At 69.8% G+C, this 55,829-nt stretch carries 51 protein-coding genes and 1 pseudogene (2 of these 52 running past the window's edge); 30 read left to right on the forward strand and 22 right to left on the reverse strand.

The features are described from left to right. The 4 genes from AC3A6R_RS16095 to AC3A6R_RS16110 form a co-directional block, all read left to right on the forward strand. Positions 1–316 carry the 3' portion of a sigma-70 family RNA polymerase sigma factor gene (locus AC3A6R_RS16095; protein ID WP_487864881.1) on the forward strand. It extends 200 nt beyond the left edge of the window, so 316 of the gene's 516 nt are visible here — the last part of the coding sequence; its start codon lies off the left edge, out of view; its stop codon occupies positions 314–316. A gap of 14 nt (positions 317–330) precedes the next feature. Continuing rightward, positions 331–1,329: a FecR domain-containing protein gene (locus AC3A6R_RS16100; protein WP_487864965.1), complete on the forward strand. Its 999-nt coding sequence runs from the start codon at positions 331–333 to the stop codon at positions 1,327–1,329. Between the two features lie 119 nt (positions 1,330–1,448). After that, positions 1,449–3,842, forward strand: coding sequence for a ferric-rhodotorulic acid/ferric-coprogen receptor FhuE (fhuE, locus tag AC3A6R_RS16105; protein WP_487864882.1), 2,394 nt, complete (start codon positions 1,449–1,451; stop codon positions 3,840–3,842). 221 nt (positions 3,843–4,063) lie between these two features. Then, on the forward strand, positions 4,064–5,128 hold the full coding sequence (locus AC3A6R_RS16110; protein ID WP_487860278.1) for a phosphotransferase enzyme family protein: 1,065 nt from the start codon (positions 4,064–4,066) through the stop codon (positions 5,126–5,128). A 16-nt stretch (positions 5,129–5,144) separates the two neighbouring features. Here the strand turns inward: AC3A6R_RS16110 and AC3A6R_RS16115 are convergent, their stop codons facing one another. Continuing rightward, the gene (locus AC3A6R_RS16115; protein WP_487864883.1) at positions 5,145–6,080 is read right to left on the reverse strand and encodes an AraC family transcriptional regulator; all 936 of its coding nucleotides are present in this window, start codon (positions 6,078–6,080) and stop codon (positions 5,145–5,147) included. A gap of 99 nt (positions 6,081–6,179) precedes the next feature. Here AC3A6R_RS16115 and AC3A6R_RS16120 point away from each other — a divergent pair, with 99 nt between their 5' ends. Next, positions 6,180–6,929 (forward strand): SDR family oxidoreductase, encoded by a 750-nt coding sequence (locus AC3A6R_RS16120; protein ID WP_487864884.1) that lies wholly within the window; start codon positions 6,180–6,182, stop codon positions 6,927–6,929. Positions 6,930–6,931: 2 nt separating this feature from the next. On the opposite strand, the gene AC3A6R_RS16125 is transcribed toward AC3A6R_RS16120, so the two are convergent. The 7 genes from AC3A6R_RS16125 to AC3A6R_RS16155 all read right to left on the reverse strand — a co-directional run bounded on the left by AC3A6R_RS16125 (position 6,932) and on the right by AC3A6R_RS16155 (position 14,636). After that, positions 6,932–10,111 (reverse strand): efflux RND transporter permease subunit, encoded by a 3,180-nt coding sequence (locus AC3A6R_RS16125; protein ID WP_487864885.1) that lies wholly within the window; start codon positions 10,109–10,111, stop codon positions 6,932–6,934. A gap of 20 nt (positions 10,112–10,131) precedes the next feature. Beyond that, positions 10,132–11,466, reverse strand: coding sequence for an efflux RND transporter periplasmic adaptor subunit (locus AC3A6R_RS16130; protein ID WP_487864886.1), 1,335 nt, complete (start codon positions 11,464–11,466; stop codon positions 10,132–10,134). After that, the gene (locus AC3A6R_RS16135; protein WP_487864887.1) at positions 11,463–12,743 is read right to left on the reverse strand and encodes a TolC family protein; all 1,281 of its coding nucleotides are present in this window, start codon (positions 12,741–12,743) and stop codon (positions 11,463–11,465) included. The genes AC3A6R_RS16130 and AC3A6R_RS16135 overlap by 4 nt, the downstream gene beginning before the upstream one ends. Positions 12,744–12,851: 108 nt before the next feature. After that, positions 12,852–13,235, reverse strand: coding sequence for a cation efflux protein, CzcI family (czcI, locus tag AC3A6R_RS16140; RefSeq protein WP_487864888.1), 384 nt, complete (start codon positions 13,233–13,235; stop codon positions 12,852–12,854). A gap of 78 nt (positions 13,236–13,313) precedes the next feature. Beyond that, entirely contained in the window at positions 13,314–13,757 is a 444-nt protein-coding gene (locus AC3A6R_RS16145; protein WP_487864889.1) for a lysozyme inhibitor LprI family protein, read from the reverse strand. A gap of 8 nt (positions 13,758–13,765) precedes the next feature. Next, complete coding sequence (locus AC3A6R_RS16150; protein ID WP_487864890.1) at positions 13,766–14,359, reverse strand: hypothetical protein; 594 nt, start codon at positions 14,357–14,359, stop codon at positions 13,766–13,768. Positions 14,360–14,372: 13 nt separating this feature from the next. Beyond that, complete coding sequence (locus AC3A6R_RS16155) at positions 14,373–14,636, reverse strand: DUF1272 domain-containing protein (protein ID WP_487860269.1); 264 nt, start codon at positions 14,634–14,636, stop codon at positions 14,373–14,375. Positions 14,637–14,767: 131 nt separating this feature from the next. Between AC3A6R_RS16155 and AC3A6R_RS16160 the strand changes: the two genes are divergently transcribed. Next, entirely contained in the window at positions 14,768–15,547 is a 780-nt protein-coding gene (locus AC3A6R_RS16160) for an SDR family NAD(P)-dependent oxidoreductase (RefSeq protein ID WP_487864891.1), read from the forward strand. A 25-nt stretch (positions 15,548–15,572) separates the two neighbouring features. On the opposite strand, the gene AC3A6R_RS16165 is transcribed toward AC3A6R_RS16160, so the two are convergent. Further along, on the reverse strand, positions 15,573–16,532 hold the full coding sequence (locus AC3A6R_RS16165) for a Bug family tripartite tricarboxylate transporter substrate binding protein (RefSeq protein ID WP_487864892.1): 960 nt from the start codon (positions 16,530–16,532) through the stop codon (positions 15,573–15,575). A gap of 175 nt (positions 16,533–16,707) precedes the next feature. On the opposite strand from AC3A6R_RS16165, the gene AC3A6R_RS16170 reads away from it, so the two are divergent. Then, positions 16,708–17,589 (forward strand): SMP-30/gluconolactonase/LRE family protein, encoded by an 882-nt coding sequence (locus AC3A6R_RS16170; protein WP_487864893.1) that lies wholly within the window; start codon positions 16,708–16,710, stop codon positions 17,587–17,589. 12 nt (positions 17,590–17,601) lie between these two features. Here the strand turns inward: AC3A6R_RS16170 and AC3A6R_RS16175 are convergent, their stop codons facing one another. After that, positions 17,602–18,504, reverse strand: a complete 903-nt coding sequence (locus AC3A6R_RS16175; RefSeq protein WP_487864894.1) for a LysR family transcriptional regulator — start codon at positions 18,502–18,504, stop codon at positions 17,602–17,604. Between the two features lie 99 nt (positions 18,505–18,603). On the opposite strand from AC3A6R_RS16175, the gene AC3A6R_RS16180 reads away from it, so the two are divergent. The 14 genes from AC3A6R_RS16180 to AC3A6R_RS16245 all read left to right on the forward strand — a co-directional run bounded on the left by AC3A6R_RS16180 (position 18,604) and on the right by AC3A6R_RS16245 (position 33,920). Continuing rightward, positions 18,604–19,704: an LLM class flavin-dependent oxidoreductase gene (locus AC3A6R_RS16180; protein WP_487864895.1), complete on the forward strand. Its 1,101-nt coding sequence runs from the start codon at positions 18,604–18,606 to the stop codon at positions 19,702–19,704. Between the two features lie 9 nt (positions 19,705–19,713). Next, a complete protein-coding gene (locus tag AC3A6R_RS16185) occupies positions 19,714–20,664 on the forward strand; it encodes a flavin reductase (protein ID WP_487864896.1) in 951 nt (316 codons plus the stop codon). Between the two features lie 39 nt (positions 20,665–20,703). Continuing rightward, positions 20,704–21,882: an acyl-CoA dehydrogenase family protein gene (locus AC3A6R_RS16190; protein WP_487864897.1), complete on the forward strand. Its 1,179-nt coding sequence runs from the start codon at positions 20,704–20,706 to the stop codon at positions 21,880–21,882. Positions 21,883–21,888: 6 nt separating this feature from the next. Continuing rightward, positions 21,889–23,004, forward strand: coding sequence for an acyl-CoA dehydrogenase family protein (locus tag AC3A6R_RS16195; RefSeq protein WP_487864898.1), 1,116 nt, complete (start codon positions 21,889–21,891; stop codon positions 23,002–23,004). Further along, complete coding sequence (locus AC3A6R_RS16200; RefSeq protein WP_487864899.1) at positions 23,001–23,762, forward strand: enoyl-CoA hydratase/isomerase family protein; 762 nt, start codon at positions 23,001–23,003, stop codon at positions 23,760–23,762. Before AC3A6R_RS16195 ends, AC3A6R_RS16200 begins: the two co-directional genes overlap by 4 nt. Before the next feature lie 2 nt (positions 23,763–23,764). Continuing rightward, positions 23,765–25,894, forward strand: a complete 2,130-nt coding sequence (locus AC3A6R_RS16205; RefSeq protein WP_487864900.1) for an acetate--CoA ligase family protein — start codon at positions 23,765–23,767, stop codon at positions 25,892–25,894. Continuing rightward, positions 25,891–26,652 (forward strand): SDR family NAD(P)-dependent oxidoreductase, encoded by a 762-nt coding sequence (locus AC3A6R_RS16210; RefSeq protein ID WP_487864901.1) that lies wholly within the window; start codon positions 25,891–25,893, stop codon positions 26,650–26,652. Before AC3A6R_RS16205 ends, AC3A6R_RS16210 begins: the two co-directional genes overlap by 4 nt. Further along, on the forward strand, positions 26,649–27,032 hold the full coding sequence (locus AC3A6R_RS16215; protein WP_487864902.1) for a VOC family protein: 384 nt from the start codon (positions 26,649–26,651) through the stop codon (positions 27,030–27,032). The genes AC3A6R_RS16210 and AC3A6R_RS16215 overlap by 4 nt, the downstream gene beginning before the upstream one ends. Next, positions 27,029–27,583, forward strand: a complete 555-nt coding sequence (locus AC3A6R_RS16220) for a nuclear transport factor 2 family protein (RefSeq protein ID WP_487864903.1) — start codon at positions 27,029–27,031, stop codon at positions 27,581–27,583. The genes AC3A6R_RS16215 and AC3A6R_RS16220 overlap by 4 nt, the downstream gene beginning before the upstream one ends. Next, complete coding sequence (locus AC3A6R_RS16225; protein WP_487864904.1) at positions 27,580–28,869, forward strand: SDR family oxidoreductase; 1,290 nt, start codon at positions 27,580–27,582, stop codon at positions 28,867–28,869. The genes AC3A6R_RS16220 and AC3A6R_RS16225 overlap by 4 nt, the downstream gene beginning before the upstream one ends. Continuing rightward, the gene (locus AC3A6R_RS16230) at positions 28,866–29,876 is read left to right on the forward strand and encodes a Bug family tripartite tricarboxylate transporter substrate binding protein (protein ID WP_487864905.1); all 1,011 of its coding nucleotides are present in this window, start codon (positions 28,866–28,868) and stop codon (positions 29,874–29,876) included. The genes AC3A6R_RS16225 and AC3A6R_RS16230 overlap by 4 nt, the downstream gene beginning before the upstream one ends. A gap of 84 nt (positions 29,877–29,960) precedes the next feature. Continuing rightward, on the forward strand, positions 29,961–30,356 hold the full coding sequence (gene arr, locus AC3A6R_RS16235; RefSeq protein WP_487864906.1) for an NAD(+)--rifampin ADP-ribosyltransferase: 396 nt from the start codon (positions 29,961–29,963) through the stop codon (positions 30,354–30,356). An 82-nt stretch (positions 30,357–30,438) separates the two neighbouring features. Then, a complete protein-coding gene (locus AC3A6R_RS16240) occupies positions 30,439–31,536 on the forward strand; it encodes an acetate/propionate family kinase (protein WP_487864907.1) in 1,098 nt (365 codons plus the stop codon). Further along, entirely contained in the window at positions 31,533–33,920 is a 2,388-nt protein-coding gene (locus AC3A6R_RS16245) for a phosphoketolase family protein (RefSeq protein WP_487864908.1), read from the forward strand. Before AC3A6R_RS16240 ends, AC3A6R_RS16245 begins: the two co-directional genes overlap by 4 nt. Positions 33,921–33,947: 27 nt before the next feature. Here AC3A6R_RS16245 and AC3A6R_RS16250 read toward each other — a convergent pair whose 3' ends face one another. From AC3A6R_RS16250 to AC3A6R_RS16260, 3 genes are read right to left on the reverse strand one after another with little or no spacing between them, the layout of a single operon-like run. Further along, positions 33,948–34,493, reverse strand: coding sequence for a GAF domain-containing protein (locus tag AC3A6R_RS16250; protein ID WP_487864909.1), 546 nt, complete (start codon positions 34,491–34,493; stop codon positions 33,948–33,950). Beyond that, a complete protein-coding gene (locus AC3A6R_RS16255; RefSeq protein WP_487860246.1) occupies positions 34,486–35,451 on the reverse strand; it encodes a Bug family tripartite tricarboxylate transporter substrate binding protein in 966 nt (321 codons plus the stop codon). The genes AC3A6R_RS16250 and AC3A6R_RS16255 overlap by 8 nt, the downstream gene beginning before the upstream one ends. A gap of 43 nt (positions 35,452–35,494) precedes the next feature. Further along, positions 35,495–37,342, reverse strand: a complete 1,848-nt coding sequence (locus AC3A6R_RS16260) for a gamma-glutamyltransferase family protein (RefSeq protein WP_487864910.1) — start codon at positions 37,340–37,342, stop codon at positions 35,495–35,497. 50 nt (positions 37,343–37,392) lie between these two features. Between AC3A6R_RS16260 and AC3A6R_RS16265 the strand changes: the two genes are divergently transcribed. The 7 genes from AC3A6R_RS16265 (at position 37,393) to AC3A6R_RS16295 (ending at position 44,937) form a co-directional block, all read left to right on the forward strand. Further along, complete coding sequence (locus AC3A6R_RS16265) at positions 37,393–38,385, forward strand: LysR family transcriptional regulator (RefSeq protein WP_487864911.1); 993 nt, start codon at positions 37,393–37,395, stop codon at positions 38,383–38,385. A gap of 35 nt (positions 38,386–38,420) precedes the next feature. Further along, entirely contained in the window at positions 38,421–39,317 is an 897-nt protein-coding gene (locus tag AC3A6R_RS16270; RefSeq protein ID WP_487864912.1) for a LysR substrate-binding domain-containing protein, read from the forward strand. Positions 39,318–39,476: 159 nt separating this feature from the next. Further along, positions 39,477–40,628, forward strand: coding sequence for an NAD(P)/FAD-dependent oxidoreductase (locus tag AC3A6R_RS16275; protein ID WP_487864913.1), 1,152 nt, complete (start codon positions 39,477–39,479; stop codon positions 40,626–40,628). Continuing rightward, positions 40,612–40,917 (forward strand): (2Fe-2S)-binding protein, encoded by a 306-nt coding sequence (locus tag AC3A6R_RS16280; RefSeq protein WP_487864914.1) that lies wholly within the window; start codon positions 40,612–40,614, stop codon positions 40,915–40,917. Before AC3A6R_RS16275 ends, AC3A6R_RS16280 begins: the two co-directional genes overlap by 17 nt. Beyond that, on the forward strand, positions 40,914–42,389 hold the full coding sequence (locus AC3A6R_RS16285) for an FAD/NAD(P)-dependent oxidoreductase (protein WP_487864915.1): 1,476 nt from the start codon (positions 40,914–40,916) through the stop codon (positions 42,387–42,389). The genes AC3A6R_RS16280 and AC3A6R_RS16285 overlap by 4 nt, the downstream gene beginning before the upstream one ends. A 22-nt stretch (positions 42,390–42,411) precedes the next feature. Beyond that, positions 42,412–43,965: an argininosuccinate lyase gene (argH, locus tag AC3A6R_RS16290; protein ID WP_487864916.1), complete on the forward strand. Its 1,554-nt coding sequence runs from the start codon at positions 42,412–42,414 to the stop codon at positions 43,963–43,965. Positions 43,966–43,968: 3 nt separating this feature from the next. Beyond that, positions 43,969–44,937, forward strand: a complete 969-nt coding sequence (locus AC3A6R_RS16295; protein ID WP_487864917.1) for a Bug family tripartite tricarboxylate transporter substrate binding protein — start codon at positions 43,969–43,971, stop codon at positions 44,935–44,937. A gap of 475 nt (positions 44,938–45,412) precedes the next feature. Here AC3A6R_RS16295 and AC3A6R_RS16300 read toward each other — a convergent pair. The 3 genes and pseudogenes from AC3A6R_RS16300 to AC3A6R_RS16310 form a co-directional block, all read right to left on the reverse strand. Next, positions 45,413–46,366, reverse strand: a pseudogene (locus tag AC3A6R_RS16300) (M14 family metallopeptidase); the annotation flags it as partial. Continuing rightward, positions 46,363–47,346, reverse strand: a complete 984-nt coding sequence (locus AC3A6R_RS16305) for a Bug family tripartite tricarboxylate transporter substrate binding protein (protein WP_487864918.1) — start codon at positions 47,344–47,346, stop codon at positions 46,363–46,365. The gene AC3A6R_RS16305 and the pseudogene AC3A6R_RS16300, both read right to left, overlap by 4 nt. 91 nt (positions 47,347–47,437) lie before the next feature. Then, positions 47,438–48,334, reverse strand: a complete 897-nt coding sequence (locus tag AC3A6R_RS16310; protein WP_487864919.1) for a LysR family transcriptional regulator — start codon at positions 48,332–48,334, stop codon at positions 47,438–47,440. Between the two features lie 86 nt (positions 48,335–48,420). On the opposite strand from AC3A6R_RS16310, the gene AC3A6R_RS16315 reads away from it, so the two are divergent. Further along, positions 48,421–49,539 (forward strand): glutathione S-transferase family protein, encoded by a 1,119-nt coding sequence (locus tag AC3A6R_RS16315; protein ID WP_487864920.1) that lies wholly within the window; start codon positions 48,421–48,423, stop codon positions 49,537–49,539. Here AC3A6R_RS16315 and AC3A6R_RS16320 read toward each other — a convergent pair. The 6 genes from AC3A6R_RS16320 to hisD are packed head-to-tail and all read right to left on the reverse strand — an operon-like array spanning position 49,533 to position 55,552. Then, positions 49,533–50,327, reverse strand: a complete 795-nt coding sequence (locus AC3A6R_RS16320) for an HpcH/HpaI aldolase family protein (RefSeq protein ID WP_487860230.1) — start codon at positions 50,325–50,327, stop codon at positions 49,533–49,535. The two genes, AC3A6R_RS16315 and AC3A6R_RS16320, sit on opposite strands and share 7 nt — an antisense overlap. A 14-nt stretch (positions 50,328–50,341) precedes the next feature. Further along, positions 50,342–51,367 carry a Bug family tripartite tricarboxylate transporter substrate binding protein gene (locus AC3A6R_RS16325; protein ID WP_487864921.1) on the reverse strand — a complete coding sequence of 342 codons (1,026 nt, stop codon included), beginning with the start codon at positions 51,365–51,367 and terminating at the stop codon, positions 50,342–50,344. 14 nt (positions 51,368–51,381) lie between these two features. Continuing rightward, complete coding sequence (locus AC3A6R_RS16330) at positions 51,382–52,362, reverse strand: Bug family tripartite tricarboxylate transporter substrate binding protein (RefSeq protein ID WP_487864922.1); 981 nt, start codon at positions 52,360–52,362, stop codon at positions 51,382–51,384. Positions 52,363–52,410: 48 nt separating this feature from the next. Beyond that, the gene (locus AC3A6R_RS16335) at positions 52,411–53,469 is read right to left on the reverse strand and encodes a LacI family DNA-binding transcriptional regulator (protein ID WP_487864923.1); all 1,059 of its coding nucleotides are present in this window, start codon (positions 53,467–53,469) and stop codon (positions 52,411–52,413) included. Next, positions 53,466–54,233 carry an SDR family NAD(P)-dependent oxidoreductase gene (locus AC3A6R_RS16340; protein WP_487864924.1) on the reverse strand — a complete coding sequence of 256 codons (768 nt, stop codon included), beginning with the start codon at positions 54,231–54,233 and terminating at the stop codon, positions 53,466–53,468. The genes AC3A6R_RS16335 and AC3A6R_RS16340 overlap by 4 nt, the downstream gene beginning before the upstream one ends. Continuing rightward, a complete protein-coding gene (gene hisD / locus AC3A6R_RS16345) occupies positions 54,230–55,552 on the reverse strand; it encodes a histidinol dehydrogenase (protein ID WP_487864925.1) in 1,323 nt (440 codons plus the stop codon). Before hisD ends, AC3A6R_RS16340 begins: the two co-directional genes overlap by 4 nt. A 116-nt stretch (positions 55,553–55,668) precedes the next feature. Between hisD and AC3A6R_RS16350 the strand changes: the two genes are divergently transcribed. Further along, positions 55,669–55,829, forward strand: partial view of a helix-turn-helix transcriptional regulator gene (locus AC3A6R_RS16350; protein WP_487864926.1) — the 5' end (the start) only. It continues 367 nt past the right edge of the window; only the first 161 of its 528 coding nucleotides appear in the window; its start codon is at positions 55,669–55,671; its stop codon lies beyond the right edge, outside the window.

Here is a 55,829-nt window from a genome sequence, read left to right on the forward strand (position 1 = left end):
GAGCGTGGCCAAGAACATCCTCGTCAACTGGTACCAGCGCCAGGCGCTCGAGCGCGCATACCTCGAGGCGCTGGCCGCGATGCCCGAGCCCGAGGCACCTTCGCCCGAGCAGCGCCTGGCGATCCTGCAGACGCTGCACGAGATCGATGCCATGCTTGATGCGCTCAAGCCGGCCGCGCGCCGCGCATTTTTGCTGTCGCAGATCGATGGCTGGAAGTACGAGGACATCGCACGCGAACTGGGCCTGTCGCTCGCCACGGTGAAGCGCTACATGCAGCAGGGCTTTCGCGGCTGCCTGGCGCTGATGGAAGGCTGAGCGGCGTGAACGGCATGGACGCACTCGCGCCGCGCGTGCTCGACGAGGCCGCCGAATGGCTGATGCGGCTGAACGACAGCGCCGCCTCCGACGACGACCGCCGCGCCTGCGAGCGCTGGCGCCAGAGCCACCCCGATCACGCCCGCGCCTGGGCCCGCGCCGAGCTGCTGATGAACAAGCTCGGCGCCCTGCCCTCGTCGCTCGCGATGCCGTCGCTGGCGCGGACCGAACGCCGGCACGGCGGACGGCGCGCCGCGGTCGGTCGGCTGGCCGCGCTGGCGGCGGCCGTGCCCGCAGGCTGGCTCGGCTGGAAACTCGCCACCGAGCGCGGCTGGACCGCCGAGCACCGGACCGCGACCGGCGAACGCCGCGTGCTGCGCCTGGCCGACGGCAGCAGCGTGACGCTCGGCACCGCGAGCGCGATCGACGTGCGCTTCGACGCGGCCGAGCGCCTGCTGGTGCTGCGCACGGGCGAGATCCTGGTCGCGACCGCGCCCGACACCAGCACAGCCGTGCACCGGCCGTTCCGCGTGGCGACCCAAAGCGGCGTAATGGAAGCGCTGGGCACCCGCTTCAGCGTGCGCACCGGCGACGACGACGGCGGCGCGACACGCATCGCGGTGTTCGAAGGCGCGGTGCGCATTGCGCCGCACCGGGCCGCATCGCGCGTGCTCGCGGCGCCGCAGCAGGCGCGCTTCACGGCCGAGCGCATCGGCGATTTCACGCCGGCCGATGCGGCCGACGCGGCCTGGGCGCAAGGCATGCTGACGGCCGACGGCATGCGCCTGGCCGAGTTCGCGGCCGAGCTGTCGCGCCACCGGCCCGGCCTGCTGCAGTGCGACGCGGCCGTGGCCGACCTGCGCATCTCGGGCGCGTTTCCCCTCGACGACACCGACCGCGTGCTGCGCATGCTGGTGTCGACCTATCCGGTGGACGCGGTGAGCCGCCTGCGCGGGCACTGGGTCATGCTGGTGCCGGGACCGGCTCGAAAAAATATTTCCGCGGCGGGGTGAGACTTTTTTTCGTTTCGGCTGGCAAGGGAGTGAACACGCCTCCTTCTTCCACCGGTCCGAACGACATGCCACTTTCTCTTCCTCCTTCTCCTTGCGCCCTTTCCGCCCTTCGCCAGGCCGTGCTGGCGCTCGCCCTCGGCGGGCTCGCGGGCGCGGGCATGCCCGCCTTCGCGGCCGGCGAAGCGACGCTCGACGCGGCCTCGCCCCGCAGCTGGAACATTCCCGCCGGCCCACTCGGCCGCACCCTGTCCAGCTTCGCGGCGGGCAGCGGCATCACGCTGTCGTTCGACCCGGCGCTCACGCAGGGCCGAAGCAGCCCGGCGGTGTCGGGCCGCTACACCGCGCGCGAGGCCGCCGAGCGGCTGCTCGCCGGCAGCGGCCTGCAGCTCGCCTTGCGCAGCGACGGCAGCTACACGCTGAGCCGCAGCGGTGCGGACGGCAGCGCTGCGGGCATCGCCACGCTGGCGCCGATCACCGTCCTGGCCGAGGCCGACCGCAGCGGCACCACCGAAGGCACCGGCGCCTACACCACGCCCGCCACGGCCGCCGCCACCGGGCTCGCGCTCTCGCTGCGGCAAACGCCGCAATCGGTGACCGTCATCACGCGCCAGCAGATCGACGACCAGAACCTGCTGTCGCTGGGCCAGGCGATGAAGAGCGTTCCCGGCGTCTTCTCGGTGAGCTCCGACAGCGACCGCACCGATCTTTACGCGCGCGGCTTCTACATCGACAACTACCAGTACGACGGCGTGCCGACCAACGTCACGACCGACTTCTTCGGCGCCTCGACCAATGACCCGGTGCTGTACGACCGCATCGAGGTGGTGCGCGGCTCCACCGGTTTGCTGACCGGCGCGGGCAATCCGTCGGCCTCGGTCAACCTGGTGCGCAAGCATGCCGACAGCCGCGTGTTCGCGGGCACCGCGTCGCTCGCGCTGGGCTCGTGGAACCTGCGCCGCGCCACGGTCGATCTCTCGACACCGGTGACGGCCGACGGCCGCGTGCGTGCGCGCTTCATCGGCATGACGGAAGACCGCGATTCGTTCATCGACATGTACCACGGGCGCAAGCACGTGCTCTACGGCGTGGTCGACGCCGATCTTTCGCCCGACACGACGCTGAGCGTGGGCATCGACTCGCAAGCCAACCGGCCCACCTCGTCGACCTGGGGCGGCCTGCCGCTGACCTTTGCCGACGGCGGCCCGACGCGCTGGGATGCGGGCAAGACCATCGGCACGCCGTGGACGCACTGGGACACGACCAGCACCACGGCGTTCGCGAATCTGGCGCACCGGCTCGACAACGGGTGGGCGCTCAAGGCCAACGCGTCGCATCGCGACAGCAAGCAGAACGCCAAGCTGCTGTACCTCTTCGGCGGGCTCGACCGCCTGAGCGGCACCGGCCTGGGCTCGCTGCCCGGCTACTTCGAGCATGCGTTCCGACAGAACAGCCTCGACCTGCAAGCGACCGGCCCGTTCCGGCTGCTCGGCAGGCAGCACGAACTCGTGGTGGGCATCACGCACAGCGTCTCGCGCTACGAAGAGGCCAACCATGCGCGCAACAGCCCGCTGCCCAGCACCGGCAATTTCTATCTCTGGAACGGCGCATACGCCGAGCCGAGCTGGGGCGCGCTCGACGTGACAGCCGTCAACAAGACGCGCCAGACCGGCTACTACGGCGCCGCGCGCCTGTCGCTGGCCGATTCGCTCAAGCTCATCGTGGGCGGCCGGCAGAACAACTGGCGCTCGCACCGCCTCTCGGACGACGACCGCGCCACGCGCCGCCACGAGGTGTTCACGCCCTATGCGGGCCTGGTGTACGACCTGAACGAGAGCGTCTCGCTGTATGCGAGCTACACCGACATCTTCCAGCCGCAGAACTACCGCGACGCGAGCGGCGCCTACCTCGACCCGGTCACCGGCCGCAGCTACGAGGTCGGCATCAAGGGCGAGCACCTGAACGGCAAGCTCAACACATCGATCGCCATCTTCCGCGCCGAGCAGGAGAACGTCGCACAGCGCGACGGCACCCGGCTCGTGCCCAATTCGACCGAAGGCGCCTACTACGGCGCGCGCGGCGTGACGAGCAAGGGCATCGAGCTGCAGGTGTCCGGCGAGCTGGCCGAAGGCTGGCAGCTGAACGGCGGCATCGCACGCACGCTCGGCCGCGACGGCAGCGGCGACCGGATCAACCCCACCATGCCGACCACGCAGGCCACGCTCTTCACCAGCTACCGCCTGCCGGGCGCCTGGCACCGGCTCACCGTCGGCGGCGGCGTCAACTGGCAGAACCGCGTGTACCACCCGTACAGCGTGGGCGGCGTCGACATGCGCTACACCCAAGGCTCGCGCGCGGTCGTGAGCCTGATGGCGCGCTATGCGTTCTCGCCGCAGCTGTCGCTGCAGCTCAACATCGAGAACCTGCTCGACAAGCGCTACTACAGCAACATCGACGGACAGGCGTTCTTCGGCACGCCGCGCAACGCGGTGGCGACGCTGAGCTACAAGTTCTGAGTGCGCGCGGCGTCGGCTGGCGGCCCGCCGATGCCTGCGCAGGTCGGCACTGAGACAATGGGGGTGTAACCAAGGACCCCGAATGTTTTCCCATGTCTTCCTCGGCGTCAGCGATTTCGACCGCAGCCTGTGCTTTTCAGGCCTTCGCCCGCACCACCCCCACGACTACCACGGCGCATCCGTTCGCGAACCCGAAGCGAACAGGCTGTGCGTCGCCTGCCATGCACCGACGGCCGCTGATGCGTGAGGTGGTCGACACGCCAATCAAGACCTGGGACCACGACCCCGATCTCGTCGCCACCCACACCACCGCCGCGCATGCCTCGGTGGTGCGATGGGTGACGCAGCACCACGGCATCGCCGTGCGGCAGTGCCACCTGATCCGCCGCGGCCTGAACGACAACTACGCGCTGCATTCGATCGACGGCACCCGCTACGTGGCGCGCCTGTACTCGATCCGTCCGCGCGGCGACTTCAACATCGACTTCGAACTCGCGCTGCTCGCCCACCTGGCGGCCAAGGGCGCGGGCGTGGCGGCGCCGGTGCCGACGGCGGACGGGCGCACGCACATCCGGCTGCGGTTTCCCGAAGGACCGCGCGCACTGGCCCTGTTCCACCATGCCGAAGGCACCACGCCCGACTCGCTCGCCGACTACGAACTGACGGCCCGCACCCTGGCCCACATCCACGAGGCAGCGCGCGACTACGCGGGCCCGCCCAGCCGCTACACGATCGACGGCCACCATCTGGCGGGCAGGACCCTGGTCCACCTCCGGACGCATCCGGAACTCGATGCCGCGCTGTTCGATGCGTACCGCAGCCTGACGCACCGCCTCGTCGACGAGCTCGCCGCGGTCGAGGGCGGACTGACGCGCGTGATCTGCCATGGCGACACGCACGGCTTCAACAACCATGTGTACACCGACGCGGCCGGCACCGCGCGGTCGGTGTTCTTCGACTTCGACGATGCGGGCCCTGGCTTTCTCGCGTACGAGCTCGGAGTGCTTCCATGGTCGCACCTGATGCGCAAGAACCTTAAGGAACCCGACGATGTGCTGCGCGAGCGCTGGACGCACTACCTGCGCGGCTACCGCGTGGGCGGCGGCGAAGTCAGCGAGCGCGACATCGCGGCGCTGCCGCTCTTCGTGCAGCTTCGGCACCTGTGGAACATCGGCGAAGCCGCCGGACGGCTGCACCACTGGGGCACGAACTCGGCGCCTGCGGACTGGCTGCACAAGCAGGTCGAGATGTTCGAGGCGTGGCGGGGGCTGGACCTGCGCGCCTGAGGGGCTGCCTCGGCCCTCAGGCGCGAAGCGCCTCTTCGCCCACCCGTGCATACAGCCCCGGCGGTTGCCCCACATGGCGACTGAACGCGGTGCTGAAGGTGCTGGCCGAGCCGTACCCCACGCGCTCCGCCACCTGCGCGATTGCCAGGCCGTCGCGATGCAGCAGGTTCTTGGCGAGCGCCATGCGCCACGACAGCAGGTATTCCATCGGCGGCATGCCGACCGCGCGCGTGAAACGGTCGAAGAAGGCCGAGCGTGAGAGTGCGCTCTTGCGGGCGAGCTGCGCCACCGTCCATGCGCGGCCCGGATGGCCGTGCATCTGCCGGAACGCGGCAGCCAGCCGTGCGTCGGCCAGGCCGCGCAGCAGGCCCGGCGGCGCCGCGTCGCCGGGCGCGGTGCGCAGCGCCTCGATCAGCAGCAGCTCGACGAGACGCGTGAGCACCAGTTCGCGGCCGGCCCGCCGCTCGAGCGATTCGTCGCGCACCAGGCGAACCAGCAGCGGCAGCCGCTCCGAGCCCCGCACATGCAGCACGGCCGGCAGCAACGACACCAGCATGGCGGCGTCGGGCGATCCGAACGCGAAGTGGCCGCCGAGCATCCGCACCTCCGCGCGGCCGGTGCGCGTGCCATGCCGGACCTCGCCGGCGCCGCCGCTGTTGTTGCTGCCGGCCGCGGCGGCCAGCGCATCGATGGCGACGGCGGGGCCCGGCGCGAGGCTGGTCATGGTGAAGCCGGGCGTTGCGGGCAGCAGGACGAAGTCGCCGGCCGCGAGCGTGATCGGCGCGTGCCCATCGAGCGCGAGCAGGCAGCTGCCTTCGAGCATGGTGCAGAAACTGGGTTGCTCGAAGGCCGAATAGCGCACGCCCCACCGTCCGGCGCCACTGATCACCTTCGAAAAAACGGCGCGCGGCTGGAGGATGGCGATCACCTCGGCCAACGGATCGACGGTCATGCCTGGACTCCTGCCAATGGAATGTGGACTCCCGATTGTAGAAAGTCCGTCCCGGTCCTTCTATCGTCGAGGCTTCACACACCACCAGCAAGGAACACCATGAACACCGCCACCGTCCTGATCACCGGCTGCTCGTCCGGCTACGGCCTGCAGACCGCCCGCCATTTCCATGCCATGGGCTGGCACGTCGTCGCCACCATGCGCACGCCGCGCGGCGATCTTCTGCCCGACTCGCCGCGCATGCGCGTGCTGCCGCTCGATGTCACGCAGCCCGCGAGCATCGCAGCCGCACTCGAAGCGGCCGGGCCCATCGACGTGCTCGTCAACAACGCGGGCATCGGCCTCTTCGGCGCATTCGAGGCCACGCCGATGGCCACGGTACGCGAGCTCTTCGAGACCAACACCTTCGGCGTGATGGCGATGACGCAGGCGGTGCTGCCCGCCTTTCGCGAGCGCCGGCGCGGCGTGGTGGTGAACGTGACATCGAGCGCCACGCTGGCGCCGATGCCACTCGTGGCCACGTACACCGCCAGCAAGACGGCGATCCAGGGCTTCACCGCCTCGCTCGCGCACGAGCTCGCGGGCTTCGGCATTCGCGTGAAGCTCGTCGAACCCGGCTATGCGCCGACCACGCGTTTCGCCGCCAACGGCGAGGCGCGCATGCAGGGGCTGGTGACCGAAGCCTATGCACCCTTCGCGCAGTCGGTCTTCGAGATGTTAACGACGATGCCGGCCGTGACCACCGAAGCGGACGTCGCCGAGGCCGTCTGGCAGGCGGCCACCGACCCTGGTGACCGCCTGCACTTCCCGGCCGGCGCCGACGCCCTTGCGCTCGCGGCGGGTGCCTGAGTTCAGCCCGCGGCGGCGTCCGGCTCGGCGAGCGCTTCTTCCGCCTCCTCGGCGCGCCGGTGCACCATGCGGTAGAGGATCGGCAGCACGAAGAGCGTCAGCGCGGTCGACGAAAGAATGCCGCCGATCACCACGGTGGCCAGCGGGCGCTGTACCTCGGCACCGGTGCCCGTGGCGATGGCCATCGGCACGAAGCCGAGCGACGCCACGAGCGCGGTCATCAGCACGGGCCGCAGCCGCGTGAGCGCGCCTTCGCGGATCGCCGCGTCGAGCGGCATGCCGCCTTCGCGCAGGTTGCGGATGAACGAGATCATCACCAGCCCGTTCAGCACCGCCACGCCAGACAGCGCAATGAAGCCGACCGCGGCCGAGATCGAGAGCGGAATGCCGCGCATCCAGAGCGCCACGATGCCGCCCGTGAGCGCGAACGGGATTCCCGTGAACACGAGCAATCCGTCGCGCACGTTGCCGAACATCGCGAACAGCAGCATGAAGACCAGCAGGAGCGACACCGGCACCACCACCTGCAGCCGGCGCGTGGCCGACTGCAGGTTCTCGAACTGGCCGCCCCAGGTGGTCCAGTAGCCCGGCGGCACCTTGACCTTCTGTTGGATCGCCTCCCCGGCCTCGCTCACGAACGAGCCCAGGTCGCGCCCGCGCACATTGGCGCTCACCACCACGCGGCGCTTGCCGTCTTCACGGCTGACCTGGTTCGGACCGGGCGCGAGCCGCAGCGTGGCGACTTCGCCGAGCGGGATGAAGTGGGTCTTGGCCCCGCCCCCCGCATCGCCCGAACGCGGCAGTGCCAGCGGCAGGCGCTGGATGGCCGCGATGTCGCCGCGCAGCGCCTCTGGCAGCCGCACCAGGATGTCGAAGCGCCGGTCGCCCTCGAACAGCGTGCCGGCCTCGCGTCCGCCCACGGCGATCGACACGGTGTCCTGGATGTCCGAGATGTTGAGCCCGTAACGCGCCGCCTTGCCGCGGTCGATGTCCACGGTCAGCATCGGAAGCCCCGTGGTCTGCTCGACCTTGACTTCGGCCGCACCGCTCACCGTGCCGAGCACGCCGGCGATCGCGTTGGCCGTGTCGTTCAGCACCTCCATGTCATCGCCGAAGACCTTGACGGCCACGTCGCTGCGCACGCCCGAGATCAGCTCGTTGAAGCGCAGCTGGATCGGCTGCGAGAGTTCGTAGCTGTTGCCGGGCAGCGCGGCCAGCTCCTCCTGCACCGCGGCCAGCAGTTCATCGCGCGTCTTGCGCGGGGTGGGCCACTGGTCCATCGGCTTGAGCATCACGTAGGCGTCGGAGATGTTCGGCGGCATCGGGTCGGAAGCGATCTCGGCCGTGCCCGTGCGCGCAAACACGCGGTCGATTTCGGGAAATCGCTCCTTGAGCCTGCGCTCGAGCTGCATCTGCATCTCGACCGACTGGCTCAGGCTGGTGCCCGGGATGCGAAGCGCCTGCACCGCGAAGTCGCCTTCGTTGAGGCTCGGCACGAACTCGCTGCCCAGCCGCGTGGCGACCAGGCCCGACAGCACCACCGCCACGATCGCGAAGGCGACCACGACCGGCCTGGCATTCATCGCGCGGTCGAGCAGCGGCGCGTACGCGCGGCGTGCCCATTGCATGAGCCGGTTCTCCTTCTCGGCCACCTTGTGGCCAATGAAGAGGGCGACCGCCGCAGGAATGAAGGTGATCGAGAGGATCATCGCGCCGAGCAGGGCGACCACCACGGTGAACGCCATCGGGTGGAACATCTTTCCTTCGACGCCGGTGAGCGCAAAGATCGGCAGGTACACGATCATGATGATCAGCTGCCCGTAGAGCAGCGGCCGGCGCGCTTCCTGCGCCGCGGCAAACACCTCGTGGAAGCGTTCGCGCCGCGTCAGCGCGCGCCCGGCATGGGCCTGCGCATGCGCGAGCCGCCGCACGCAGTTCTCCACGATCACCACCGCCCCGTCCACGATGATGCCGAAGTCGAGCGCGCCCAGGCTCATGAGGTTGGCGCTGACCTTCTGGCTCACCATGCCACTGAAGGTGAACAGCATCGACAGGGGAATCACCATCGCGGTGATGAGCGCGGCGCGGATGTTGCCGAGAAACAAAAACAGCACGGCGATCACCAGCACCGCGCCTTCGAGCAGGTTCTTCTTGACCGTGTCGATCGCCTTGTCGACGAGCACCGTGCGGTCGTACACCGTGACCGCCTTCACCCCCGCGGGCAGCGTGCGGTTGATCTCCTGCATCTTGCGGTCGACCGCCTGCGACACCGAGCGGCTGTTCTGCCCGATCAGCATGAACACCGTGCCGAGCACGACTTCGCGGCCGTTGTCGGTCGCCGCGCCGGTGCGCAGCTCGCGGCCAATGCCGACCTCGGCCACGTCGCGCACGCGGATCGCGACGCCGCCGACATTGCCCAGGATGATGTTGTTCAGGTCCTCGATGCCGCGGGCCTGGCCCGGCGTACGGATCAGGTACTGTTCGCCGCGCCGCTCGATGTAGCCCGCGCCCACGTTGGCATTGTTGCGCTCGAGCGCGCTCACCACGTCGGCCATGGTGAGGCCGTAGGACGACAGGCGTTCCGGGTTCGGCGCCACCTGGTACTCCTTCTCGAAGCCGCCGATCGAGTTGATCTCGGTCACGCCGGCCACGTTGCGCAGCTGCGGCTTGATGATCCAATCCTGCACCTCGCGCAGGTCGGTCGGCGTGTAGGGCGTGCCGTCGGCCTTGCGCGCGCCCTCGTCTGCCTCCACGGTCCAGAGGTAGATCTCGCCGAGACCGGTCGAGATCGGCCCGATAGCCGGGCTGACGCCGTCCGGCATCTGCGTGCGCGCCGACTGGATGCGCTCGTTGACGAGCTGCCGCGCGAAGTAGATGTCGGTGCCGTCGTCGAAGATCACCGTGACTTGCGACAGGCCGTAGCGCGACAGCGAGCGCGTCTGCTGCAGGCCTGGCAGACCGGCCATCACGGTCTCGATCGGATAGGTGATGCGCTGCTCGGCCTCGAGCGGCGAGTAGCCCGGCGCCTCGGTGTTGATCTGCACCTGCACGTTGGTGATATCGGGCACGGCGTCGATCGGCAGCTTCTGGTAGCTGTAGACGCCGAGCCCCGCCATCGCGGCGACCGCGAGCAGAACCAGCCAACGCTGCGCGATGGCGAAGGTGATGATGCGTTCGAACATGTGTTCTTCGTTCCGTGGGCTCAGTGGGTATGCGACGCGGAGCCCTTGCCCTGCTCCGCCTTGACGATGAAGCTGCCTGCGGCGGCATGCGCGGCGCCGGCTTCGAGCCCTCTGACGATCTCCACGCGCTTGCCGTCGGTGCGCCCGGTCTGCACCGGGTGCGCCATGAAGCCGCCGTCCACCTTGACGAAGACCGTCGGCTTGCCGTCGATGGTCTGCAGGGCTTCGGTCGCGACCGTGACCGGCGCACGGGTCTCCTCGGCGACGACCTCGACGTTCACGAACAGGCCCGGACGCCAGGCCAGGCTGGGGTTCGGCAGCACCACGCGGGCGCGCGCGGTGCGCGTCTGCTCCCCGATCAGCGAACCGACGTAGGCCACCTTGCCCTCGGCCGCCGCATCGAAGGCGCTGGCGCGCACCATGACCTGCTCGCCCACGCGCACGCGCGGCAGGTCGCCGGCACCGATATTCATCTCGGCCCACACGGTCGACAGGTCGGAAACCGTGAAGACGTTGGCGTCCTCCTTGACCGCTTCGCCGAGCGCGATGTGCTTCTCGACCACCATGCCGTCGAAGGGTGCGCGCAGTTCGTAGCGCCCGAGGCTGCCCGCCGAGGGCGTGGCGCCGAGCGCCTGGAGCTTCTGGCCGGCGTTGGCCGCGGCGATCTCCGCCTCGCGCAGCGCCTGCCGCGCCTGCAGCACGTCCTGCTCGGGCGAGATCTTTTCCTCCCAGAGCTTCTTCTCGCGCGCGTAGGTGGTTCTCGCGAGCTCGAGGCGCTTCTGCGCGGTGCCGAGTTCGCTGCGCTGCTCGGAAACAGCGGCGCTCGAGATCACCGCCAGCACCTGGCCCTTCTTCACCTGCTGGCCGAGATCGGCCGACACGCGCTCGACCACACCCGCAACGCGCGGCACCACGTGCGCCGTGCGGTCTTCGTTGAAGCGGATCTCGCCGGGAAACTGCAGCACCTGGCGCAGGGTGGCCTCGGTGGCGGTCTCCAGCGCAATGCCCGCGGCCTTGGCCTGGGCTTCGGACATCGCGATCTTGCCGGGCTCCTCCGCGTGGGCGGCTTCGCCCTTGCGGGCGCCTTCTTCCTTGTGGGCACCCTCTTCCTCGTGCGCGCCCTCCTCCTTGTGCGCATCCTCCTCCTCATGGCCCTCGCCATGCGCCTCGGACTTCGCGTGTCCTTCGGCTTCGCCGTGGCCGTCCTTCTCATGCGCATGCTCGCCGGCCGGCGCTTCGCCGGACCCCGAGCGCAGGATCATTGCGGCGGCGGCGAAACCGATGACGACGATGAGCGCCACCATGATCCATTGCTTGGGGCCGGTCCGGCGCGGGGAATTCTGTTCGGGTTTCATGGTCGATCCTGGAATGAGGTTGCGGCAAGCGGCACGGCGGACGTGCCAATCAGACGGTCGATGTCGGCGGCGGCGCGATGCGCGTCGCCGAGCGCCCTGAGGTGCTGGGCACGGGCCTGGAACAGCGTGCGCTGGGCATCGAGCGCTTCGAGGAAGCTGAACTTGCCAAGCTCGAAGCCGCGGGTGGCGGCATCGAAGGCGCTCTGCGCGCCGGGTACAACTTCACTCTCCAGCGTCTCGGCTTCGATGCGTGCGGTCGCTAGCCGCTGCTGCGCGACCAGCAGTTCCGCGCGCAAGCGCACCGCGACCGCGTCCGCCTCGTCGCGTGCCTTGTCCTCGCGGCGCAACGCCTCGCGCAGATTGCCGCGGTTGCTGTCGAAGATCGGCAGCGGCACCGAGATACCGATCAGCATCTGGTCGCGGCTCGAATCGGGTGTGCGCTTCGCGCCGAGCGTGAGCGTGACATCGGGCACGCGCCCGGCCCGCTCGATCGACGCGAGTGCGCGCCGGCGCTCGACCTCCAGCGCCGCCAGCCGCAGGGCCGGTGCCTCGTCCAGGCGCTGTGCTAGGTCCGCGCCGCGCGGCGGCGGCGGCAGGCTTTGCGCACTGCCGTCGAGCTGCGACAGGTCGAGATCGGCAACGCCGATTGCGCTGCGCAGGCTGTGCAGGCTCGCTTCGCGTTCGCTGCGCGCCTGGGCCAGTTCGACGGCCACGCCGGCCGCGGCGACCTTCGCCTTGGTTTCCTCGACCGGCGACACCTTGCCGGCCGCGACGCGTTTGGCGGCGCCCTCGCTGCCGCTTCGGGCCAGCCGCAGCAGCGCCTCGGCAAGCCCGACACGCTCCTGCGCGACCAGCGCCGCGAAGAAGGCCGAAGTCACGCCTGCGCGAACCTCCACTTCGCGGACCTCCCGCTGAGCCTGCGCCACTTCGCGTGCGCGTTCGGCCGCATCGATGCGCGCCGCGCGCTTGCCGCCGAGTTCGATCGGCTGGCTCAGCAGGATCGTGGTGGTGCGCGTTTCACGCCGCGTGTCCTCGATCTCGATGCCGAGCGTCGGATTGGGCAGCAGCACGCCGGCCTGCTCGCGGGCCGCGTCCACGGCCTCGATCTCGCGCGACGCAGCACGCAGGTCGGGATGCCGCTCGACCGCGAGCGAGACGGCGCGCGTGAGTGTCAGCGGACCTGCGGTCGCTGGCGCAGCCGCCACAGAGGGCTGCGCCAGCGAGGGATTGATTGCCAATGCCGCCAAAAAAGCCAGCGGCATAAATAGCCTGTGCATCGAATTCTCCAGGTTGTGAAAGGAACAACGGGGGAATCCGGCGCGCGCGTCAACGCATCATCCGAGGATGAAGACGAAGGAAAAAGGGGTCGGGGGCGGCGCGCCGGACTAGCCGACGCGGACCCAATTGGGGCGGTCGATGCGATCGGCGCCGAGCGCCGCATGCGAGGGCGGCGATGCGCTGGCAAAGTGCTGGCGCAGGTCCAGCGTGCAGTCGGCCATCGCGCTCGCGAACGGCTTGGCGCAGCCGAGATGGCAGACGCTGCAGTCGCCGTGGTCCAGGCCGAGCGGCGCGGCGCTGTCGCCGTCACTGTCCGGTGCCGCTTGCGAGGTTTTTGCCGCGGCACCCTGCCCGTCGGCATGCTCGTGCGAATGATGGCCGAGGTGCCACGCCTTCGCGTCCTGCTCGTGCTGGCAATAGCCGGCCGCACCGGCCCAGGCGAACTGGAGCGGCAGCACGAACAGAAGAAAGACCAGGAGCCAGCGGCGCATCGGCAAAGTATATCGAGGGGGTGTGCGCGGCCGGTGCAGCAAAGCCCTTACGGCCAGGCCGCCCTCACCCATGCAGCCTCAACGCGCGCCAGGTATCGCGCAGCTCGCGCGTTCCTGCTCATCGGCCGAACTGCTGCACTTCAGAAGGTCTTCGAAATCATTGGCACGGCTGGCGGTCAGCCCGGCCACACAGCTGGAAACGTTCATCGGCTGCATGCTGCCATCGGCGCTGCGCACGGTCCGCAAGGTGCATTCGGCGTCGCGGAAGGCCAGCCATTTCTTCTGGGCATCGACCAGCAGCTTGCTGGTGCGCGGGTCGGCTTTCAAGCGCGCCTGCATCTGCTTGTACAGCTGGTTGAGCCGGGTGTCGGCCTGCTTCAGGTCGGCTGCGGCACAGGCATTCAGCTGGGCCTGGGTCTGGGCCTTGTCCATGCAGGCATCGTCGGCTTGCGCCGGCGACACGAGCGCCGCCGACATCGCGAGACCCAGCCACCAGGCCGCGCGTTGGGCAATCATTTTCATAAGGGTCCTCAATCCAGCGTGTCGAAGAGACGGAAGATCCACGACAGCTGGTAGACCAGCATCGCGGCGACGAAGAGTCCGTGGAAGCGCCGGCTGCTGCTCATTGCCGCCGCCACACAAAGCAGCACGAGCACCGGCGTGCGGATCAGGTACTCGAACCCGAAGCGCGCGAAGTGCGCTTCGCCCTTGATCAGGGTGTCGACCACATCGAGCAGGAAGGTCGTGCCCAGCAGGCCGAAGAACCAGGCGCGCCGGGCATAGAAGTAGTCCTCGTAGCTCTCGTAGTCGCGCATGCTGTCGGGAAAGAGCAGCGCGCACAGCAGGAACAGCACGACCGCATAGCTGACGAGGAAGGCATAGGTCCCGAAGGTCCAGACATGGACTTGGAACAGGCCGAACTCCCACCACCAGAAATGCACCAGCGCCAGCAACACCGAACCGACCCAGGCAAGGTGCACCGCATAGAGCCGGTACTGGGCCGGATGCTGCACGATGCGCGCGACACCCGAGAGCAGGCGCGTGAGGCCGAGGCCAATCACCATGCCCATGACGATGCGGATGTGCGGAAAGATGTCGTGCGCGGAAAGAACCTCTTGTTGCATGCCGGAACGCGCGTCAGGAAGCTGCTACTGCTGATGCCGCAGCGCAGCCTTCGGGCTTGAACACCCGCGTGGTCGAGGCCGGGTACTTCGCGAGCTTGGCCGCAGGCCGCGCTGGGCGCGGCAGCAATGCGCCGCCACAGTTGGGGCACGTGCCTGCGAGCTTGTGGCTCGCGCAATCGCTGCAGAAGGTGCACTCGAAGGAACAGATGCGGGCATCGGTCGAATCGGCCGGCAAGTCGCGGTCGCAGCACTCGCATCCGGGGCGCATTTGAAGCATGGCGAAACCTCGAGGGAAGTGGGATCGGTGAAGCTTAAACGAAGGCCGCAAAGGAGGTTTTCGCTTTCATCAACGCCATCCCGCGGGCCGGTGCCTAGACTGCGCCGACCCGATTTCAAGGCCAGCACTCGATGACGCAACACACGCCCCTGCCACCCACTTTCGACAACACGGTCGCGCTCGTGAGCGGCGCGAGCCAGGGCATCGGCCAGGCGATTGCGCACCGCCTGCTCGAAGCCGGCTGCCGCGTGGCGCTCACCGACGTTCAGTTCGACGGCGCCCGGCAGGCAGCGGCTGCGCTCGACCAGTCGTTCGCCGGACGCTGCCGCCCCTACGCGCTCGATGTGCGCGACGCCGCGCAATGCCGGGCGGTGGTCGCCGACCTCGATCGCACCTGGGGCCCGGTCGGCGTGCTCATCAACAACGCGGGCGTGGGTGGGCGCAGCAAGTCCGAGGACGCCGCCGAACTTGCCGAAGACCTCGACCGCGTGATGGCCGTCAACGTGAAGGGCCTGCTCCAGCTCACGATGAGTTGCGCCGAAGGCCTCAAGCGGACCCGCGGCGCGGTGGTCAACGTGGCTTCGATCACCACGCTGGTCGCCACCCGTGCGCACCTGGTCTACGGCGCATCGAAGGGCGCGGTCGGGCAGCTCACGAAATTCCTGGCACGCGACTTCGGACCGCACGGCGTGCGCGTCAACGCGGTGGCGCCGGGCCTGGTCATGACGCCGATGACCACGCAGGTCGCGCAGGACACCGCGCGCTTCTCGCGGATGGTCGAGCGCACCTTCCTGCAGCGCGCGGGCGCGCCCGACGACATCGCGGGGCCGGTGGTCTTCCTCGCGTCGGACCAGGCGCGCTATGTGACCGGCGCCATCCTGCCGGTGGATGGAGGCTACACCGCCAACTGAGGCCCCGCCGCGGCGGCCCGCACGTTCATTGCTGCTTTGGCAGGTTCAGGCCGCGCAGCACAGGTACCCAGCGGTCGAACTCGGCCTGCACGAACTTGGCGAGTTCCTCGGGTGTGCTGCCACGCGGCTCCATGCCCATGGCTTGCGCCTTGGCGACGAATGCGGGGTCGGCGATGACCTCGCTCACCGCCTTGTTGAGACGCTGGACCGCATCGGGCGGCGTGGCCGAGGGCACCGAGAGCGAATACCAGAGCAGCGCCTCGAAGTCGAAGCCCTGCTCCTTGAAGGTGGGCGCATCGGGCACCTGCGGCAGCCTGCGGCTGTCCATCACGCCGAGCACGCGCAGCTTGCCGCTCTGGATCAGCGACAGCGAACCCGTGATCGAGGTGCCGTCGATGTCTATGGTGCCGCTCAGCAGGGCCTGGATCGCGGGCGCATCGCCGTTGAACGGCACATGCGTGGTCGAAATGCCGGCCATCTTCTCGAAGCTCAGCGGCGCGAAGTTGGTCATGATCGCCTCGCCCGGCGAACCGCGGTTGATCTTGCCGGGGTTGGCCTTGGCATAGGCCACCATCTCCTTGATGTTCTTGTAGGGCAGGTCCATGCGGCCGATGACGATCGCGGGCTGGTAGCCGATCTGCGTGACCGGCGCGAAATCCTTTTTCGGGTCGTAGGGCAGCTTCTCGAACAGCACCGTGTTGCTGGCCAGCGTACCGAGCGAGGACACCAGCACCGTGTTGCCGTCGGGCTTTGCGCGCGCCACGTGGTCGGCCGCCACGATGCCGCTGGCGCCGGGCTTGTTCTCGACGATGACCTGCGTGCCCTTCTTCGTGAGCTCGCTGGCGAGCAGCCGCACGTACTGGTCGGTGCCGCCGCCCGCGGCGAACGGCACCACGAGGCGCACCGGCTGCTGCGCATGGGCCGCCGTGCCCGCCACGAGGCAGAGGCCGAGCAGCGCGCGCGCGATGAACTTGAATCGAGCCATTTTTTTGTCTCCTGTTGCGCTTGAATCGAGGCCGGCGAAAAGGGGCCGGACCAGGCCGTTCTTCGGCCGCCGAGGCAGTCTATCGAGCGGCAGCGCCGGTGCGCTGCAAGGACTGAAAAGCTGCTTTGCGCCGGCCGCAGCCGGCCGTGCGCGCGTCGGCGCCACACTGCAGGCCATGAAGGAACCGGCCGTTTGCATCCTCGGGGAAACCCGCGACCTGCTGGGCGAGAGCCCGTTCTGGGACGCGCGAACCGGCACGCTGTGCTGGATCGATTCATTCGGCGGCGCGCTGCACCGTCGCCGCCTCGCCGACGGCAAGGCCGAACGACATGACCTGCCCGCACCCGTTGGCGCCGCCGCGCCTTGCGAGAGCGGCGCGGTGCTCGTGTCGCTGCAGCACGGCTTCGCGCGCTACGACCTCGCCACGCGGCAGCTCGAACCGATCGCAGGCATCGACACCGACCACCCCGACGTGCGCCTCAACGACGGCAAGTGCGACCCCTGGGGCAACTTCATCGCCGGCACGCTGCATGGCCACCGCGCGCCCGGCGACCCGATCCTGGGCGGACTCTACCGGCTGCGGCCCGACCGCCGCGTGGAGCGCCTCGCCGAAGGTTTCGCGCTCGCCAACGGCCCCGCCTTCAGCCCCGACGGGCGCACCTTCTACATCGCCGACAGCCCTGCCCGCACCATCTGGGCCTTCGACTACACCCCCGACGGCCCGCTCGAGAACCGGCGCGTCTTCGCCGAGACCGAGCCCTTCGGCTCCGGGCCCGACGGTGCGACGGTGGATGCCGAGGGCTTCGTCTGGACCGTGCTGCCGCGTGCGGCGCGCATGGCGCGCCTGGCGCCCGACGGCCGGCTCGACCGCACCGTGGCGCTGCCCGCGACCTACCCGAGCAGCCTGTGCTTCGGCGGCGAGCGCCTCGACCGCGCCTTCGTGACCTCGATCTCGAAAAGCACCAACCTCACCGGCACCGCGCCGCAGGACGGCGCGCTGTTCGAAGTGCGCGGCCTGCCCGCGCCCGGGCTGGCGCCGCACCGCTTTGCGGACTGAACGGCGCAGCGCTCAACCCTCGCGCAGCGCCTCGGCGATGAAATCGACGAACGCGCGCACCTTCAGCGGCAGCGTACGGCTGTTGCGGAACACCGCATAGATGCCGTTGGAAAACGCGCGCACCGCAAAGCGGTGGTCGGGCAGCACGCGCACCAGCGTGCCGTCGTGCAGGCAGCTGCGCACCGTGGCTTCCGACAGCAGTGCAATGCCCATGCCGCCGATGGCCGCGAGCCGCAGCACTTCGCCGTTGTTGGCGCTCAACACCCCCTGGATCGCGAGTTCCTGCTGCTGACCCTCCTCGTCGATGTATTTCCAGGTGGTGGCCTCGCGCTCGCGCCGATAGGTCAGGCAGCGCACCTCGGTGAGGTCGCGCGGGTGGCGGATGCGCTTGTGCACCTTCATGAACGCAGGGCTCGCCACCAGCACCTCGTCGCTGCTGAGCAGCCGCTTGATGACGAAGCTCGAATCGTTCGATTCGCCGGTGCGGATGTCGACGTCGAAATCCTGCTCGACCAGATTGACCGGATGCTCGGAAAGCTCCAGCTCGAGTTGGATGTCGGGATGGCGCTTGGCAAAGCCCGGCAGCAGCGGTGCGATCACGCGCAGCCCGAGCTGGGTGCGCGAATGGATGCGCAGCCGCCCCTCGGGCAGCAGCTTAGCGTTGCGAGCGGCCTCCTCGGCACGCGCCATCGCCTCGAGCACCTCTTCCGCATGCTCGAGAAAGGCCTGGCCGGCCTCGGTGACCTTGAGGTTGCGGCTGGTGCGGTCCACCAGCTGCACGCCGAGTTCTTCTTCGAGCGCGCTGATGCGCCGCGAGATGGTGGCGGGCGACAGGCTCAGGCTGCGCCCCGCGGCCGAGAGGCTGCCCTTCCTCTGGACGATCACGAAGATGCGCAGCGAGTCGAGGGCTTTCATTTCAATCCACGCAAAGAAGGTGTGCGAAGCATGGTGCGCCGCGCGCGCACCCCGCTCCTACGATTCCCGGCACGCAACCAGCCTACAAGGAGCCCAGCGATGGATTTCGGAATCTTCATATTGATGCAGCAACGGAACAAGCATAAGACCTCCCACCAGATCCTTCGCGACGCGGTGGAGCAGACGCGCCTCGCGGACGAGCTGGGCTTCGGCGCGGCCTGGTTCGCCGAGCACCACTTCAGCAACTACGGCATGTGCTCGTCGCCGCTGACGATGATCGCGCACTGCGCCGCGGCCACCCGCAGGATCCGGCTGGGTACCGGCATTGTCGTCGCACCGCTGTACACCCCGGCGCGGCTGATCGCCGACGTGGCCATGGTCGACCAGCTCTCCAACGGCCGCCTCAACCTGGGCATCGGCTCGGGCTACCAGCATTTCGAGTTCGAGCGCTTCGGCGTCTCGCTCGAAACGGCCAAGGGCCGCACCTTCGAGATGCTCGACATGCTCGAGATGGGCCTGAAAGAGCCCAAGTTCAGCTACGACGGCGAGTTCTACCAGCAGCCGATGAGCGCCATCAGCCAGCGCGCGGTGCAGCAGCCGATGCCGCCGATGTGGATCACGAGCGTGGACCCGGCGTTTCTCTCGCGCGCCATTCGCGCCGAGCACCACGTGTTCGTCTCGGGCGGCGACGGCGGCCTCGAGAAGCTCGCCGGCACGCGCGCGCTGATCGACAAGGTGGCACGCGCCGAAGGCAAAGACCCGGCGGGCGTGCAGGTGGGCCTGCTGCGCGCCGCTTACGCGAGCGACAACAAGGACGAGGTCGAGCGCTACCTCGACTGCGCGCGCTACCAGCGCCGCATTGCGGTGAGCCTGAAGCGCCGCACCGCGCAGATCGCCGACGACTACCAGGTCGAGGAAGGCATCGTCGAGGGCGAGCCCACGCTCGACGAGATGCGTGCGCTGCTGCCCGTGGGCAGCATCGACACGGTGATCGAGCGCGTGGTGAAAGAGATCCGCACGCTCAAGCCCGTGCACTACTGCTTCCAGACGCAGATGGGCGACTTCGACCATCCGACCATGCTGCGCCAGCTCGAGACCTGGGCCAAGGTGATCATCCCCGCGGTGCAGCAGGAGATCGCCAACGACCCCCCGCACGCGGGCGGCAAGGCGGTGGCGAGCGAACTCGCCGCCGCGGCCTGAGGCGGCGCCATGTCCGGCGAAGTCGTCGAACGCGCCGCGCAAGGCGCCCCGGCAGCGGTCGAGCCCACGCTGTTCCGCCAGCTGCTCGGCTGCTTCCCGACCGGCGTGGCCGTGATCACTACGCGCACCCCTGAAGGCGAGCCCGCGGGCCTGACCTGCAACTCGTTCAGTTCGGTGTCGCTCGAGCCGCCGCTGGTGCTGTTCAGCCTGCGCAGGGCAAGCAAGCTGCTCGCGACCTTCGAGCAGGCCGAGGGCTTCGCGATCAACATCCTCTCGGCGCAGCAGGACGCGCTCTCGGCGCGCTTCGCGTCGAGCCGCATCGCCGACAAATTCGAGGGCGTCGCCTGGCGCCCCGGCCAGCTCGGCATGCCGCTGATCGACGATTGCCTCGCGAGCTTCGAATGCCGCGTGTTCGCGCGCCACGAGGCCGGCGACCATGTGGTGTGCATCGGCGAGGTGCGCCACCTCGGCGCCGGCGCCGCCGACCAGGCGCTGGTGTTCTACAAGGGCGCCTACATGATGCTGGCCGAGTCGCTGCGCCAGCTCGTGCTGCAGGGCCGGCTCGGCGACGCCGATGTCGACGAGGCCTACCGCACGCTCTACGGCACGTTGCTGCGCCTGGCCTGCAAGCGCGCCGACGAGGCCGAGCTCGACGCGGTCGAGGCCGCGGTCGATGCGATCGAGGCCCATGCCGACGATGCGCCACGCAAGGACCGCATCGATTCCGCGAGCCGCTTCTTCTCTGCCATCGCCGCCGCGGGCCACAACGAGGCACTGACGCTGATGGCGCAGACGATGACGAGCGTGCTGCGCGAGCGCATGACGCACGTGCTGCCGGTGCGCCCGCGCCCCGACCTTTTTCCGCTGCGCCGGAACATCGCCGCGCGCCTGCGTGCGCGCGATGCCGCGGGCGCCGCGGCCGCGCTCGACGAGCTGATCGCGCAGCTGCGCAAGGGCTGACAGGCCCGCGACCACGACATCCAAGGAGACAGAAAAATCATGTCCATCGACTACGCCGCGTTCCGGCGCGAACTCGACGCCTTCGCCCGCACCGCCTGCCCGCCCGAGATCCGCGCGGTGGTGGCCGCGGGCCAGAAGATCACCAAGCGCGAGTACCAGGCCTGGCAGAAGATCCTCCATGCGCGCGGCTGGGGCGCGCCGAGCTGGCCGGTCGATGCCGGCGGCACCGGCTGGGACATCCGCCAGCGCCTGATCTTCGAGGAGGTGATGGCCGAGAACGACTGCCCGCCGCTCTACCACCACGGCCTCGGCCACATCGGGCCGGTGATCATCCGCTTCGGCACGCCCGAGCAGAAGGCGCGCTTCCTGCCGCGCATCCTCGACGGCAGCGACTGGTGGTGCCAGGGCTATTCCGAGCCGGGCTCCGGCTCCGACCTCGCTTCGCTCTCGACCAGCGCGCGGCTCGATGGCGGCGAATGGGTCGTCGACGGCCAGAAGATCTGGACCTCGCATGCCCACGAGGCCAGCATGATCTACATGCTGGTGCGGACCTCGAAGGAGGCGAAGAGGCAGGACGGCATCTCGCTGCTGCTGGTGCCGATGGACACGCCCGGCATCACGGTGCGGCCGATCCGCACCATCGACGGCTGGCACCATCTCAACGAGGTGTTCTTCGATGCGGTGCGCGTGCGCGCCGACAACCTGATCGGCGAAGTCGGCAAGGGCTGGACCTGCGCCAAGTTCCTGCTCGAGCGCGAACGCCTGCCGCCGGCCAACGTGGCGCGGCTCGAACTCGTGCGGCGCCAGGTGGCACGGCTGGTCGACGAGGCCGCGCGCGCCGCCGCGGGCAAGCGCGACTTCAGCAGCCTGCACCACAAGCTGCTGCTGTGCGAGGCCGACGTGAAGGGCGCGCGCGTGATGATGGCCGAGGCCACCGACGACCTGATCCACCAGCGCCCGCTCGGCGTGCAGCCCTCGGCCATCAAGATGACCTGCGCCGACGTGGCGCAGCGCCTGACCACGATCGCGCTCGATGCGGTCGGCCCCGAGGCCGCGCACCGCTTCCTGGCCCTGGTCAACGACAACGGCGGCGAGGGCACCGACGTGCCGGCCGCCACCTGGATCCAGAACTACATGTTCACGCGCGCCCGCACCATCGCCGGCGGCACCTCCGAAGTGCAGCGCAATGTGGTCGCCAATGAACTGCTCGGAGCCTGACACCCGATGTCCACATCCTTCCCCTCCCTCTTCCCGGGCATGCTGCTCGATGCGGCCGAGCGCTATGCGCAGGACCACGCCGGCGCGGCCGAACTGCCGGGCGACCCGGTGCGCGAACTCGGCTGGGCCGCGACGCTGGTGCCAGAGGCGTCCGGCGGCGTCGGTGGCACGCTGGCCGACCTGGCATCGATCGCCGAAGGGCTCGCCACGCACGGCCTGCAACTGCCGGTGGTCGAAACCTGCGCGGTCGTACCGCTGCTGCTGCAGGCCCCCGCGCCCGAGGCCGCCCACCGCTGGAGCGAGGCCGTGGCCGAGGGCAGCGCGCAGGTCGCGCCGCTCGTGGCGCTGTCTTCCACGCCCGACGAGATCGCGGTGCAGGCACGCCACCTCGACATCGGCTACGAGCTCGACGGCCGGGTGAACGGCGTCGACGTCTCGCTCGCGGCCACGCACTGGCTCGTGCCCGCCGAGGTCGATGGCGAGGCGGCGATCTTCCTCGTCGATGCCGAACGCATCGGCGCGCCCGCGGCGCGCTACCGCACGATGGAAGGCCGGCACGGTGCCGACTTTGCTTTCACGGGCCTCGCGCTGCCCGAAAGCGCCTGCCTCGCGCGCGGCGATGCGGCGCGCGCCGCGCTCGCGGCCGCCACCGATGCTGCGCTGCTGCTCACGGCCGCCGACACGGTGGCCGCGCTCGCGGCGCTGATCCGCCAGACCGTCGCGCACCTGAAGGAGCGCCGCCAGTTCGGCGTGGCGCTTGCCACCTTCCAGGTGCTGCGCCACCGCACGGCCGACATGTACGTGAAGTACCTCGGCGCCAAGGGCCTCGTCGTGCACTGCTTCCAGGCGCACGAGCAGCAGGCGCCCGACCTGCGCCGCACCCTGCGGCTCGCCAAGGTGTCGCTTGCCGAAACCGCGCGCCACTGCGCCGAGGCCGCGATCCAAATGCACGGCGGCATGGGCGTGAGCGAAGAGGTGCTCGCCACCCGCCTCGCGCAGCGCCTGATCGCGTCCGAGTTCCGCTACGGCGACCGCCTCACGCATGCCGCGCACCTGCACCCGGTGGCGGCCGACGCGGCGCCTTCCCCTGTTTCTTCCAACCTCACCGGGAGTGCACGATGACCGTCCACCTTGAAGTTTCCGAATACATCGCCGTCGTGCGCCTCGACAAGCCCCCCGTCAACGCGGTCGACCGCGAGACGCGGCGCCGCCTCATCGAGGCCTTCGACGAGATCTCCGAGCGCGGCGACGTGCGCGTGGCCATCCTCACCGGCACGGGCAAGCACTTCTGCGCCGGCGCCGACCTCAAGGACCGCCCCGATCCCGACAAGGCCGGCGACTTCCTCGGCCACAACCGCCTCACGCGCGAGACCGGCAACGCGATCCGCGAATGCGCCAAGCCCGTGATCGCCGCGGTCAACGGCCCGGCGCTCGGCGCCGGCTTCGGGCTCATGGCCGCCTGCGACATCTTCCTCGCAAGCGAGGATGCGACCTTCGCCATGCCCGAGATCAACGTGGGCCTGGCCGGCGGTGTCTCGATGCTGCGCACGATGGTGGGCCGCTCGTTCACGCGGCGCATGTTCTTCACCGGCATGAAGGTGCCGGCCGCCGAGCTGTATCGCCGCGGCGTGATCGACGAGGTGGTGCCCACCGAGCGGCTGATGCCGCTCGCGATGGAGATCGCGCAGGAGATCGCATCGAAGGCGCCGCTCGCGATCGCCTATGCCAAGCAGGCAGCCAACATGATGGACCTGATGCCGCAGCGCGACGGCTACCGCTTCGAGCAGAACTTCACGATGGCGCTCTCGAAGACCGAAGACGCGCAGGAGGCGCGCCGCGCCTTCCTCGAGAAGCGCCAGCCCGTTTACAAGGGACGCTGAAGATGCAGCCCCCAGTGGAAGTCGGCCGCGGCCTCGATGCACTCTTCAGCCCGCGCTCGATCGCGATCTTCGGCGCCTCTGACGACGTGACGAAGATCGGCGGCCGGCCGCTGCAGTTTTTGCAGAAGTACGGCTATCGCGGCGCGATCTACCCGATCAACCGCAAGGGCGGCACGGTGCAGTCGCTGCCCGCGTTCGCGAGCCTTGCCGAGCTGCCGCAGGTGCCCGAACTCGCGGTCATGGCGGTGCCGCCGGAGAGCGTGCTCGAGGCGGTGCGCGACTGCGCAGCGCGCGGTGTGCGCGCGGCGGTCATTCTGTCCTCGGGCTTCTCCGAAATGGGCGAGGCCGGCGCGCGGCTGCAGGCCGAGATCGGCGACGTGGCACGGGCTTCGGGCCTGCGCGTGGTGGGGCCGAACTGCCTTGGCGCGATCGGCGTCGCCGAGCGCAGCATTGCCACCTTCTCGGTCGCGCTCGAATCGGCGTTCCCCGACGCAGGCCCCGTGGGCATCGTCTCGCAGAGCGGCAACCTCGGCAGCTACACCATGCGGCTTGCGGTGGAGCGCGGCATCGGCATCAGCCGGCTCCTGACCACGGGCAACGAATGCGATGTGGACATTGCCGACGGCATCGCCTCGCTGGCCGCCGACCCGGGCACCTCGGTGATCCTGTGCTGCATGGAAACCTGCCGCCACGCGGGCAAGCTGGTGCGCGCGCTCGCGATGGCGCGCGAAGCGGGCAAGCCGGTGATCGTGCTCAAGGTCGGCGTCTCCACCGCGGGCAGCGAGGCCGCCGCCTCGCACACCGGTGCGCTGGCGGGTTCCGATGCGGTCTTCGATGCGGTGCTCGCCAACGCCGGCGCGCTGCGCGTGCCGAGCATCGAGCAGCTCATCGAGGTCGGACATGCGGTTGCGGTGGCCGGCAACGCGGGTCTGCCGCGCGGCAACCGGGTGGCGCTGGTCACGGCCTCGGGCGGCTTCGGCGTGCTGATGGCCGATGCGGCGAGCGCGCAGGGCCTCGCGCTGCCGAAGCTCGCGGCGGACACGCAGGCGCGCATCGTCGCGGCGCTGCCCTATGCGTCGCCCGGCAACCCGATCGACATGACGGCGCAGGTCTCGAGCCGGCCCGAGCTGCTGGTGCAGGTGCTGTCGGCCGTGGCCGAGGACCCGGGCTGCGACGCAATCCTGCTGCAGTCGGCCTATGCGTTCCAGATGCCGCGGCTGCGCGACGTGTACCTCGCCGCGCTCGAGCAGGTGCGCCGCGACCATCCTTCCAAGCCGATCCTGTTGTGCTGCAAGGCGCCGCGCGACACCCTCGCGCAGCTGCACCGCATGGGCCTTGCCACGGTCGAGACCATCGACGCGGCTTGCGCCACGCTCGCGGCGCTGGTGCGGCTCGGCACGCGCGGTGAGGTCATGCCCGTCGCTGCGGCGCTGCCGCGTGCCGAGCCGCTGCCGGCCGAAGCGTTCGCGAACGAGGCCAACGCCAAGGCGGTGCTCGCGCAGGCCGGTCTTCCGATGTTGAAGGAAGCCGTGGCGACGAGCCGGGAGGCGGCACTCGCTACCGCGCGCGACATCAGCTTTCCGGTGGTGCTCAAGATCGTCTCGCCCGACATCGCGCACAAGACCGAGGTCGGCGGCGTGGTGGTGGGCATCGCCTCCGAAGCGCAGCTGCAGGACGAATACGACGCCCTGCTCGCGCACGTCGCGCAGAAGGCACCCGGCGCGCGGATCACCGGCGTGCTGGTGGCGCAGATGGCGCCCGCCGGGACCGAGCTGATCCTCGGCACCACGCGCGACCCGGTGTTCGGGCCGGTCGTGATGGTGGGCCTGGGCGGCATCTTCGCCGAGGTGCTGCGCGACGTCGCGCTGCAGCCCGCGCCCGTCACCGAAGACCAGGCACTGCAGATGCTGCGCTCGCTCAAGGCCTTCGCGCTGCTCGACGGCGCGCGCGGCCGGCCGCGTGCCGACGTGGCGGCGGCCGCCCGCGCGGTGGCAGCGCTCTCGCGCTTTGCCGCGCGGCATGCACAAAGCGTTGCCGAGATCGACATCAACCCGCTGGTCGTGCTCGACCAGGGGCAAGGCGCCTTCGCGCTCGACGCCCTGCTGGTGCCAGCAACCAAGGACACCCCATGAACGCATCCTCCCTCGAAGGCCGCGTGGCCTTCATCAGCGGCGCGGGCCACGGCATCGGCCGCGCCACGGCGCTCGCCATGGCACGCCTCGGCGCCACCGTCGGCGTCAACGACCTGAAGCCGGAATTCGTCGAAGAGGCCGCGGCCGAGATCCGTGCGCTCGGCGGCAAGGCCATTCCGCTCGCGCGCGACGTGGCCAGCCGCGAGGGCATGCGCGAGGCCGTGCAGCAGCTCGCGCGCGAGGCCGGGCGGCTCGACATCCTCGTCAACAACGCCGCCTGGGTGCGCTACCAGCCGCTGGCCGAGATCACGCCCGAGGTGATGGACCGCATGGTCGAGATCGGCTTCAAGTCGGTGATCTGGGGCATCCAGGCCGCGGCCGAGGCGATGGACCCCGCGCGCGGCGGCGCGATCGTCAACGTGGCCTCGATCGCCGCGTTCAAGTCGCCCGCGCGATCGGTGGTCTACAGCGGGCTCAAGGCCGGCGTGCTCGGCATCACGCGCGCCGCGGCGGCCGACCTGGGCGCGCGCGGCATCCGCGTCAACGCCGTGGCGCCGGGCGCTGTGCCCACCGAAGGCACCGCCAAGCACCGCAATGCCGAACTCGACGCGAAGCGCATCGCGCGCACGCCGCTGGGCCGGCTCGGCACGGTGGACGACATTGCCGATGCGATCTGCTTTTTGGCCGGCGACGGCGCGCGCTTCGTCAATGCCGAAGTGATCCGGCTCGACGGCGGCGCCTCGGAGACCTCGCTGTGAGCGCGCCCGTGTCCGCGCATGCGCCCGAGCGGCTGCAGAACGTCTATGTGGTGGCCGATCGGCCGGCCGAGTTGCACGCCTTCTATGCGTCGGCGCTCGGTCTCACGCTGAAGTTTCACGACAAGGACCGCTGGTTCCAGTACGGCGTGGGCAACACCAGCGTGGCGCTGGCCTGCCGCGAAGAAGCCGCACCCGCGACCAGCGGGCTGGTGATGGTGTTCGAGGTCGCCGACTTCGACGGGGCGCGCGAGCGCATCGAAGCCGCGGGCGGCGAAGTACTCGGCACGCGCGACATGGGCGCGCACGGCGAGGTCATGTCGCTGCGCGATCCCGAAGGCAACGTCGTGCAGCTGTTCCGCCGCGCGAAGGCAGCCGGATGAACCCCGCGGCTGCACTGCAGTCGTTGCTCGACCGCGAGGCGATCCGCGACTGCCTCGCGCGCTACTGCCGCGGCATCGACCGCGCCGACGAAGCGGCGCTGCGCTCGGCCTACTGGGACGACGCGGCCGATTGCCACGGTGCCTGGAACGGCAGTGCGGCCGGCTTCATCGATCAGGCGCTCGCGCGGCTGCGCCGGGGCGGGCGCCGCGTGCACCAGGTGACGCAGGTCGGCATCGAGCTGCACGGCGACGTAGCCGCCGTGGAGAGCGCGTTCTTCGCGTTGCAGGCGCCCGCCGCCACGCCCGCGCAGGAGACTTTTCTCTGCGGGCGCTATGTCGATCGCTTCGAGCGGCGCGGCGGCGAGTGGCGCATTGCGGCGCGCACTGTCGTGTACGACTGGATCGAGGAACGCACTCGCCCCGAGCTCGCGCAGGACGACGCGGCGTTGTTCGTGCAGCGACAGCCCGTGGGTCGCGCGGCACCGGACGATGCGGTCTATGCGCTGCTGGCGCAGGTGCGCGGCCATGGCGCCGCGGAGGCCGCTGCGTGATCACCGGCGGCGGCGCAGCGCCTTGCGTGCTCGTCACGGGCGCGGCGGCGGGCATCGGCCGCGCCGCCGCGCTGCGCCTCGCACGCGCGGGCTGGCGCTGCCTGCTCGTCGATGCCGACGCGGCGGCACTGCAGCGCCTGCAGGCCGGCTGGCCCGGGGCATGCGCCGCGCCGCAGGCATTCGTCTGCGACCTGACGGACGCGGCGCAGATCGCGCGGCTCGCCGAGGCGCTGCCGCCGCTCGATGCGCTGGTCAACAACGCCGGGCGCTCGGCCGGCGGCGCCGACGCGCTCTCGGGCGGCGACGGCGGGTCGGCCGCGCAGTTGCTCGCGCTCAATCTCGCCGCACCCGCACGGCTCGTGCAGGCTTGCGAGCCGTTGCTGCGCCCCGGCGCGCGCATCGTCAACCTTGCCTCGGGCGCGGGCCTGCGCGCCATTCCGTGGCGCGGGCTCTACAGCGCCAGCAAGGCCGGCCTGATCGCGCAGACTTTGGCGCTCGCGCGTGCGCGGCCCGACTGGTGCGTGACCGCGCTGTCGCCGGGTTTTGTTCGCACCGAGCTTGTGCAGGGCCTGATCGACAGCGGCCGCCTGCGGCCCGCGCAGGCGGTGGCGAAGATCCCGCTCGGCCGCATGGCCGAACCCGAGGACATGGCCGAGGCGCTGTGCTTTCTCGCGAGCCCCGGCGCGCTCCCGCTCTCGGGCCAGTTGCTGGTGCTCGACGGCGGATCGTCGGTGTACGGCGGCAGCGAGCCGCTGCCCGCGGCCACCCAGCCGGCGCTGCCGTTCGATCTGCCCACGGCGCTGCACTGCATCGATCTGCATGCGCCCGGCTGGCGCAGCGCGCTCGATACACGCGAGGCGGCGCCTGTGCGAGCGAGCGGAGCGACCGACACGGTGGCCTACACCGCCGTGCTCGACGGTGCCGCGCTCGACGCCGCACCCGGTGCGGTGCTCGACGCCGCGTTGCGCTCGGCGCGGCGCTTTCGCGCGCAGCATTCAGCGCAGGCCAGCCTCACGCTGCTGCTGCCGGCGCCCTCGACAGACACACCCTGGGCGCAGGCCGGCGACGCGGCCGCCGCGCACATGCTCGTCGCCACGCTCGCGGCCGAATGGGGCGCGCACGGCTTGCGCATCAACGCACTGCAGCCCAAACCCGGTGTGGCGGCAAGCGACTGCCTGCCGCTGCTCGACTACGTCGCGGGCGCCCGCGCGCAGTTCCTCACCGGCCAGGTGCTGCACCCAGGCGCCGAACGATCCCATACCAACGACAAGGAGACATCGACATGATTCATCACCCCTCTTCTTCTCTACTTCGCCGCCGCAGCCTGCTGGCCGGCGCCGCCGCTTCGCTGCTCGCGCTGCCGGCACGCGCCCAGCGCCCCACGCCGAGCGGCGGCTGGCCGCAGCGCCCGATCCGCCTCGTCGTGCCCGGCCCACCCGGCGCGGGCTCGGACATCTTCGCGCGCATGCTCGGCGTGGCGCTGCAGACGGCGCTCGGCCAGCCGGTGGTCGTCGACAACAAGGCCGGCGCCAACGGCCTGATCGGAAACGACGCGGTCGCCAAGGCCGCGGGCGACGGCTACACCGTGCTCTTCACGCCCTCGTCGGCCATCTCGATCAATCCGATCGTGCAGCCGAAGATGCCCTACGACACGCAGAAGGACCTGGTGCCCGTGGCGCAGATCGGTGCCGCAGGCATCCTGCTCATCGCCCATCCGTCCACCGGCTTCAAGTCGCTCGCGGACATGGTGCGCCATGCCAAGGCCAACCCCGACAAGCTCGCCTACGGCTCTTGGGGCAGCGGCTCGACGGGCCATCTGGCGATGGAAGGCATCAAGGCGCACTACGGCCTCGCGATGCCACACGTGCCGTACAAGGGCGCCGCGCAGGTGGTGACCGACGTGCTCGCCAATAACATCGGCGTGGCCTTCGCCGACATCGCCTCGCCCGTGCCGCACATCCGTTCGAACCGGCTGGTGGCGCTCGGCTGCACAGGCTCCGCGCGCGGGCCCGCGCTGCCCGAGGTGCCGACGCTCACCGAGCAGGGCTATCGGTTCGACGTCGACGGGTGGTACGGCGTCTTCGTGCCTGCGGGCACGCCGCGCGAGATCGTCCTGCGCCTGAACCAGGAGATCAACCGCATCCTCGCGACCGACGAAGTAGTGCAGAAGTTTGCGGCCCAGAACATGGCGCGCCCGCCGATCAAGAGCGCGGACCAGTTCGCGGCGACGGTGCGGCAGGACATCGAGACCTGGCAGAACCTGGCGAAGGTGGCGAAGCTCAAGATCGATTGATCAGCGCGCGGGCGCGCCGCTGCAGGGTAGGACGCCGCGAGTAAACTCCGCGGCTTTTTCCTTTCTGCAGAGGAGCGACGCGCGATGACTGCCTTGGACACCGGCCCTTTCTTCCACGGCACGCGGGCAGACCTCCAGGTGGGCGACCTGCTCACCGCGGGCTTCCGCTCGAACTACGACGGCCGTGTGGTCATGAACCACATCTACTTCACCGCCTGGCCCAAGGGCGCCGGACTGGCCGCCGAAATGGCGAAAGGCGACGGCCGCGGCCGCGTGTACATCGTCGAGCCCACGGGCGCATTCGAAGACGACCCCAACGTCACCGACAAGAAGTTTCCGGGCAACCCCACACGCTCGTACCGCAGCCGGGAGCCGCTGCGGATCGTCGGCGAGCTCGAGACCTGGGAGCGCTTCGATGCGGAATACATTCGGCAGCTCGAGGAGCACGTACGCGCAGGCATGGGAGAGATCATCAACTGAATCGCGCGGGCCGCACTGCGCTGGTTAGCGAGCGAGACCATTCCTGACACTTCAAACCGGGTAAGCGGTGCATGATGGCCGCATGACAGGCGATGTGTTGCTCACCTTCAATCCCGGGTCCTCGTCGATCAAGCTCGGCCTGTTTGCGATCGACGCCGGCGCGGCGCGCGTCGTTGCCCGACGCTCTTTCGATGCGCCGCCCGATGCCCTGTCCGGCGTGATCGAGCAGGCGCTGGATTGGGTGAACGATGTCGCGCCGCGCGCACGGCTCATCGCTGCCGGCCACCGCGTCGTGCACGGCGGGGACGCGTTCGAAGGCCCGGTGGCGATCACTGCGCACACGCTCGCCCTCATCGAGTCGCTGGCGCCGCTCGCGCCGCTGCACCAGCCGCAGAGCCTGGAGCTGATCCACGCTTTGCGGCGTGCCGCACCGACGCTGCCGCAGTCGGCCTCGTTCGACACGGCCTTCCACCGCAGTCAGAGCGCAGCGTCGCGCCGCTATGCGCTGCCGCGCGCGCTGTTCGGCCAAGGCATCAAGCGCTACGGCTTTCATGGACTGTCGTACCAATTCATCGCATCGCAGCTGCGGCAGCAGCACCCCAGAATTGCCGCGGGCCGCGTGGTGGTCGCGCACTTGGGCAGCGGGGCCAGCCTGTGCGGCCTGCTCGACGGCGCCAGCCAGGAGACCAGCATGGGCTTCTCGACGCTCGACGGCATTCCGATGGCCACGCGCAGCGGCGCGCTCGACCCGGGCGCACTGCTCTACCTGCTCAAGCAGCCAGGTCAGTCGATCGACAAAGTCGAAGACATGCTCTACCACCACTCGGGCCTGGCAGGCCTCTCCGGTATTTCGGGCGACGTGCGCATACTGCTCGCGAGTGACGCGCCCGAGGCACGCGAAGCGCTTTCGCTGTATGCACTGCGAATCGCGCGCGAAGTCGCCGCCATCGCCACGACGCTCGGCGGGCTCGATGCACTCGTTTTCACAGCCGGGATCGGGGAGAACCAGCCAGCCGTGCGTGGCGCCGTGTGTCGCCATCTCGCCTGGCTCGGCGTGGCGCCCGAGCCCTCGGCCAGCCGGATCGCCGTGTTCGTCATGCACACCGACGAAGAGCAGGTGATCGCCGACGAAACCTGCCAAGTGCTTTCTCTTCATCAAACCACCGGAGCCTCCCCATGACCCGTCCACCTGAACGCGCCCCACCCGAAGACTTCACCCTCCTCGACGCCTGGTGGCGCGCCGCCAACTACCTGTCGGTCGGCCAGATCTACCTGATGGACAACCCGCTGCTTCAGCGGAAGCTCGAACTGGCGCACATCAAGCCGCGGCTGCTCGGCCACTGGGGAACGACACCGGGCCTGAACTTCATCTACGCCCACATGAACCGCGCGATCGTCGCGCGCGACCTCGATGCGCTTTTCGTCGCGGGCCCCGGCCACGGCGGCCCCGGCGTCGTGGCCAACACCTGGCTCGAAGGCACCTACAGCGAGGTCTACCCGGACGTCAGCCTCGACACGGCCGGCATGCAGCGGCTTTTCACCCAGTTCTCCTTTCCCGGTGGCATTCCGAGCCATGTCGCACCCGAAACCCCGGGGTCGATCCACGAAGGTGGCGAGCTGGGCTACTCGCTGCTGCACGCCTACGGCGCCGTGTTCGACAACCCGGCGCTCATCGCCTGCTGCGTGATCGGCGACGGCGAAGCCGAGACCGGCGCCCTCGCGGCGAGCTGGCACTCCAACAAGTTTCTCAATCCCGCGCGCGACGGCGCGGTGCTGCCCATCCTGCACCTCAACGGCTTCAAGATCGCCGGCCCGACAGTGCTGGCGCGCATTGGCGACGACGAGCTCGCCCAGCTGATGCGCGGCTACGGCCACGAGCCGCATTTCGTTTCCGGCGACGACCCCGAGACGATGCACCGCGCAATGGCGCTGGCGCTCGACACGGCGCTCGACGTGATCCGTGCGATCCAGACCGAGGCGCGCGCAGACGGCTTCACCCGCCGGCACCGCTGGCCGATGATCGTGCTGCGTTCGCCCAAAGGCTGGACCGGGCCGAAGGTGGTGGACGGCGTTCCGATCGAAGGCACGCAGCGCGCGCACCAGGTGCCGTTGACCGGCTTCGCGCAGCGCCCGGCACACATCGGCTTGCTCGAAGACTGGATGCGCAGCTACCGCCCCGAGGAGCTGTTCGACGCCCAGGGGGCGCTCCACGCCCGCATCGCGGCAATCGCGCCGCGGGGCGCGCGCCGAATGAGCGCCAATCCGCACGCCAACGGCGGCGTGCTGCTTCGCGATCTCAAGCTGCCGGATTTTCGCGAGCATGCCGTGTCGGTCGAGTCTCCAGGCGCCTCGCTCGGCGAGGCCACCCGCGTGCTCGGCGGCTTCTTGCGCGAGGTGATGCGGCGCAACGAGGAGCAACAGAACTTCCGGGTCATGGGGCCGGACGAGACCGTGTCGAACCGCCTCGGTGCGCTCCTCGAAGTGACCAGCCGGACTTCGACGGCACGCATCGAGCCGACCGACGACCACGTCGCGCCCGACGGCCGCGTGATGGAGGTGCTCAGCGAACACCTGTGCCAGGGCTGGCTCGAGGGCTATCTGCTGACCGGGCGCCACGGCTTCTTCTCGTGCTACGAGGCCTTCATCCACATCATCGATTCGATGTTCAACCAGCATGCCAAATGGTTGAAGGTGACGCGCCAGATCGGCTGGCGACGCCCCATCGCCTCGCTCAACTACCTCTTGACCAGCCATGTCTGGCAGCAGGACCACAACGGCTTCAGCCACCAGGACCCGGGCTTCATCGACCATGTGGTCAACAAGAAGGCCGAGGTGGTACGGGTCTACCTCCCGCCGGACGCGAACACGCTGCTGTCGGTGGCGGACCATTGCCTGCGCAGCCGCAACTACGTGAACGTGATCGTCGCGGGCAAGGCGCCCGCGCCGCAGTGGCTCGACATGGAGGCTGCCGTGCGGCATTGCAGTGTCGGCCTGGGGATCTGGGAGTGGGCCAGCAGCGATGCCGGTGTCTCGCCCGACGTGGTGATGGCCTGCGCCGGCGACGTGCCCACGCTCGAGACCATGGCGGCGGTCGACCTGCTGCGAACGCACCTGCCGGAGCTCAGGGTGCGGGTGGTGAACGTGGTCGACCTGATGGCGCTGGAGTCGCCGTCAGCGCATCCCCATGGCCTGTCGGATGCGGTGTTCGATTCGATCTTCACGGTCGACAAGCCGGTGATCTTCGCGTTCCACGGCTATCCGGCGTTGATCCACCGGCTGACGTACAAGCGCACCAACCACGGGGGTTTTCATGTCCACGGCTACCAGGAAGAAGGCACCACCACGACGCCCTTCGACATGACGGTGCTGAACCACCTCGACCGCTTTCACCTCGCGGCCGACGCGATCGACCGCGTGCCGCACCTGACGAACAGTGCGGCGCACGTGCAGCAGCACCTGCGCGACCGGTTGCTGGCGCACCGGGCCTACGTTACCGCCAAGGGCGAGGACATGCCCGAGATCGCGGGGTGGCAATGGCGCAGCGGGAGCATGGCAAGGGATTGATGGCTTCGATCTTGGGTATGGCGCGCGTCAACCTCGATCGACCATATCCATGCCCAGCACCCAAGGCGTCGCCAGAAGCGCCAGCAACTGCACCAACGCAATCTCCTGCACCTGCCAAGCAGGCCGCACGCCCAGCAGGTTGAAGGTCGCTCGGCAGCGCCCATGCGCATCGAGCAGCGGTACGTTGACCACCGCCCGCAGCCCCAGCGCCGCGATGCGCGCGTGGTCGTCGAACACCTCGCGCAGCGCCGCTTCGCCCTCGCCCACGTAGAGCTCGCCGCGGCGCAGCAGCTGGCGCGTCCACGGCGTCATGGCCTTGCGCTTGCGGCCGCCGACCGGGTAGGCCGCGGGGTCCGAGGTCCACACGCGCTGCAGCTCGACGGTCTCGTCGCCCTCGTCCGGCGCAGGCGATGCGTCGACGTTCACCGTGAGCAGCCCATCGCCGAGCTGCTGCCTGCGCACCCCGTCGATGCAACGCAGCGCCGCAGCCATGTCGCCCGCGCGCGGCAGCTCGTGCGTGAGCGCGCGGCACACCGCCAGCGGGAGGCAGAGCTGCTGCGGTTGTTCACTCATTCTTGATGCCCAGCTCGCGGATCATCTTGCCGTAGCGGTCGGCGTCGCTGCGCAGCACCGCGGCAAACTGCTGCGGCGTGCCCTTCACGATCTCCACGCCCATCGCGTCCATGCGGCTGCGCACCTCGGGCTGCGCGAGCGCCTTGTTGATCTCGTCGTTGAGCCGCACGACCAGCGCCTCGGGCATGCCGGCCGGGCCGAAGGCGCCGTACCACACGCCGAGCGCGTAGCCCGGCAGCGTTTCCGCCACGGTGGGCGCATCGGGCAGCAGCGGCGAGCGCTGGGCCTCGGTCACGCCGAGCAGGCGCAGCTTGCCGGCCTTGACGTGCGGCAGCGTCTGCGTGCCGGCCGAGAACAGCACCTGCGTCTGGTTGGCCACCGTGTCGACCACCGCGGGCGCGCCGCCCTTGTAGGGCACGTGCAGCATCTGGATGCCGGCCGCCTTCTCGAACAGCACCGCGCTCAGGTGGTTGGTCGAGCCCGGGCCCGCCGAGGCATAGGCGAGCTTGCCGGGGTTGGCCTTGGCATAGGCGACGAACTCCTTCACGTTGGCCGCCGGCACCGCGGGGTTGACGACCATGGTGTTGATCACGTTGGCCATCTGCGCGATGGGCGTGAAGTCTTCCACGCCGCGGAAGGGCATGGAAGGCATGAGCGCGGGGTTCATGGCGTGCGTGCTCATCGAGCCGATGAGCAGCGTGTAGCCGTCGGGCTTGGCCTTGGCGACGTAGTTGGAGCCGATGTTGCCCGACGCGCCGGCGCGGTTGTCCACGATCACGGTCTGGCCCAACGATTTGGTGAGCTGCTCGGCCAGCGAGCGCGCGAGGATGTCGGTCGAGCCGCCGGGCGCCCAGGGCACCACCAGCGTGATCGGCCGCTCGGGCCATTGGGCGGCGGCAAGCGTGGCAAAGCCGCAGAGCGTGACGAGTGCGATGCCGCGGCGAATGATGGAAATCATGGAAAGTCCTCCTTGTTGAAAATCTGTGGTGTGGCGGCCGCGCTCAGCGTCCGACCGCGTAGCCCTGCATGCCGCGCGGATTGGCGGCGGCGCGCAGCACGAGGCGGCCCTCGGCATCGCGTTCGCGGCTGCAGGCCGACATGCGGCCTTCGGACCAGGGCTCGCCGACCTGCACGCCGTGGCCGCGCGCGCGCAGCGCATCGAGCACCTCGGGCGCGAAGCGCGATTCGGCGGTGAGCCGGTTCAGCGTGGTCGCGCGCGGCCAGAACGACGCCGGGAAATGGTCGACGTGCCAGGCCGGCGCATCGATCGCCTCCTGCAGGTTCATGCCGTGCACCGCATGGCGCAAGAAGAACGCTGTCGACCACTGGTCCTGCTGGTCGCCGCCGGGCGTGCCGAACACCATGTAGGGCTCGCCGTCGCGCAGCGCGAGCGAGGGCGACAGCGTGGTGCACGGCGGCACGCCGGGCGTCACGGTGTTGGCCAGGCCCTCGTCGAGCCAGGTCATCTGCAGCCGCGTGTTGACCGCGAAGCCGAGCGATGGCACCACCGGGCTCGACGAGAGCCAGCCGCCCGAGGGCGTGGCCGCCACCATGTTGCCGTGGCGATCTATCACGTCGATGTGGCAGGTGTCGCCCACGAACACTTCCTGCGAGGCCCACTCGGCCACGGGCGGCAGCGCGGCGAAGGTCGGCTCGCCGATGCCGAAGCGGGTGTCGGCCGTGCGCAGCGTGCGCACGGCGGCGTCGAGGTCGGGCAGGCGCGGCGCCATGCCGAGCGGCGCGCCGGGCGCGAGCTGCTGCGACGCCGTGTCGCCGATCGACTGCCAGCGCGCGCGCAGGTAGTCGTCGGACAGCAACGCAGCCTGCGCCTCGCGCGAGGCGCCGGGCGCGCTGCCGTACCAGGCCAGGCGATCGGCCAGCGCCAGCTTGGCGGCTTCGGCGATGCGGTGCACGAAGCCTTCGGTGTGCGGCGCGTGCTGCGCAAGGTCGGCATGACGCAGCATGCCGATCTGCTGCAGGAAGGCCGGGCCCTGGCTCCAGAAGCCGCACTTGGCCAGCGTGTAGCGGCCGAACGCGACCGTGAGCGGAGCCTCGACCGTGGGCTGCCATCCGGCCATGTCCTCGTAGCGCAGCAGGCCCGCATGGTCGGCGCCAGTGGTGTCGCGCACCTTCGTCGTGCGGTAGTACGCATCGATCTCGCGCGCGACGAAACCCTGGTACCAGCAACGCAGCGCGGCGTCGATGGTGCCGGTGCGGCTGTCGCCGCCGTCACGCTCGGCCGTCTGCAGGATGCGCTCGTAGGTGGCTGCAAGCTGCGGCTGGCGGAACAGCGCGCCCGGCATCGGCACCTTGCCGTCCGGCAGCCACACCGCCGCCGAACTGGGCCAATGTTCGCGAAACAGCGACTGCACCGCGACGATGGCCTGCACCGCACGCGGGATCAGCGGACAGCCGTCGCGCGCATAGGCGATCGCCGGCGCCAGCACGTCGGCCAGTTGCCAACTGCCGTGGTCGCGCAGCATCGTGAGCCAGGCGCCGAAGGCACCGGGCACCGTGGCGGGCAACAGGCCGATGCCCGGCACCTGCTCGAGCCCCAGCCGGCGAAACGCCGCGGCCGAGGCCTCGGCCGGTGCCGCGCCCTGGCCGCAGACCGACTGCATGCGCCGCTCTTTCTCGCTCCACAGCAGGATCGGCACTTCGCCGCCCGCGCCGTTGAGGTGCGGCTCCACCACCTGCAGCACGAAGCCGCCGGCCGCGGCCGCGTCGAAGGCATTGCCGCCACGTTCGAGCACGCCCATGGCGGTCTGCGCGGCCAGCCAGTGGGTGGCGGCCGCGACGCCCTGCGTGCCGACGATCTCGGGGCGGGTGGTGAAGCTGTTGCTGTTCATGGCGCAATTCTGGACGCATGAAATAGGCCAATGCACATGAAATGCTATGGATGCATGCATCGATTGCTATGCTCGCGTCGACCATGCCACCCGCAACAGCCCTGCCCTCCACCCCCTCCGACGCCTTCGCGCTGCGCCTCGAGACGCGCCTGAAGCTGCGCCACTACGTGCTGCTGCTCGCCGTCGAGCGGCACCGCTCCATCACGCGCGTGGCCGAGCAGCTCTCGCTGGCGCAGCCCACGGTGACACGGGCGCTCGCCGACGTGGAAGACATCTTCATGACGCCGCTCTTCGTGCGCAGCCGCCGCGGGCTCGAGCCGACGATGGCCGGCGAGGTGGTGCTCGCGCGCGCACGGCTCGCGGTGGCCGACAGCCGCGCGCTGCAGCAGGAACTGCACGCGGTCAACGGCGCCGGCCTGCAGGGGCGGCTGCGCATCGGCGTCATTCCCTATGCCGCCACCCAGACGCTCGATGCGGCCTGGCAGCACCTGTTCGCGCAGCAGCCGCGCATCGCGCTGCTGGCGCACGAAGACACCACGCACAATCTGGTGGTGGCGGTGCGCCAGCGCGCGCTCGACTGCGCCATCTGCCGCTTCTCGCACGACAGCACCGACGATGACCTGGTGCAGCGCCTGCTTTACCGACAGGAAGCCTGCGTGGTGGTGTCGAAGGCAAGCGCCGCGCGGCTGGCGCGGCAATCGGCGCTCGACATCTCGCGCCTGGCCGATATGGACTGGATCTTTCCGCCCGCGGACACGCCAATCCGCCAGATGATCGACAGCGTGTTCGCCGCCGCGGGCCGCAGCCTGCCGGTGCCGCTGCTCGAGGCCTACGCGGTGCGCACCGTCGCCTCGGCGATGCGGCACCTGCCGCGCGCGGTGACGGTGCTGCCACGCGACGTGGCCCAGGCCGTGGCCGCCACCGGCGCGGCCGAGGTGTTGCCGCGACCGCTGCCGTGGAGCCTGCCGCCGGTGGGGCTGGCGTGGCTGCGCGATTCGCCGAAGGCGGCGGTGATCGAGGCGCTGGCGGCGGCGCTGGGTTGAATTCATCGATCCATCCGCTCTGAGAAACTGTCCCGATGAAGTTCAAGGAAATCGACGCCTTCCGCGCCGTGATGCGCTCGGGCTCCATGACGGCGGCGGCGGCCGACCTCTACACCTCGCAGCCCAACGTGAGCCGGCTCATCGCGCAGCTCGAGGCCTCCACCGGCCTGGTGCTGTTCACGCGCAGTGCGGGGCGGCTGACGCCGACCGAGGAAGGCATGGCCTTCCTGCGCGAGGTGGACCGCGCCTTCGTCGGGCTCGACGCGCTCAAGGACGCGGCGCGCAACATCCGCCAGTTCGGCAAGGGCCGGCTGCGCATCGCCACTGTGCCTTCGCTCGCGATGACGGTGTTGCCGCTGGTGCTGCAGCGCTTCCATGCCGACCATCCCGAAGTGACCGTGGCCATGGACACCGGCAGCTCGCAGCTGGTGGCCGAATGGGTCGGCACGCGCGTGTGCGACCTGGGCTTCGTGTCGTACCTGCCGCCCGGCGCGATGACCGACGCGCATGCGGTGTGCGACGTGAACGGCTGCTGCGTGCTGCCGCCGGGGCACGCGCTCGCGGCGAAGGCGGTGATCGGGCCAGCCGACCTGGCGGGCGAGTCGTTCATCTCGATGGCGCATGGCGACGGGCTGCGCGCGGCGGTGGACGCCGTCTTCGCGGACGACGACCACCGCATCATGCATTTCGAGACGCCCTATGGCGCCACCATCTGCCAGATGGTCGGGCTGGGCCTCGGCGTGAGCATCGTCAATCCGCTGGTGGCGCGCAGCTATCGCCACACCGGTATCGTGGTGCGCCCCTTCGCGCCGCAGGTGCCCTTCGTGAGCTACCTGCTGCAGGCGCGCCACCGGCCGTTCAATGCGCTGGTCGACCGCTTCCAGGCGCTGGCCGGCGAGGTGATCGCCGAAGAACTCCGCGCGCTCGACTGACCTCGGGCGGCGGCAGAGCCCATACGGTTTTCGTATGGCCGCCTGACACACTCGTATTTGCGTCCTGCAAGGGGGCGCCGCAATACTCGTTGGCCCTTGAAAAGACCAGGAACCCACGAGTATTCCGATGAATCTGCGAACCCGCCCGAGGCCGTGCTGATGGCTGCGCCGGCGAACAATCCGACTTCTTCCTCCGCCGTCTTCGACGTCGCCGTGATCGGCGGCGGCCTCGTCGGCTCGGCCATCGCCTACGGCCTGCGCGGCAGCGCCGAATCGATCGCCGTGCTCGACGAGGGCGACATCGCGCTGCGCGCCTCGCGCGGCAATTTCGGCCTGGTCTGGCTGCAGAGCAAGGGCTACGGCATGGGTGCCTACAGCCGCTGGACGCTGGGCTCGACGCGGCTGTGGCCGCAGCTGGCGGCCCAACTGCGCGACGAGACCGGCATCGACGTGGCGCTCGAGCAGAAGGGCGGCCTCACGCCGCTGATGGGCGACCACGAGATCGAGGCCCGCCTCGCCTGGGTCGAGCGGCTCATGGCGCAGCAAGGCGTCGAGCCCTACGAATGGAAGCTGCTCGACCACCACCAGGCCGCGTCGCTGGTGCCCGGCCTCGGGCGCGACGTGACCGGTGCGATCTGGACGCCGCACGACGGCATCGTCAATCCGCTGAAGCTGCTGCGCGCGCTGCACACGGCCTTCGCGCAAAGCGGCGTCTCCTACCTGCCGCACCACGGGGTCGAGAAGATCGAGCATTCGGCCGGCATGTTCCACCTGCGCACCGCCGCGGGGCGCTGCATCCATGCACGGCGCATCGTGCTCGCCTCGGGCCTGCACAACGGCACGCTCGGCGCACAGGTCGGCATCGACCTGCCGATGGCGCCGCAGCGCGGCCAGATCATCGTGCTCGAGCGCACGCGCCGGCTGCTCGACACGCCGATGGTCACGCTGCGCCAGAACGACGAAGGCAGCTGGCTGGTCGGCGACTCGCAGGAAGACGCAGGCTATGCCGAGCACGTGACCACGCTGCCGGTGCTCGCCACGCTGGCCGACCGCGCGGTGCGCACGCTGCCCGCACTGAAGGACGTGCGCGCGGTGCGCGCGTGGTCGGCATTGCGCGTGCGTGCGCAGGACGGCTTTCCCGTCTACGAGCAATCCACACGCCATCCGGGCGCCTTCATCGCGACCTGCCACAGCGGCGTCACGCTGGCGGCCACCCACGCCTTCACGCTCGCACCCATGATCGCCGCCGGTGCCCTCGCGCCCGAACTCGACGGCTTTTCGACCAGGAGATTCCATGTTCAGTCGGCTTGAGCACCCCGCCGGGGCAGCCGGGCGCACGGTGCGCATCACCGTGGACGGCGCCGCACTCGCCTGCGCCGAAGGCGACAACGTGGCGGCCGCGCTGCTGGCCGCGGGCATCGACGCCTGCCGCGACACCGCGGTGACGGGTGCGCCGCGCGGTCCGTTCTGCATGATGGGCATCTGCTACGACTGTTTGGTCGGCATCGATGGCGAGCCGAACCGCCAGGCCTGCATGACGCGCGTGCGCGACGGCATGGTGGTGACGCGGCAGCTCGGCGCGCGGGAGGTGAAAGCATGAACGCGAACCATCCGTTGCCCCTGCCGGCGGCGCTCGAATGCGACCTGCTGGTCATCGGCGCCGGTCCCGCGGGCCTGGCCGCAGCCACGCGCGCCGCAGGCCTCGGCCTCGACACCGTGCTGATCGACGAACAACCCGCCGCGGGCGGACAGATCTACCGCGCGATCGGCAGCACGCCGGTGCAGGACCGCGCCATCCTCGGCACCGACTACTGGCATGGCTTCGACCTGCTGGCGCCGTTCCGCGCGAGCGGCGCGCGCCATGTCGCGGGCACGATGGTCTGGGCCGTGAGCCCCACCGCGCAGGGCTTCGAGGTCGCTTATTCGAACGCGGCCGAGCGCACGAGCGGGCTGCTGCACTGCCGGCACATCATCGCGGCGACCGGCGCGCAGGAACGGCCCGTGCCGATCCCCGGCTGGACGCTGCCCGGTGTGCTCACCGCGGGCGCGGCGCAGATCCTGCTCAAGACCGCGGGCGTCGTGCCCACCGGCACCACGGTGCTGGCCGGCGCCGGACCGCTGCTGTACCTGCTGGCCTGGCAGTACCTGAATGCGGGCGTGAAGATTCATGCGCTGCTCGAGACCGGCATGCCCGGCCAGTGGCGCCATGCACTGCCGTTCGCCTGGGGCTTCCTGCGCTCGCCCTACCTCGGCAAGGGCCTGAAGCTGCTGCGCGCCGTGAAGGCGCAGGTGCCCATCATCGGCAACGTGACCGCACTCGAGGCGCTCGAGGCGCCCGGGCATGCCGGCCGGCTCGCGCAGCTGCGCTACCAGGCTGGTGGCCAGACGCACACGCTCGCGGTCGACCAGCTGCTGCTGCACCAGGGCGTGGTGCCGAACACGCACCTGTCGCGCGCGCTCGGTGCCGAGCATGCCTGGAACGAGCGGCAGGACTGCTGGGAGCCCGTGGTCGACGGCTGGGGTGCGAGCTCGGTGCCGCAGCTGACCATCGCGGGCGACGGCGCCGGCATTGCGGGCGCCGTCGCGGCCGAGCACCGCGGCCGGCTCGCGGCCGTGCATGCCGCGGCCTCGCTCGGCGTAATCGACACCGCGCGCCGCGACCGCGAAGCCACGCCGCACCACACCGCCCTGTCGCGTGCCACCCGCGGGCGCGAGTTCTTCGAGACGCTGTACCGCGTGCCCGAGCGCCTGCGCCGGCCGGTGGGCGACACCATCGTTTGCCGCTGCGAGGAAGTCACGGCCGCGCAGGTGCGCGAGGCCACGCGCATCGGCTGTCAGGGGCCCAATCAGTTGAAGGCCTTCCTGCGCTGCGGCATGGGCCCGTGCCAGGGCCGCTTCTGCGGCCTCACGGTGGCCGAAGTCATGGCCGACGAACAGGGCCGGCATCCGCGCGACGTGGGCAGCTACCGCGTGCGCTTCCCGATCAAGCCGGTGACGCTGGGCGAGATTGCCTCGCTGCCGCAGACCCAGGCTTCGCGCGACGCGGTGGTGCGCTTCGCCAAGAAACCATGAGCGCAGCGCCAAGGGTGCACCAATGAACTCCAAAGTCAGCCGCCGCCTCACCGAAGGCACCGCCCCCGAGGTCACCGAGCACATCTACGCGCCGCGCCTCGCGAAGGACTTTCCGGCCGTTTTCGCGCCGCTCAACGACGTCAACCAGGCGCACCTGCTGATGCTGCTGCACGCCGGGCTGATGCCGCCCGAGCCGGCCGCGCAGCTGGCGCGCGCGCTCGCGCGCATCGAGGCCGAAGGCATGGCCGCCGTGCCGCTCGACCCTTCGATCGAGGATGCCTACTTCAACTACGAAACCCACCTGATGGCCGTGGCCGGCAGCCATGTGGGCGGCTACCTGCACATGGCGCGCAGCCGCAACGACATCCTCGCCACGACGGACCGCATGCGGGCGCGCGAACTCGCGCTGTCGCTGGTGGAGGCCCTCTGCAAGGTGCGCGACGCGGCGCTCGCGGGCGCGACGCAGCACTGCCGCACCGTGATGCCGGGCTACACGCACCTGCAGCCCGCGCAGCCGATCACCTATGGCTTCTATCTCTCGGCGATGGCCGAGGCGCTGACGCGCGACATCGAACGCGTGCAGCAGGTCGAACGGCTCATCGACCGCTGCCCGCTCGGCGCCGGTGCACTCGCGGGCACTTCGTTCGCGATCGACCGCGAAGAGACCGCGCGGCTGCTGGGCTTCGGCGGCGTGCTGCCCAATGCGCTCGACGCCGTGGGCTCGCGCGACTTCGCGCTCGAGCTGCTCGCGGCCATGGCGATCTGCGCGGTAGGCTGGAGCCGCTTCGCGCAGGACTACTTCGTGTGGTGCACCAGCGAGTTCGGTCTGATCGACTTTCCGGACCGCGTGGCGGGCACCTCGAGCATCATGCCGCAGAAGAAGAACCCGGTCGTGCTCGAGTACCTCAAGGGCAAGGGCGGCCACCTGATCGGCCTGCTCGGTGCATCGCTCTCGACGATCAAGGGCACCAACTTCAGCCACACCGGCGATGCAAGCCGCGAGGGCATGCGCAGCGTCTGGGAGGCCGGCGAGGAATGCCTGCGCTGCCTTGCGCTGTTCGACCTCGTGGTGCGCAGCGCGACGCCGAATGAAAAAGCCATGTCGCAGCGCGTGCGCCGCGACTTCAGCACGGCCACCGACCTGGCCGACCTGCTGGTGCGCCGCTCGGGGCTGTCGTTCCGCGAGTCGCACCACGTCGTGGGCGCGGTGGTGCGCGAGGCGATGGACCGCGCGCTCGGCGCCGACGAGGTCGGCCTCGACATGCTGAACCGCGCCGCCGAGGACCAGCTCGGCCGGCCGCTCGCGCTCAGCGACGAAGAAGTGCGCCAGAGCCTCGACCCGATGGCGAGCGTCGAGAGCCGGCTCGTGCGGGGCGGCCCCGCGCCCGTGCGCGTGCAGGAGCGCGTCGCCGAGCTCGAACGGCTTTCGGCAGACGACCGCCGGCGCAACCAGGCACGGCGCGACACGAGCAACGAGGCGCGCGAGCGCCTCAAGCAAAGCATCCGGACACTTGCCCTTCAACAACCCGCGGCACCGTCGGTCCACCAAGGCCGCACCGCTTTCATCGAGGATTGAGACATGCACTTTTTCACCCGAATCGTTCCAGCCGTCGCGATGGCGATGACCCTGGGACAGGCCGTTGCCCAGGACCTGCCGCCTTCGCCCATCCGCTTGCTGGTCGGCTTTGCACCCGGCGGGGGCAACGACGTGATGGCGCGCCTGATCGCCACGCAGTTCCAGCTCAACACCAAGGAAACCATGGTGGTCGAGAACAAGCCCGGTGGCGGAAGCACCGTCGCCACCTCGGAAATGGCGCGCGCCAAGCCCACGGGCCAGACGCTGCTCATGGGCTCGGTCGGCGGCCAGGCGATCGCGCCATCGATCTACAGCAAGCTGCCCTACGATCCGGTCAAGGGCGTGCAGCCGGTGTCACTCGTGGCCAGGTCGGCCAACGCGTTGGTCGTCAATGCCGAGCTGCCGGTGAAGAACGTGAAAGAGCTGCTCGCCTACGCCAAGGCGCATCCGGGTACGCTCAACGTCACCTCGCCGGGCAACGGCACCATCTCGCATCTTTCGGCCGAACTCTTCAAGAGCATGGCGGGCGTGTTCATCACGCACATCCCCTACCGCGGCGACGCACCCGCCATGCAGGACGTAATGGGCGGCCAGGCGCAGATGACCTTCGCGAGCCTGCCGTCGGCCAAGGCCGGTGCCGACACCGGCAAGGTGCGCATCCTCGCGGTGACCAGCGCCAAGCGGGTCGATTCGATGCCGCAGGTGCCGACCATCGCCGAATCGGGCGTGCCGGGCTACGACGTGGTCTCCTGGTATGGCGTGTTCACGACCGGCGGCACGCCGATGCCGGTGGTCAACCGCCTCGCGAAGGAGTTCGGCGCGGTGCTCGCGCAACCCAACGTGCGCGAATCGATCACCAAGATGGGCATGGAAGCCGGCGCGCTCGGCCCGGTGGAGTTCACCGAGCTCGTCGACGCCGACACGCGCAAGTGGGAAAAGGTAGTGAAAACGGTGGGCATCAAGCTCGATTGAGACCTGGCGGCGCTCGGCCGCCTCGCTTGTTCGCTCAGCCCGCGCCGCGTGGCCCGCGCCCGGCGCCGCCGCCGCCCTTGCGCGCGGAGACCTGGTTCTGCGGCCCTGGGCCCAGGGTCAGGCGATCGTGCCGGCTCTCGGGCGTGCGGCGTCCCTGGTTGAGCTGCGTGGGCTCGGTCTGACCCATCTTGTTGTGGTCGTTTGCGAGCTTGCCGCTTTGCGGCGTCTGCGCATCGGCCTCGGCGGTACCGTGCGCGGTGGCGGTGGCCGCGCGCACGGGGCTGCCGACCTGGTCGCGCTCCGGATGCTTGTCGCGGCTCTGTTCCTTGCGCAAGAAATCCTGCTTCTTTGTCATGGTGTGCTCCGTGTGGGTGAATGAACCATCGGTTTCACCATGCGCGGCCCTCAAGGTTTCCGCGTGTAGGAAATGGGCTGAGGCGGATGTCGTACCGGTCGGGCGTCGAGACGGCGCTTCTCTCGCGAAACGGACCACCGTCACGCCAGGCCGCAACTGCCGCAGCGAGGGCATGACGAGCACGCAATCGTCATAGGGCGTGATGACGGCCTCCCCGTCGTTGTCGCCGATGGGCGTTCCCGCTTTCGGTAGGGTTTCGAGGCCGCGGTAGTCGCCGAGAAACCGGAACCGCTCGCTGCGCGCGACGACACCGCCTGTCACTCGCAACACGCGCTGCGGGGGCGCGTCGGAACGGCGCCAGCCCGCGAGCAGTTCCTGCGCCACTGCGGCCCCGAGGATCCCGGCTTCGACCAAGAACCGGACGGCCATGTCTTGGGCCACGTCACGGCTCGACAGGTCGCCGTGGAAGCCGCACTCAACAAGCAGCGACCGGTTGTCGACCGCCTCGGTGTCGGCCAATCCGAAATGGCCGAAATCGCGCATGCGCGTGCCATCCTCATGCCCTTCGTCGACCACCACGTGCTCGGGTACGCGCAGCTTTCGCGCAAGCGCAAGGTTGCGTGCATGCGGCCCTGGGAGCAACAGCGGGGCACCGGGTTCATGCATCGAGTGCAGGTCCAGCAGCCAGTCTGCCTGCGCCACGAACGGAAGCAGCGCCTGCGCGCGGCGCCGCTCCAGCGTGCCGCCCTGCGCCAGGCGCGCCGCGGACCATTGTCGGTTCAGGTCCTCGTCGACGAAACGCGACGCATCGAATGCGGCCGGATCGAAGCGGTCGAAAGCGGCGAGATTGCAGAAGGCCAGCGTGAGGGTGCCGCGGCATGGGCGCACGCCGGCCTCAAGCAGGCCCCGGACAGCCCAGGCCCCGCACAGCTCGTTGCCGTGGACGAGCGCCGCGACCATGACACGGCGGCCGGGCGCGCCCGACTCGAAATGCCACACCCCCTCGGTCCCGGTATTGCCCGCGCGCCAGGCGCCGAGCTCGGGCCTGGGCAGCGCAAAGTGCAGCGCCGTCATTCCGTGATCTTCGCGAAGTCGACGATCTGCTGATACTTGGCGCTTTCTTCCGCCAGGAAGCGCGCCATGTCGACGTCGAGCGGCGCGATGGTCGAGCCGGATTCCTCGAGCTTCTTGCGCAGCTCCGCGGTCTGCAGGATCTCCCTCAGCGCATTGCGCAGCTTCGCGAGGATGGGTGCCGGCAGGTTGGGCGGCGCCATCAATGCGAACCAGACGCCGATGTCCATGTGCTTCAGCTTCGGCAACTCCGCGAGGGCGGGAATGTCCGGGGCCGCCGGCGACCGGCTTTTCTGCGTGACGCCGATCGCCACCACCTTGCCGCTGCGAATGTGCGGCAGGCCGCTGGACAGCACGAACACGCCGTAGTCGAGCGAGCCGCCCACCAGGTCGATGGTCAACGGCGCCACGCCGCGGTAGGGGATGTGCGTCATGAACAGGCCGCCCTGCTCCTTCACCATCTCGCCGGCCAGGTGCAGCGCCGTGCCGACCCCGCTGCTTCCGTAGCTGAACTGCCCCGGCTTGGCCGACACCGCATCGAGGAACTGCCCCGCGTTCTTGACGCCCGCGCCGGGCGATGCCACCAACACCATGGGCTGGGAGGCGACCAGGCCGATCGGCGTGAAGTCCTTGTAGCTGTACTTGACCGTGCCGGGCGTGATCAGCCGGTTGATGGCGATTTCGTTGTTGGCGCCCAGCAGCAGGGTGTAGCCGTCGGGCGCCGCCTTGGACGCCTTCGTCGCGGCGATCGCGCCGCCCGCACCGCCCGCGTTCTCGACCACCACCGCAACGCCGAGCTTCTTCGCGAGCTGGTCGGCCACTGCGCGGCCGGTCAGGTCGGTGCTCCCGCCCGGCGGATAGCCGACCAGCACGGTGATCGGCTTGCCCGGGTAGGCGGTCTCCTGGGCCAGAGCCGGGCCCGCGCAGGCAGCGGCGGAAAGAATCGAGAACGCGGCAACGCGAAGGGCATGGGGAATCTTCATGGTCTGTCTCCTGTGGTGCCCGCATTCTGTTGGCCGCGAGCTTCGCAGCAGTGCCGATTCGGCACACAGGCTTGCAGGAACGTACCGGAGTTCAGCCAGGGTCGATGGTCTGCCAGAACGACTCCGCCGCGGCGGAGAGCCTTCGCTTGGCGCGCACCATGCGGATCTCGAAGCCGATCTCCAGGGCCTTGCTGCCCACCGGCGCCAGCTGCCGCGCCTTGCAGGCGCCCGCAGCCAGAGACCAGGGAAGCCACGCCACGCCCAATCCCTTGAGCGCGTACTCAAGCAGCGCGTCGGCCGAATCGCACTCGATGGTTTCCGTGAGCCGGGGCGCCTTCGGGTGGTTGCTCAGGTGGTCGCTCACGAGGCGGCCCAGGGCCAGCGTCTGGGCATAGGCCAGGAAGGGAATCGCCTCGGCCTGGTCGACGCTGAACGCCGCCTGACCGCGGGCATCGACCTTGCCCACCGGCACCAGCCGGTCGCTCGCGATCCTGCGCTGCAGGTACTGGTGCGAACCGAGGCGCAGCGCGATCTGCGGATGGTGGTAGGTCAGCATGAAATCCGATTCGCCGCGCTCGAAGCGCTGCAGCGTTTCCGCCATGGAACCGGTGCGCACCACCACACGGACGCCCGCGCGCTGCCGCCTGATCCTCGCGAGCCAGTCGGCGGCGACCGTGCGCGCCAGTGTGCGCCCCGTAGCCAGCGTCACCGTGGCGGTGCGCCCCTGCCCGTCCGCCCCGGCGATCTCGCTTCTGGCCTGCGCCATGGCCGGCACCACCTGCAGCGCAAAGCCGAGCAGCTTCTCGCCCTGGCTGGTCAACCGGACCGACGTGCCGTGCCGCTCCACGAGGGCGGCCCCGGCCCAGGCTTCGAGCGCACGGATGCGGCGGCCGAACGCGGGATGCGTCACGTGGCGCTGCTCGGCAGCCCGGGTGAAGCTCCCGGTGTGCGACAGCGCAATGAGGTCTTCGAGCCACTTGGTCTGCATGGCTGCGACTGTAGTCGCTGCGTCCAGCGCGTCCCGCGTCGCTCCGGCGACCATGGCTCGCCGGGGCGCTGCCTACCATTCAGCCCATGAACGATGCCTACCTGCTCTACGGCGCCCAGATCAGCTACTTCAGCGGCAAGGTCCGTGCCTATCTCCAATGGAAGGGCCTGCCGTTCACAGAGCGCGAGGCGGATGCCGACATCTATCGCAGCGTGATCGTGCCCGGCGTGGGATTTCCGGTGATCCCGGTCTTGCGAACGCCGAGTGGCGCGCTGCTGCAAGACAGCACCGACATCATCGACGCGCTCGAGGCCGCGCATCCGGTGCCGAGCATCGCGCCCGCGGGCGGGGTGCAGCGGTTCGTCGCGAGCCTGCTCGAGCTCTACGGCGACGAGTGGCTGATCGTCCCGGCGATGCACTACCGCTGGCACCACAACCGCGAGTGGGCGATGCGGGCGTTCGGACAATTGAACGCGCCCGACGCTTCGGCCGACGCGCAGTTCGAGATCGGCCAGCGCCGCGCCCAGCCCTTCGCGCAGGCCGCCGTGCTGTTGGGTGCGCAGCCCCACATGCACGCCGCGATCGAGCGCTCGTACGAGGCGCTGCTGCTGGAACTCGATGCGCATTTCGCGGTGCACCGCTGCGTGCTCGGCGACCGGCCCAGCATCGCCGACTTCGGGCTTTACGGTCCGCTCTATGCCCACCAATACCGCGACCCCGCGAGCGGCGCGCTGATGAAGCGGCTCGCGCCGCACGTGGTCGCGTGGATCGAGCGCCTGCGCGATAACGCCATGCCCACCGACGGCCGCTTCGCGCCTGCCGATGCCGTGCCGCCCACGCTGCTGCCCGTGCTGCGCCGCATGGTGCGCGAGCAGCTGCCGGTGCTGGCCGACTCGATCGAGCGCTTGCACGCGTGGATGGCCGAGCACCCGGGCGAGCATGCCGTGCCGCGTGCACTGGGCATGCACGACTGCGAGATCGAAGGCGAGCGCGGCGAACGCATCGTGCGGCCCTACAGTCTCTGGATGCTGCAGCGCGCCGCCGATGCGTATGCGGCGCTGACTGCGGCCGAGCGCACGCAGGCCGACCAGCTGCTGGCGGAGGTCGAAGGCAGCGCCTTCACGCGCCTGCCGCCGATGCCCAGGCTGGCGCGCGACCGGCTCAGCGTGCGCCTGGCGGGCGAGGCCGCCGCCGCGCGTCAGTAGCCCAGCTTCGCCTCGCCCTGCAGGCGCCCGCCGGCCGCCGAGGCCTGCTGGAATGCGCGCGTGATGATGCTCGTGGTCACGCTCGCGAAGTAGCGCGCGCCCCAGGCGCCGTATTTGTCCTCGTCCTCGGGCGTGAGCGCGATGGTGCCCGCGCAGGTGCCGGTGCCGCTCACCGCGCGCAGCGCGCGCTCGATCTCGGCCTCGACCTCGGGGGCCTTCCAGTCGCTGCCGAAGCCCATCGCATGCGACAGGTCGTTCGGTCCGACAAAGACGGCATCGACACCTTCGACCGCGGCGATGGCGGCGGCCTGCGCCACGGCCTCGGGCGTCTCGATCATCACGATGAGCGCGATGCCTTCGTTGCTGCGCTGCGTGTGGGCGGCGCCCGGGAACGCGCCGTAGCCCGCGGCGCGTGGGCTGAAGGCGCTGCCACGGCGGCCGACGCCCGGGTAGCGCACCTGCTGCACGAGTTCGCGCGCCTCCTCGGCGCTCTCGACCATCGGGATCTGCACAGCGCCCGCGCCCATGTCGAGGATGCGCGAGATGTCCTGCCGCAGGCAGCGCACGACCGGCGCGATGCCGCTCGCGCGGGCCGCGCGCAGCATGTGCTCGGTGGTCTCGAGGTTGGCGCTGCCGTGCTCGTTGTCGAGAATGATGAAGTCGAAACCGGCATAGCCGCACATCTCGACGATGGCAGGGCTCGGCAGTGCGTTGAACAGGCCGCGCAGGCGCCGGCCGCTGCGCAGCATCGCGGGCAGGCGGGTGTCGATGGGGTGGTGATGGTCCATGGCGGTGGCTGCCCTCAATCGAGCACGATGTTGTTGGTCTTGATGACCTTCGCGAACTTGACCGTCTCGTCCTGGATGAACTTGCGAAAGCCTTCGGGCGACATGGGCTTGGGCGTGAAGCCCTGCGCCGCAAGGCGCTCGGCCACGGCCGGCTGCTTCAGCACCGCGACCACTTCGCTGTTGAGCCACGCCACCACGGGCGCCGGCGTGCCCGCGGGCGCCAGCAGGCCGAGCCAGGTCGAGGCCTCGAAACCCGGCACGCCCGATTCGGCCAGCGTCGGCAGCTCGGGCGCGAGCGGCGAGCGCGCATCGCTCGTGATCGCGAGCGCCTTGGCCTGGTTGTTCTTCGCGAACGCGAGCGCCGTGGTCATGTTGTCGAACTGCATGTCGATCTGGCCGCCCGCGAGGTCGACCAGCGACTGGCTGCTGCCTTTGTAGGGCACGTGCACCGCGGTCGCGCCCACGCGGTTGAGCAGCATCAGCGTGGTCAGATGCTGCGAGGTGCCCGGGCCGCTGGTGCCGTACGAAACGGCATCGGGCTTGGCCTTGATGGCGGCGATCAGCGCGGCCACGTCCTTGGCGCCCGACTTGTTGCCGGCCAGCAGCACGAGCGGCGTGCTCGCGAGGCCTGTGACGGGTGCGAAGTCTTTCTCGGCGTTGTAGCTGATCTTCTTCTGCAGCGTGGGGTTCACGGCCAGCGCGGTTTGCGTGCCGAGCAGCAGCGTGTAGCCGTCGGGCTTGGCGCGCGCGACGTACTCGGTGCCAATGCCGCCGCCCGCGCCGGCCTTGTTGTCGACCACCACCGCGGTGCCCCAGCGCTTGCCGAGCGCATCGGCCAGGAGGCGGCCCACGATGTCGGTGGCGCCGCCGGGCGCGAAGGGCACCACGATCACGACGCGGCCGGTGGAGGGATAGCCATCGGGACCGTTGGCCGTCTGGGCCTGCACGGCGGGTGCCGCGACGGCGAGCGCGACGGCGGCGAACGCCATGGCGCGGCGCACGGAGGAGAAAGAGAAGGAAGAAAGTTGGCTGTTGTTCATGGAGAGGTCCTCGTTCATTCGGCCTGGATGTTCGCGTCCTTGATCACCTTGCCCCACTTGGCGATCTCGGCACGCTGGAAGGATGCGAAGGCATCGGAGGTGCGCCCGTCGGCCTCGACGCCGAGGCCGCGCAGCCGCGCCTGCACCTCGGGCATGGCGACCACGGCCGCGAGTTCGCGCGACAGGCGCTCGACGATCGGCTTGGGCGTGCCGGCCGGTGCGAACACGCCCTGCCACGACTGCATCTCGAAATCGGCCACGCCCGCCTCGGCGAGCGTAGGCACGTCGGGCATGCTCGCCTGGCGCTTGGCCGAGGTGATGCCGAGCACCTTCACGCGCTTGGCATCGATCATCGGGCGCGCCGCCGCGACGGTCTCGAACACCATGTCGATCTGGCCGCCCACCAGGTCGACCATCGCCTGCGAGCCGCCCTTGTACATGATCTGGCGCATGCGGGTCTCGGTGATGTTCTCGAACAGCTGGCCCGAGAGGTGCTGCGAGGTGCCCGCGCCGGCCGTGCCGTAGGTCAGGCTCTCGGGCTTGGCCTTGAGCTCGGCGATCACCTGGGCCACCGAATTGAAGCGGCTCTCGGAGGGCACCACGAGCACGTTGCTGACCGTGCCGATCATGTTGACCGCCACGAAGTCCTTCACCGGGTCGTAGCCCAGGTTCTTGTTGAAGAAGGGGTTCACCGCGTGCGTGGTGATGGTGCCGCCCATCACGGTGTAGCCGTCGGCCGGCGCGCGCGCGGTGGCCTGCGTGCCGACGATGCCCGAGACGCCAGGACGGTTCTCGACCACCACCGGCTGGCCGAGGCGCTCGCCGAGGTGCTGCGCGATCAGCCGCGCGACGCCGTCGGACACGCCGCCCGTGGAGAAGGGAACGATGTACTTGACCGGCTTGGTGGGCCAGGCCGTCGACTGGGCGTGGCCGTTGCCGGCCAGGGCGCCGAGCGCGAGTGCCGCGACGATCAGCGGACGGAATCGGAATTGCATGGTGTGTGTGTCTCCAGGTTTTTTCTGTGGGTGGAAGAAGAGGTCCGCTCAGGCGGAAGGCGATGAAGCGCCCTTGCGGCGCCGCGCGGCAACGGCGCGCACGGAGTCGCGTTCGATGAGGGTGCAGGGAATGACGACGTTGCGCGGCTGTGCGTCGTCGTGCATTTGTTCGTGCAGCAGCTCGACCGTGGCATCGACCATCGGCACGACCGCCTGCACGACAGTGGTGAGGCGGTAGGCGCCCCATGCGGCCTGGGGCACGTCGTCGAAGCCGACCACGCTCACGTCTTCGGGCACGCGCAGGCCCAGCTCCTGCCGCAGCACGTCCATCACGGCGATCGCCATGTGGTCGTTGGCGACGAACACCGCATCGGGCCGGCGCGCGGCGGGCAGGTTGGCGAACATCGCGCGCGCGGCGTCGCCCGCCTGCACGAAGTCGTAGTGGCCCACCTCGCGGCGGAACAGGGGCATGCCGGCGGCGGCCAGCACTTCGCGAAAGCCGCGCTCGCGCTCGTGGTTGGTGGACGACTTCTCGAGGCCCGCGAGGAACGCGATGCGCTTGTGGCCGCGCTCGAGCAGCAGCCTGGCCACCATGCGCCCGCCCTCGACATTGTCGGAAGTGACCGCGCTGGTGGTGTGGCGCGCGAAGGCGCTGGTGTCGGGCACGCGGTTGAACAGCACCACCGGCACGCCCGTGTCGGCGCACTGGCGCGCGAGCGCGGGCGAGAGCATGGCCGAGGCGATGACGATGCCGTCGATCTGGTACTGCAGGATCTCGTCGAGCACACCGTCGGTCTCGTCGCCGTCGCTGATGAACATCAGCACGTGGTAGCCCTGCTTCTGCAGCTTCTGCGAGAGCTTCTCGATCACCAGCGGATAGAACTGGTTCTCCAGGTAGCCCATCACCAGCGCGATGATGCGGCTGCGGCGCGTGATGAGGCTGCGCGCCATCGCGTTGGGGCGGTAGCCGAGCGCCTTGGCCGCGATCATCACGCGCTCGCGCGTTTCATCGGACACACTCGCACCGGGCGTGAAGGTGCGGCTCACGGCCGACTGCGACACCTTGGCGAGCGTCGCGACATCTTGCGCGGTGGCCTTGGGTTTCATGCGGCGCTCCATCCGCCGTCGAGCATCAGCGCGCTGCCCGTGACGAGGCTCGAGGCCTCGCTCGCGAGGAACACGATGGCGCCCATGATCTCTTCGGTGCGGCCCAGGCGCCCGAGCGCAATGCGCTCGGTGACCCAGCTGCGAAAGCCCGCGTCTGCGAACATGCCGGCCGTCATCGCGGTCTCGATGAAGGTCGGGCAGACCGTGTTGACGCGAATGCCCGCGGGGCCGAGCTCCCAGGCCAGCGCCTTGGTCATGCCCTCGACCGCATGCTTGCTCGCGCAGTAGAGCGTGCGGCGCGGGCTGCCGACCACGCCCATCTGCGACGACACAGTGATGATCGAGCCCGGCAGCTTCGCCTCGACGAGCATGCGCGCCACGGTGCGCGTGACGTACAGCGTGGCCTTCACGTTGAGGTCGAACACCGCGTCGATGTCCTCGTCCTCCACCTCGACCAGCGGCTTGGGCCGGTTCAGGCCCGCGTTGTTCACGAGGATCTGGAACGGCGCCGCCGCGCCGAGCGCGCGCGCGACCGCGGTCGAGTCGGTCACGTCGAGCACGAGGTGCTCGCAGGCGCCGCCCTCGGCGCGGATCAGTTCGCAGGCCTCGCGCAGTTGCGCCTCGGAGCGCGCCGCCAGCGTGACGTGCGCACCGGCGCGTGCGAGCGCCGCTGCCGCGGCCAGGCCGATGCCGCGGCCCGCGCCGGTCACCAGCGCGCGCTGGCCATCGACGCGAAAGCTCGGCGAAGGCGGCAGAACGCTCATGGCGCCAGCGCCGGCACCGGCTCGTACCACGGCACGTCGGCTCGCGTGCCGTAGCGGCGCACGCGCAGGTTGGCCTGCTCGCCGTGGCCTGCGAAGTTCTCCATGTGGCACAGGCGCGAGCAGTACTCGCCCATCGTTGCGCTGGCTTCGTCGGTCAGCACCTTCTGGTAGGTGCAGGTCTTCAGGAACTTGCCGACCCACAGCCCGCCCGTGTAGCGCGCGTTGCGGTTGGTGGGCAGCGTGTGGTTGGTGCCGATGACCTTGTCGCCGAAGCTCACGTTGGTGCGCGGGCCCAGGAACAGCGCGCCGTAGTTGGTCATGCGCTCGAGAAAGTAGTCGGGCTCGCGCGTGAGCACCTGCACATGCTCGAAGGCCAGCTCGTTGGCCTTGGCAAGCATTTCTTCCTGCGTGTCGCAGACGATCACCTCGCCGTACTCGGCCCAGCTCACCGAGGCGATGGCCGCCGTCGGCAGCACCTTGAGCTGGCGCTCGATCTCGGCCAAGGTGTCGTGCGCCAGCTTCTCGCTGGTGGTCAGCAAGATCGCCGGCGAGGTTGGGCCGTGCTCGGCCTGGCCCAGCAGGTCGACCGCGCACATCTCGCCGTCGGCCGAGTCGTCGGCGATCACGAGCGTCTCGGTGGGGCCGGCGAACAGGTCGATGCCCACGCGGCCATAGAGCTGGCGCTTGGCTTCGGCCACGTACATGTTGCCGGGGCCCACCAGCATGTCGACCGGCGCGATGCTCTCGGTGCCGACCGCCATCGCCACGACCGCCTGCACGCCGCCGAGCACGAGGATCTCGTCGGCGCCGGCCATGGCCATTGCCGTGACGATCGCTGGATGCGGCGCGCCCTGAAACGGCGGCGCCGTGGCCACGATGCGCTTCACGCCCGCGACCTTCGCGGTCAGCACGCTCATGTGGGCCGAGGCCAGCAGCGGGTACTTGCCGCCGGGGATGTAGCAGCCCACCGCATCCATCGGGATGTGGCGGTGGCCCAGGACCACGCCGGGGTAGGTCTCGACCTCGACGTCCTTCATCGAGTCGCGCTGGATCTGGGCGAAGTTGCGCACCTGCGCCTGCGCGAAGGCGATGTCCTCGATCTCGCGCGCCGAGAGGCTCTTGCGCGCCTTCTCGATCGCGTCGGCACCGAGCCGGAAATCGGCCGGGTCCCAATTGTCGAACTGGCGGCTGTACTCGCGCACGGCCGCGTCGCCGCGGGCCTCGATCGCCTTGACGATGCCCTCGACGGTCGCGCGGACCTTGGCGTCGTCGTCGGCACGCACTTGCACGTCCTTGCCGCGCTTCAGATGTCTGATCATTCGGTGGTTGCTCCAGGGTGGGGATCTTGCATACGCATGCAATGTCACGGTCTTGCATGCGTATGCAAATAAGCGTTTACCCTTAGTCGATGGACCCATAAGTAGCATCGCCCCGCATGAAAGAAGAAGAAGCCCCGCGCCCCGACCCCGCCTTGCTGCGCCGGCTGCTGCGCGCCAAGGACCGCATCGACGCCGCATCGCACGAGGCCTGGCCCGTGGCACGGCTCGCGCAAGTGAGCGGCGTGTCCGAGGCGCACTTCGCGCGGTCGTTCAAGCA

It is taken from the genome of Variovorax sp. Soil_C_19 (assembly GCF_057657255.1).

Coding starts and splice junctions, on each gene's coding strand:
- AC3A6R_RS16145 (WP_487864889.1), bottom strand. CDS start 13,757: ATGAAAATGATTGCCCAACGCGCGGCCTGGTGGCTGGGTCTCGCGATG.
- argH (WP_487864916.1), top strand. CDS start 42,412: ATGAACTCCAAAGTCAGCCGCCGCCTCACCGAAGGCACCGCCCCCGAG.
- AC3A6R_RS16180 (WP_487864895.1), top strand. CDS start 18,604: ATGGATTTCGGAATCTTCATATTGATGCAGCAACGGAACAAGCATAAG.
- AC3A6R_RS16230 (WP_487864905.1), top strand. CDS start 28,866: ATGATTCATCACCCCTCTTCTTCTCTACTTCGCCGCCGCAGCCTGCTG.
- AC3A6R_RS16220 (WP_487864903.1), top strand. CDS start 27,029: ATGAACCCCGCGGCTGCACTGCAGTCGTTGCTCGACCGCGAGGCGATC.
- AC3A6R_RS16150 (WP_487864890.1), bottom strand. CDS start 14,359: ATGCAACAAGAGGTTCTTTCCGCGCACGACATCTTTCCGCACATCCGC.
- AC3A6R_RS16320 (WP_487860230.1), bottom strand. CDS start 50,327: ATGGACCATCACCACCCCATCGACACCCGCCTGCCCGCGATGCTGCGC.
- hisD (WP_487864925.1), bottom strand. CDS start 55,552: ATGATCAGACATCTGAAGCGCGGCAAGGACGTGCAAGTGCGTGCCGAC.
- AC3A6R_RS16240 (WP_487864907.1), top strand. CDS start 30,439: ATGACAGGCGATGTGTTGCTCACCTTCAATCCCGGGTCCTCGTCGATC.
- AC3A6R_RS16185 (WP_487864896.1), top strand. CDS start 19,714: ATGTCCGGCGAAGTCGTCGAACGCGCCGCGCAAGGCGCCCCGGCAGCG.
- AC3A6R_RS16115 (WP_487864883.1), bottom strand. CDS start 6,080: ATGACCGTCGATCCGTTGGCCGAGGTGATCGCCATCCTCCAGCCGCGC.
- AC3A6R_RS16165 (WP_487864892.1), bottom strand. CDS start 16,532: ATGGCTCGATTCAAGTTCATCGCGCGCGCGCTGCTCGGCCTCTGCCTC.
- AC3A6R_RS16210 (WP_487864901.1), top strand. CDS start 25,891: ATGAACGCATCCTCCCTCGAAGGCCGCGTGGCCTTCATCAGCGGCGCG.
- AC3A6R_RS16280 (WP_487864914.1), top strand. CDS start 40,612: ATGTTCAGTCGGCTTGAGCACCCCGCCGGGGCAGCCGGGCGCACGGTG.
- AC3A6R_RS16295 (WP_487864917.1), top strand. CDS start 43,969: ATGCACTTTTTCACCCGAATCGTTCCAGCCGTCGCGATGGCGATGACC.
- AC3A6R_RS16110 (WP_487860278.1), top strand. CDS start 4,064: ATGCACCGACGGCCGCTGATGCGTGAGGTGGTCGACACGCCAATCAAG.
- AC3A6R_RS16255 (WP_487860246.1), bottom strand. CDS start 35,451: ATGATTTCCATCATTCGCCGCGGCATCGCACTCGTCACGCTCTGCGGC.
- AC3A6R_RS16175 (WP_487864894.1), bottom strand. CDS start 18,504: ATGAAAGCCCTCGACTCGCTGCGCATCTTCGTGATCGTCCAGAGGAAG.
- AC3A6R_RS16130 (WP_487864886.1), bottom strand. CDS start 11,466: ATGAAACCCGAACAGAATTCCCCGCGCCGGACCGGCCCCAAGCAATGG.
- AC3A6R_RS16270 (WP_487864912.1), top strand. CDS start 38,421: ATGAAGTTCAAGGAAATCGACGCCTTCCGCGCCGTGATGCGCTCGGGC.
- AC3A6R_RS16310 (WP_487864919.1), bottom strand. CDS start 48,334: ATGCAGACCAAGTGGCTCGAAGACCTCATTGCGCTGTCGCACACCGGG.
- AC3A6R_RS16100 (WP_487864965.1), top strand. CDS start 331: ATGGACGCACTCGCGCCGCGCGTGCTCGACGAGGCCGCCGAATGGCTG.
- AC3A6R_RS16135 (WP_487864887.1), bottom strand. CDS start 12,743: ATGCACAGGCTATTTATGCCGCTGGCTTTTTTGGCGGCATTGGCAATC.
- AC3A6R_RS16325 (WP_487864921.1), bottom strand. CDS start 51,367: ATGAACAACAGCCAACTTTCTTCCTTCTCTTTCTCCTCCGTGCGCCGC.
- czcI (WP_487864888.1), bottom strand. CDS start 13,235: ATGCGCCGCTGGCTCCTGGTCTTTCTTCTGTTCGTGCTGCCGCTCCAG.
- AC3A6R_RS16125 (WP_487864885.1), bottom strand. CDS start 10,111: ATGTTCGAACGCATCATCACCTTCGCCATCGCGCAGCGTTGGCTGGTT.
- AC3A6R_RS16120 (WP_487864884.1), top strand. CDS start 6,180: ATGAACACCGCCACCGTCCTGATCACCGGCTGCTCGTCCGGCTACGGC.
- AC3A6R_RS16170 (WP_487864893.1), top strand. CDS start 16,708: ATGAAGGAACCGGCCGTTTGCATCCTCGGGGAAACCCGCGACCTGCTG.
- AC3A6R_RS16160 (WP_487864891.1), top strand. CDS start 14,768: ATGACGCAACACACGCCCCTGCCACCCACTTTCGACAACACGGTCGCG.
- AC3A6R_RS16245 (WP_487864908.1), top strand. CDS start 31,533: ATGACCCGTCCACCTGAACGCGCCCCACCCGAAGACTTCACCCTCCTC.
- arr (WP_487864906.1), top strand. CDS start 29,961: ATGACTGCCTTGGACACCGGCCCTTTCTTCCACGGCACGCGGGCAGAC.
- AC3A6R_RS16340 (WP_487864924.1), bottom strand. CDS start 54,233: ATGAGCGTTCTGCCGCCTTCGCCGAGCTTTCGCGTCGATGGCCAGCGC.
- AC3A6R_RS16250 (WP_487864909.1), bottom strand. CDS start 34,493: ATGAGTGAACAACCGCAGCAGCTCTGCCTCCCGCTGGCGGTGTGCCGC.
- AC3A6R_RS16330 (WP_487864922.1), bottom strand. CDS start 52,362: ATGCAATTCCGATTCCGTCCGCTGATCGTCGCGGCACTCGCGCTCGGC.
- AC3A6R_RS16335 (WP_487864923.1), bottom strand. CDS start 53,469: ATGAAACCCAAGGCCACCGCGCAAGATGTCGCGACGCTCGCCAAGGTG.
- AC3A6R_RS16285 (WP_487864915.1), top strand. CDS start 40,914: ATGAACGCGAACCATCCGTTGCCCCTGCCGGCGGCGCTCGAATGCGAC.
- AC3A6R_RS16195 (WP_487864898.1), top strand. CDS start 21,889: ATGTCCACATCCTTCCCCTCCCTCTTCCCGGGCATGCTGCTCGATGCG.
- AC3A6R_RS16315 (WP_487864920.1), top strand. CDS start 48,421: ATGAACGATGCCTACCTGCTCTACGGCGCCCAGATCAGCTACTTCAGC.
- AC3A6R_RS16190 (WP_487864897.1), top strand. CDS start 20,704: ATGTCCATCGACTACGCCGCGTTCCGGCGCGAACTCGACGCCTTCGCC.
- AC3A6R_RS16305 (WP_487864918.1), bottom strand. CDS start 47,346: ATGAAGATTCCCCATGCCCTTCGCGTTGCCGCGTTCTCGATTCTTTCC.
- AC3A6R_RS16260 (WP_487864910.1), bottom strand. CDS start 37,342: ATGAACAGCAACAGCTTCACCACCCGCCCCGAGATCGTCGGCACGCAG.
- AC3A6R_RS16275 (WP_487864913.1), top strand. CDS start 39,477: ATGGCTGCGCCGGCGAACAATCCGACTTCTTCCTCCGCCGTCTTCGAC.
- AC3A6R_RS16265 (WP_487864911.1), top strand. CDS start 37,393: ATGCATGCATCGATTGCTATGCTCGCGTCGACCATGCCACCCGCAACA.
- AC3A6R_RS16205 (WP_487864900.1), top strand. CDS start 23,765: ATGCAGCCCCCAGTGGAAGTCGGCCGCGGCCTCGATGCACTCTTCAGC.
- AC3A6R_RS16200 (WP_487864899.1), top strand. CDS start 23,001: ATGACCGTCCACCTTGAAGTTTCCGAATACATCGCCGTCGTGCGCCTC.
- AC3A6R_RS16155 (WP_487860269.1), bottom strand. CDS start 14,636: ATGCTTCAAATGCGCCCCGGATGCGAGTGCTGCGACCGCGACTTGCCG.